This is a genomic window from Arcobacter sp. F2176, from assembly GCF_004116465.1.
GTDB classification, from domain to species: Bacteria; Campylobacterota; Campylobacteria; order Campylobacterales; family Arcobacteraceae; genus Arcobacter; species Arcobacter siniprincipis.
Genome location: NZ_PDJV01000020.1, coordinates 1 through 48,446 on the forward strand (window position 1 = coordinate 1; position 48,446 = coordinate 48,446).

The following is a 48,446-nucleotide window of genomic DNA, read 5'->3' on the forward strand; positions in this document are numbered from 1 at the left end:
AATATATTAATTTCTTCTTCATTATGTAAGATTTTATCTATTGTAACTACTAATTCACTACGCTGAAAATCATCTTTTCCATATATAAGTGAAGATAAATTATTAATAGTTTTAAATATTTCTATGTTTTCTTGATCATTATAGCTATACGGAACTCTTGCTTTTCCATCTATAAACCACAACAATGATTCTTTTTCGAGCTCTTCCCTAGTAAGACTACTTTTTATGCTTAATTCTTTACCTGAAGATAACTTCCTAATTTTTTTTTTACCTTTGAGAAAGAGATCTATAGTTTCACTATCCAATTTAAAATTTAATTTGCTATGAAGAAGTATATTTGAAAGTTTTTGCGCTTTTAAATTCTTAAATGTATACGGAATATCTTTTTCAAAGCTATTGTTTTTATATAAAGAGAGCTTTTTATATAAGTCATTAATTAATTCATATTGGTAGTTATGTAACATGCTTATTTCTTACTTCTCCATAATTTTTGCCTAATAAAGTATTTAAATTTATTTTTAACTGGTAAATAACATCGTCATGATTACATTGCCATATCTTTTCTAATGTATTTACAATATTAATCGCTTCCCACGGATATATAGTTTTATTTTTAACTGCTGTAAAAGGGCCATCTGACTCTGGTAAGATTCTATTTTTAGGTATTCTGCTTATTAAAGATATCCCTTTTTTACTGTTACACATTATTGGGTTTATACTAAACCAGCATCCAAGACTAATGGCTTCTTCTAGTTCTTTTATCTTTCCAGAGAACCAATGTAAAATAGGTGTTCCACAGTTTTTATGATTCTTTAATAAAGTTAATACCTCTGATTCTGCTCCACGAGAGTGAATACTAATAAATTTCCCATTTTGTATCTCACACTCTTCTAGTACTCTCTTAAAAATACTTGTTTGGAGAGGTAAAGACTTAGAAAACCTTGTGCTTCCATCAATCCCTACTTCACCAACAAAATTAGTATTTTTAATACAATCTATTAACAAGTCTACTTCATTAGCCTTAGCTTCAGCAATTTCAGGATGTAACCCTACTGATACATGAATATTTTCATACTTCTCAAAGACTTTTGATGTTGCTAACCATGCTTTTGGACTTGTTGTTACTGCTAATGTAAATATATTAATCTTATTAACTTTATCAATTATTTGTAAAGCATCAGGATATAAATCAAGATGTGTATGCATATCAATCATAATACTTCATGTTCCTCTAACAATTTACCTAACTCTGTTAAGCCTCTCTCAACTACTCCAACATACTTATGTCTATCATTAGTAGATGAGAAAGATAAAGCACCACAAATAATTCGTTCAATACCTTTATTTTGATATTTTACATATGCAGATGCTACAGCGTTGACGTCGTTAGGTCCTTGTGTTTTACTAAATCCATTATTATTTAAATCTCTATATTTATATATAGTAAAATCTGCTATTCCTGCTTTTAAAAAAGCAGCTCTTCTTACCATACAAGGCACACAGCGTCCACAATGAGTACGTCCATGTGTTAAATATTTACCACAGCTTGTTGTACTACATACTAACGATTGAACTAAATCTTGATTTTTACATTCTTGTAGCATTTCACCTTTTGTTTTGAATTGATAAGGAGTTACTATCTTTGCATTGATTCCTAAGTTATTCCAAATGTCTTGAATTAATCCTAAAAATACTGGATGTGTTGTTTTAGTACTAAGACTTCCTAGTCTTCCTGAGTTTAATGCAATATTAAGACTAATAAAACCATTCTCAGGTACATATATATCTACTGTACTTGTTTTCCATTTACTTAATGTAGTTGCTGCTAAAAGAGCATATCCCAAAAATATTATTGAACGACCTCTTGTAGATGATTCATTTCTGCCACTTAAACTTATAGGATTCTTCCATCGAAAGTGTTGTTGAGATGGTGCTAATTGACGTGTAAATGCTTTTTGTTTTTCAACATCTCCTTTTGCTTCTTGAGAAACAAAACAAGGCTTAAGTCCATTCGTAATTAAATCAATTGCACCAATTAAACTATCCATTCCACCTGAGAGTAAAGATACGCAATCTACATCAATTTCTATGGGTATAATTGATGTAGGAGCTTGTACCCCATTATTAACAAATTCAAATTTCCATATATCTCCAGTTAAAAATCTAAAAGCTTTTTCTAGTGATTTATATTGTGATCTCCACGGTTCTGGATTACATAAATAGACTTTTAGTTCTATTTGTCTTGTCCAACCATCTTCACTTTTTTCTCTTTCACAACTTAAATCTGAAGCAGCTACGGATAAAGCAATTGTCACAAAATCCCAAACTAAATTTGATGGTGCTATGTTATCTCTTTTTAAAGCTCGTAACCAATCATTAGAAATAAAACTTATATTAGGACGGCCACTGTTTGAATATAAAGAAAAATATTTCGTATTACTATCTAATATAGTTGGTAGTTCATTTACTGGTGCACAAATTACTTTCATTATAGTTCTCCTTCAAAAACGATAAAAGTGCTTTCTAAGGCTAGTTGAGTTACAGCATTTAATTTACTAATATCAGGATGTTTATCAGAAGATTTATATTGTTGTAACTGAGCTGAAATTTCAGACTTAAGATAATCCCTCATTTCATCTACTCTTTGAACCATCTCCTTTGGGCTAAGTGTTCTTTCCAATAATTGACCAATATCCAACTGAAGTCTATTAGAAGCTTCATATGCTAGAAAACCTTCTATTAAATCCCAGCTCTCATCATCTCCTAAATTCAATAATTCTATATCTGGATTTTGTTCTAACAAATCTGACATAGCATTAGCCATTGAATCTTTAATGGATTCTTCATCTATTATTCCACCTTCACTTGTAACTCTATCAATAATTGCATCTATTACTTCATTAGCACTTGGAGACTTAGACATAAGATTTTGTGCCCAGTCTTTAATATCAGGTAATGTATTGTCTTTAACATCTCTTAAAAATGATACCAATCCAGAAACAGAACTTGTAGAAGCTCTCATCCTTTTAGCTACATTAGATGCACCACCCATTCCTTTTTTAGAATAGTGTCCTACTGCTTTTTTAAATGAGTTTTGACTTCCACTTCTAGCAAATTCACCAAGATTTTTTCTTGCTGTCCCAAACCTTGCTATTGGGGCTAATACTACCGGTTCTTGAATACTAGGTTGTTCTGTAGTTATTCCATTCTCTTGTTCAGAACTAGAATCAGAATCTATTGGTACAGTTATATCACTATTAATATCATCAAGCCAAGGTGGATCCATTGATATACCTGATACTGGTCCTGTACTAGAAGTTGATGTACCCATTACTGTCCTCCAAATTTATGATTAATTGCTTTTTGAGTACTTTTAGGTGTTTCTGTATCTTTTGACCATTCCAGGAGAGTACTTTTTGCCCACTCTTCATTAGAGAGTAATGGGACAAAAGAAGCTAATCGTTTTGATGAAGGTATCTCTTCTAATAAATCAGTAAGTGAACTACCTAAAGAAGGATAAGCTCTAATTACATGTAAAACACCTTGAAGTGAATTACCATTCCATTCTTGAGCTCTTAGTTTTCTCTTTAAGCGAATTAAAATTTGATTAGCTTCCATTTCATGAAGTGATTTAATTTTAGTTACTAATGTTGCTTGACTTGATTTTACTACAAGCAATGCATCATAAATTTCTTTTGCCTCTTGAGATAATTCATCAACACTGGAAAGAGAAACAATTGTATCTTTACTAAGGTGTAGTAAAGGTCTTAAATCAACACCTGATAATAAAGGAGTTATTTGTAACCACTCTTCTATAAATGGATCTTTCCAGCTTTGGTCTGGTGATTCATAATCTTCACCACTTTTAAGTTTTTCTTCTATTTCTATTAAAAAATCTACTTTCCCATCATCACTTTCAGAAACTTTTTTAGCAAGAAATTCAAATGCACGTGGAGATGCACAACGCTCAAATAGTTGTAATTTAACAAGCTCTTCAAAAGCTATTCCTATACCTTGTGTATTCGCAATAGTTTCTCTAATTATTAAATTGTTCAAAAAACGTTTTATTAATCTAGGGTTTCCAGCCAATTGTTCTACAGTAGCCATAATATGAGCTAATTGTTCTGCTATATCTATTTGCTTTTCAAGTGAATTACTAGACGCACCAAATGCTTCGTTTATAGCCTGTTCTTTCAATCCCCCTAACCAAGGTTTTTTAACTGTCTCTAAAATTTTTTCTCTTGCTTCATCTAAAACTTCTTGTGTAATAACAGCTTTTTTAACGGCTTGTTCTGCAAATAAAAGAATTAAATATGCTTTAACTTCACTTACTCCTAATCTTGGAACTCGTAAAGGGACTTGAATCAATTTATCAAAATAGCTTGTTACTAATTCATCATCTATTTGAATTTTAGAAAAATGTGAACGGACAGCACTTCTAATCATTTTTTCATCTGCTGCAATAATAAAAGAAGTTCGTGGTAAAAATAGAAGAAGCCTCATAGCTTCAAGAGTTGAAATAGCAGTATCTGGCATACAACGATCAAGATCATCTACCAATACTACTAATTTTATATTTAGACCTTCTAGTATTTCTTCAAAGGCTTGTCTTAAACTTGATATCTCTTTAGGTAAGGATGTTATTTCTTCCTCTTTTAGAATACTTTTCAATTCAGGTTCAAGTCCTTTATATGCTTCTTGTGCTTTTACTAATTCTTCTTGACTGGGTAAATCAGCACCTTTAAATAAGCCTCCAAAAGCACCAACTGCTGCTCCAATAGGTCCTCCTATTGCCCCTCCAAGTATTGCTCCTGAGGCTACTGGTGCACCTAATTTTAAAACTTTAAACCTCTGATACAGATTGTAATAAAGCCATTTTAGCATCATCAAAGCCTTGATAAAGCCATGCATTAAATTCTAGAAATAAGTACTTTTGTTCAGCTTGTTCTCCTTCATTTAATGATTTTCCAATCATTTTAACAAGTGAAGACTTTCCACTCCCCCAGCTTCCTGAAATACCTATAGATAAAGGTTCATTCCCTGAATCACGAATTAACTGTGCAGCTGTATCTGCTACTACACCAAAATTTAGCAAATCATTAGTTGTTTCAATATCATTCCACACATTTACATCCTTATATTTATTATAATTTTTCAAACCTTATAAAGTTACTATTTGTATACTCATTTACAATACCATTAAAAAAGTTATTAAAATTCAATTCTAACTAAAGTTAATTTCCTCTTTATATTCATTAATATGCTCTATTAATTTTGTTGTCAAACTGCCATTCTCTAATTGTAAATTCTTAATATTACCAACGACAATAAGTTTGCTCTTAGATCTAGAAACAGCAACATTAATAACATTAGGTTGTGCCTTATTAATCATATAAGTATCAGAAGTAGATGTATTATTTATACCAACTGTAGTTGAAAAATAAATAGTTTCTTTTTCAGATCCTTGAAATTTATGTACAGTTCCAAAAGTTATCTTATTATTCCAACCTTTACTTTTTAATAAATCATACAAAATATTCTCTTGTTTACTATATGGAGTAATAATTCCAATATTTTTTAGCTGTGTATCAATACAAATATCTTTTTCTAGCTTTTCTTCAATATCATTAATAATAAGTTGTGCTTCATCTCTGTTATATCTACTTTTACCATCTCTTTTTGCTGTAAATTCATGATTTATAGAATCTAAATGAATTTGATTTTCTTCATCTTTTATTCTTGGAATCATATAGTTATTATAGTAGTTCTCATTACAATACTTGATAATACTTTCTTTACATCTAAAGTGTTCTAATAACCATAAGTCTCCATCTAAATCAATCTTATTCATTGGATTTTTTATGGATACAGCTTTATTTGCAATTTTCATCGCATTTGAAGTATTAATTGCATAATAGTCTAAAACTCTTTGTTTATCTTCATTATTATCAAAATATCTATTAATCAAATAGTCATATATTCTTTTATTTTCAGAAAATGGATAAACGGGCTCTATTTGCTTTTCATCTCCAAATAAGAAAACCTTTTTTCCAGCTAGTAAATTAATCATATATGGAGAAAGAATCATCCCCGCTTCATCAACAAAAAGATGTTCTATTAAAGATTCAGGGACTGTATTGTCATCATTTATTGCAAACATTGTTCCAAAAGAATGACATGTAGTATTTAATAAGGGAAATAATACACTACATCTTTTTAATATAGAAAGCTTATCTGAACTTATAGTCTTGCTTCCTTGTGCAACATTCCAATATTTTGGGTTGTCCTCATTTACTCTTAACATAAATGTTGTATTATCGATGGTTACATTCTTAAAAGTAATAATTGTTACTACTTCACTTTGAGTTAGTGGTCTGCCAATTTTTTTAACAGTATTATTTATAAAGGTTGAACCACAACTAGAACAATAATATTCTATTTTATCATCATTTCTATTTGCTCGTTTTAGGTCTCTTTTCCCACATTTATGATTAAAACATCTATTAACTTTATTCTCTTTTACAATTTCTAATTCTCTTATTACATCATAAAGTAATAATCCCTCTAAGATATGTAATGAATAAAACATAGCTTTTGTTCTTAGATTAAAATCACTACCTACAAAGTCTTTTTCTAATCGTAGAGAAAATTCATCATAAAACTCTATATCAATATTTGAAAAACTTTCTACTAGTTTTTTGAATGCAATAATTTTTTTATATGCCTCTTTATGATTGAGATTATGGAGTTGAAATAAAACTGTTGCTTCATCATATTTATTTTCATAATCCTGTATCTTTTTTATAAAATCATTTCTTATAGTTTCAGAACTTTTTTCAGACTGTTCAATAATTGTATTAGTAATAATATTTTTTTCGTCCATTAATCTTTTTGACTTAACTTTATAAACTTTTGATTCATTATCAATCTTAACTTCAATATCTTCCATAATCTTTTTTACTTGACTATCATAATTTTGTGAAACATCTTCAAGTTGTTTATCTTTTTCTTTTGTGAAAATATTTTTTATCTTTGGTATAAAAGAGTCAAATCTCTTTAAGATTTTATCTGTTTCCTTATCTCTTTTTTCTTTTAGTTTGTTTAGTCCTTCTTCTAATGAAGTACTAAAAATACCAACTTTTTTAGTAAATTCATTAGATAAATTGTCTATTTGTTCTTCTAAATATTTACAGTCTTCACTAATGCTATTATCACTATCCTCTTTAATCTTTTTTATCGCACGTTCTGAGTCTTCATGCAAAGAATCAATTTTATTCTGAATTGAATTATATTTTTTAAAAAAAAGATTTATTTTAGTATTTAAGTGATTACAATAACTATCAAACTGTATTCTATTTTGTATTATGAAATCTTCGCTATTTTGAAACCGTTGAATTTGAGATAAAAGTGCTTTAAATATTTTATAATTATTATTTATAAAAAAATTATCGGCTTTTTCCTCTATTTGTGATTGAATAGTATTTAGTTCCAAAAATAAATACTCTAAAGCAAGCTCAAGAGATTGTTTCCTAAATTCTAAAATATTTTCCTTAGGAATTTTAAAACCTAAATCAAGTATGTTAAAATTCTCTAAAAATTTAGATATTATATTAATATTATCTGAAGCAACTGCATCTATAATTGATGATAAGTTATCCCAACTTATTACTGTTTCCTTAGGATTATCAATATTTACATTTCCCCAGCTCTTAAATAATGGAGAATAAATATTAGCTTCGTTTATCGTTATTGTTTTAAATTTATTATCTTCATAATAACTTATTGGAGCATTAATCCATCTTTTATATAATACTTTAGAAGTATCATCAATATCACCTCTTCCCTTTATCTTTTCAAGAACTTCATTTATACCAGATGCAATATTCTCAAGGGCTTTATTATTAGTTGAGAATGAAATTATTGGTGTAGAAAAATTTATATCACCTGTTTTCAAAAAATCACTATAAGTTCTTATTGCATTACTAACAATAATATCTCCAATAATTGCTCTTAGTAATGATGTTTTACCTGTACCGGGAGGACCATTTACTGGTATAACATTCAAGTGTGATTTACATGCATTTAAACAATACTTTTGTGATATTGTTAAATCATGCTCTTCTGTTAATGCGCCTAAATGACTTCTCGATAATTCAATAATTTTATCATAGTCTAAAAGAAGTTCTTTTTTTAAATCTCTATCCTTAATATCTAAAGATACAGGTGAATATTTTTCTTCAGAACCTGATAAGAAATAATATAAAAGATTAGAATCATTAAAAGAATTGTCTTTTATATTTTGTTCAAAAGATTCATATGTTTTTAAAAGTCCATTAATATTTGACTTATCATCTTGATTAGACTCAACTTTAACTATAATATGAGGGTTAAACATCAATTTTATTTTCTTTTCAACAATATCATCTTTTTCTTTTGATATTTGTTGCTCTTTATATAATTTTTCAAAAGAGTAAACTAACCCTTTATTTAACCTCTCAAAATCACATTTTTCAAGAGGTAGATTTTCATCAAGCCAAGTATTTATTGCCTTTATTAAAATATCCTTCATTTGTTCAAAATTATCAATCCTAAGTCCTCTATTTTCTCTCTCAAGTTCATTAAGTAACTTCGATGTTAAATCATGATCAACTAATTCGAATGGTTCTAATATTAATAAAGGATTAAATATTAATTCTTCACCATTAAAAATATTTTCATCAAAGTTATTATTTTCATAGTTTTCAATGATTTTTGAAATATTATCTAAAGACTGAACTTTTATAAAAAAAGGATTAATATAAAAATCATTAATTTGAAGCATTGCCGGAGAATAATATAATGTAAATTCATCTTGAAATTCTTTTTTATTCTTTTTACTACTATTTAATTTATCAAGTAGCATAAAACAATATTCTTTTGCTAACTCAAATGTATACTCATCTTTAATACCAAATATTAAATATTCAAGATTATCTTTTAAATCACTGTTAGATTGAATAAAATATTCTTTTTTAAATTTATGTTTAATTAACTCTGTAACTTCTAAAGTTCTTTTATAATAATTTATAAGATCGATAAAAAAAGATTGTTCATTTTTCAATAAAATTCCTATACAATAATATCTAATCATTCTATCTTAATAATATTTAATATAAATTTAGTTACATTAAAATTACTTTTATGAAATAAATAACAGTTTACAACACTTACTCTACACAATTAAAATATTCATTAAATTTTTAGAAAAACCATACAAAGTTTTATAGCAAAATAAAAATCATTTCAATAATATTGAGACATAAAAAATATTATTCAAAAAGGAAATAAGATGACAAAATTTATAAGAATACAAGAAGTAATGAAAAAAACAGGTATTGCAAGAAGTACTTTATGGCTATGGGTAAATGAGAAAAAATTTCCTCAACCTATAAAATTAAGTCCTAGAATTACAGTATGGGAGGAAGAAAAAATCGAAAATTGGATGAAAGAAAAATTATAAAAAATTTTATGCTATAATTATTATTATGAAAAAAGAAGAAATAAATAAAACAAACATTTTAAATTATTTGAAAGAACATTATATTGAGTTTAAAAATAAATATGATGTAGAACAAATAGGACTATTTGGAAGCTACGCAAGAAATGATGCGTCAAAAGATAGTGACATTGATATTTATGTAAAAATGAAACCATCGCTATTTGATTTAATTGCAATTAAAGAGCAAATAGAAAATGATTTAAATAAAAAAGTTGATATTATAAGAGAACATAAAAATATAAAACCTCTTTTTTTAGAAATGATTAAAAAAGATATTATATATGTCTAACCAAACAGAAATGATATTGTCTACTCTTGATGATATTATTTATTCTCTAAAATTAATCCAAAAAAGGTCTAAAAATATAAATTCTAGTGACGACTTTATAAAAGATGAAGATGGTATTGAAAAACTTGATAGTATCTCAATGAGATTAGTAGCTATTGGAGAAGGATTTAAAAATATAGATAAATTATCTAACACTCTACTAATTGATTATCCAACTATTCCATGGAAACAAGTCAAAGGAATAAGAGATATTTTATCTCATCACTATTTTGATTTAGATGCAGAGGTAATTTTTAATATTTGTAAAAATGAATTAAACGAATTATTAGATATAAGTTTGCAGATACAAAAAGACTTAAGAAAATAATCTTAGGGTACTTTTTAGGGGTATTTTTAGAATTTAATCTCTCAAAGTCCGATATAGATTCAACTTTGAGTGACCACATCCCAGCAAAAATATAAAAATCAGTCCTTTGAAGTTCTATTTTTACCTTCGTGTTTTGACACATACATTAACTTATCTATTCTTTCATATATAGAAGCTGGGGTATCATTTTCTCTTACTTGTGTAATTCCTATACTTATAGTAACTTTTTTATTTTCAACTAAATTCATATTAGATACATCGACTCTAATTTTTTCAATAACAACAAGAGCTTCTTCAAGTAATGTTTTAGGGAAAAGTATTACAAATTCTTCTCCTCCTACTCTAAAAATAAAATCTGTTTTTCTTATATGCTGTTTTATATATTTTGTCATATCAATTAGTACTCTATCACCAATATCATGTCCAAATGTATCATTTATATATTTAAAATCATCTATATCATACATAGCAATACAAAATTCATTTTTATATCTATAGTATAAATCAAACTTCTCTTCTATTCTTTCATTAAATGCTTTTCTGTTAAAAATATTTGTAAGTTCATCATGATAAGCTTCTTTTTTTAACTTTTCATGTGCTTCATGGAGTTCTGTTATATCTCTACATATTGCTAATATCCCCTCTTTTTTTGTTTTCTTATATTTAAAAGGTATTACTTTTGATTGAAGAATTATTTTTTTATTTTCATATATTACACACTCATGATTTATCTGTATTGAATTTAAATTAATAGCTTCCATGTCCCTTTTTCTAAATAATTTGGCATATTCTTTAGAAAAAAGTTCAAAATCATTTTTCCCTATTATTTCAGGTTTCTTTTTGCCAACAAACTTTTCAAAGCTTTTGTTACAGCCTAAGTATCTAAACTTATTATCTTTGTATAATATAAAATCGTCTGTAGCATCTATTACTGTTTGCAATTGTTCTTTTAACTGTTTATTTTTCTTTAATATAAAAAGTACAATTAGAAATACTATTATAATAAAAAATAAGATTATAAAAAATAGTTTTTGTTTTGCAGGAGAGATTTCTAGATTCATTGTTTTATGTGGATTTTCATCATATATAAAAGAATCAATATCTATATCATTTTTTACTAAACCAAATAATTTAAATACATTAAAAATACTTTGTAATTTTTTATTACTTATATCACCTATATCTGTATTGTTTGCATATGCTAATTTTTCTAAAATCTCACCTTCTTTTATAAGATGAATATATGATTTATTTTGAGAATTATATTTTTTATATATTATTTCTGCAGTTTCTGCTTTGTGTTCAAAGGCATATTTCCAGCCTTTTATACTTGCTTCATAAAAATCCTTTGTTATTTTCGGATTATTTATTATAAATGAATTAGAAGTAAAAAGAATGTCACTATAAAAATCAAATCCATAATCTTTTGGTTTAAAAATTTTATATTTAATCTCTTTTTCATCTAAGTTGATTGGTTCATTTGATAAGTATGATGCCATAGCATCTGTATTTCTTGAGATTAAATCATCTAATTTGAAGGAATGCCTTTGGATTGTAAAATCATTTTTATTTAATCCATTAGCACTTAGCATTGCAAGAAGAGATGCTGAAAAGGCAGCATCTGGTGTAATCATGATTTTTTTATCTTTTAAATCACGAACACTAACTATGTGGGAATCTTTTCTTACCAAAAGCATCAAAGGTGACTCTTGAAATATAGCACCTAAAGCAACTACATCTTCACCTTTTGCTTTTTCAATTAATAAAGAAGACCGCCCTATTGCAAAATCAGCTTTTTTGGTCTTAATTGAGTTTACTAAATCAGTATTAAAAGTGTACTCTTTTATATCAACATCTAGGCCTACATCTTTATAAAAGCCTTTTTCTTTTGCAACATAATAACCTGCAAATTGAAACTGATTTAACCAGTTTAACTGAAGAGTTACTTTTTTATACTCATCAGCAAATAATAAAATTGGTAAAATAATAAATAAAAATAGTGCCTTTTTCATTAACAGCCCTTTTAATAATTATATTATAGTAGCCTTTTTATTATTATTATTTATTTACATAAAAAAAGTAATTAATCTTTTTGAACTCTTGGTCTTCTTTGTCTATTTGATCTGCTATCAGTTCTTGATTGACTAGGTTTTGAAGAAGCAAATTTTGAGTTACTAGAAGACTCTTTAAATTTTTTACCTTCGTTACTTAGCTTTCCTTTTGGAGAAGATGATTTTTCACTTCTTTTTGGCTCATCACTATTTCTGAAAGGTTTTTTATCTCTTCTTCTATTATTTTCACTTGAAAACTCTTTTTTAGGTGTACTTCGTGAATTTGAGTTATTTCTGCCCTTATTTCTACCATTATTAATTGGTTCTGCTTTTATACTAGGATCTACTTCAAAACCTTCTATTAAAACTTTTTTTATAGAAGTTTTGATAAGTTTTTCGATTCCTCTTAAATAATCATGTTCATCAATACATACTAAAGATACAGCTTGACCTTCATTTCCAGCTCTTCCTGTTCTTCCGATTCTATGAACATAATCTTCAGCAACATTTGGTAATTCGAAATTAACCACATGTGGAAGTTGGTCAATATCTATTCCCCTTGCTGCAATATCAGTTGCCACAAGTACTCTTACAGCTCCTGCTTTAAAGTCAGCCAAAGCTTTTGTTCTAGCACCTTGAGATTTATTCCCATGAATTGCAGTTGCACTTATTCCATCACTTTCTAAATGTTGGCTAAGTTTGTTTGCACCATGTTTTGTTCTAGTAAAGACAAGTACTTGTCTCCAATCACCCTCTTTTATAAGTTTAGATAAAAGTATTTTCTTTTTCTCTTTATCTACTAAATGTATTACTTGAGATACCATTTCAGATGAAGTATTTCTTCTAGCTACTTCGATTAATTTTGGTTTATTTAATATTCCATCAGATAATTTTTTAATCTCATCAGAAAATGTTGCAGAGAATAAAAGATTTTGTCTATGTTCTGGTAAAAGTGCAAGTACTTTTCTTATATCTCTTATAAATCCCATATCTAACATTCTATCTGCTTCATCAAGGATAAAATGTTCAACATGTGAGATATCTATTGTTTTTTGTTCAATATGGTCTAACAGTCTTCCAGGCGTTGCAATAACTATATCAACTCCTTTTCTAATAAGTGCTTTTTGTGGATTTATTCCAACTCCACCAAAAATAACTGCAGTTTTTAATGGAAGATATTTCCCATAATCATCAACACTTTGAGCAACTTGAGCTGCTAATTCTCGTGTTGGTATTAAAATTAAAGCTCTAATTTCTGGCTTAGTACTTTTTGATTCTTTACTGCTTAATATTTGTAATAGTGGAAGTGTAAATCCAGCAGTTTTACCAGTACCCGTTTGAGCACCTGCTAAAACATCGTGTTTTTCTAAAATAATAGGAATAGCCTGTTCTTGAATAGGACTTGGTTTTGTATAACCTTTATCCTGAATTGCTTTTAATAATGGTTCAATTAAACCAAGTTCTTTAAATGTCATAAATGCCTTTTGTAAATATATGTTGTTTTGCTGATTGGTTTTTCGTAAGGATTACTAGAAACGAAGAGTAATATATTTTTTTGTGATTATAGCATATATATTTGAATATTACTCAAATATGTATTAATCATTTATTCTTCTACCTTTGTTAGGAAGTAGATTTTTTCTTTTTTGGATTTTTTTTACTTATTATTTTAAATTTATCAATCTCTTTTTTAATAGTTATAAATTTTCTATAATTTGTTTTTGTCTTTTCTATAAAAAACTTGATATAATCAAAGTACTTATACAATAGAATAAATTATTTCAATAAAAGGCAAATATATGGGGAATATTGATCAAATTATAATATTAATACTTACACTAGTATCAGCAATACTTACGTGGAAGATGGTCTTTGATTTTTATAAAACAAAAATTCATAAAGTAATTACTCACCTTATTGCAGTTATTACTGCTTCATTTATGCTTTTATCTACCACTATTTTATTTATAAATCAAGATTATCAAAGGGGAAGTAATGAACCACAAATGGTGTTAAGTTTTTCTTCAGTTGGTATTTTATTTATCATGTTATTAATTTTATACATATTTTTTAGATATATCCCTTCGAGAAAATAAATGTTTTTTTTAATACCAGAGGATAAAAGAGTTTTAATATTTTATATATTAGTAATAATATGTGGAGTTTTTCTGGACTACTTAGGGATTATTGCTACTGAAAAATTTATTGGTATAGTAATGCTTGCAGGGATTTTATTTTTTGTTATAAGAACTCTTATTTTTGGTTATTGTACAAAGAATTGTGATGAAGAAAAAAAAGAAGAGGAAAATAAATAAAATATTAATTGATAACAAGTATCAATATTAACATTACTTTAAGTTTACTTCCAATACAATTTTAATAATTATTATCAATAAGTACTATTTATTTGAAAATATAAATTAAAACTAAGGAAGTATTATGAGTGTTTTAGTTATTGGCGGGGATAAAATATCTACTATAATATCTACGTTAGAAGATTTAGGAGCAAGTTCTATTAGGCATTGGGATGCAAGAAAAAAATCATCTGCACCAAAGAAAAAAATTCCACAAGATACTGATTGTATTATCATGCTTACATCATTTTTAAATCATAATGTTATGCACAAATATAAAAATATTGCAAAAAAACAAAATATACCATATATTTGTACAAAGCACTCTTCTAATTGTGTTTATGATGAATATAAAAAAATGATTGATTCAAATAATTGTGGAGATTGCGATTTAAATTGCAATAAAAGAAAAAATGAAAATTATTAAAAAATTTCAAAAAATAAAAGAAGCTATTAAGCATAACTTGTATTTACAATCAGTGGAATAATATTTAAGGATTTATCCTTAAATATTATTGACAATCACTGCATTTACCTAAAAGTTGCATAACATGGTTTGTAATTACAAAACCCTTTTCTTTTGCTATTTTAGTCTGTCTTTTTTCTATCTCTTCATCCATAAACTCAACTATTTTTCCACAAGAAACACATATTAAATGGTCATGATGATTTTTAGTATTTGATTCGTATTTTTTACCATCTGTTCCAAATGTGATTGATGTTATTAAATGAACTTCTTCTAAAAATGATAAAGATCTATATACAGTTGCTATTCCAATATTTGAATCAGGATTAGCATTTTTAACTTCATTGTAAATTTCTTCAGCAGTCAAATGGCCTTTTGCATTTAAAAGTACTTCAAGAACGATTTCTCTTTGTTCAGTGTATTTAAGGCCTTTTTGCTTTACAATTTTTTTAAGTTCTTCTTTTATATCTTCAAACTCTTCATTATTATTATTATTCATTAATTATTCCTTTTGATTTAAACATAATAGTATAACAAATAAAAGTAAAAAAATCAAAGAAAAGTAATTGATAATTAGAATCACTTAAGTTTTTATTTATATATTGTGGAGTAAAATTATAATCTTATAATTAACTTATAAAAAAAATCTAATATAAAGAGAAAAAATGAATTTAAGTGAATTAAAAAAAGGTGAATGTGGAGAAATAATAAAAGTATCTGCAAATCAAATATTAAAATCTAGGTTAAACTCTTTTGGAATAACAAAAGGTGCAAAAATATATGTTATTGAGCAAACAATGTCAAAAAATACGATTGAAATCAGACTTAATAATACAAAAATTGCATTAAGAACAAACGAAGCAAAAACTATCGAAATAGAGAGAAGAATATGCGAAATATAAATGAAAATAAACTAATCAAAATAGCCCTTGTAGGGCAACCAAATGTTGGAAAATCGATGCTTATAAATTCTATTTCCAATTCAAAACTAAGAGTGGGAAATTTCTCAGGAGTAACTGTTGAAAAAAAACAAATAGAATTTCAATATGAAGATTATCTTTTTCAAATTACAGATTTACCAGGTTCATACTCTTTAAATGACTACACAATTGAAGAAAAAGTTACAAAGAACTACCTTGAAAAAGGTGATTATGATATTATATTAAATGTTTTAGACTCTACAAATCTAGAAAGGAATCTCTATTTAACAACTGAATTATTAGCTTTAGATAAAAAAATGGTTATTGCTTTAAATATGAGTGATGAAGCAGATAATGAAGGTATATCAATAAATGAAAATCAATTGGCAAAAATCATAGGGAAGCCTTGTGTAAAAACATCTGCTAAAAATAAAACAGGTATTGACACTCTAATAAATACTATGATTCAAAAATACAATTCTTCTAAATTTGAATCAAAACTAATTTTTTCAAATGTAATGGAAGAAGAAATCTCAAATATAAAAAGACTTTTAAGCGAAAAAAAATATACAAATGATGTTGACTATAGAGAAATTGCAATTAAACTATTGCAAGAAGATAAAAAGACATATCTAAAATTTCATGATGAGCCAATTTGGACAGAATTACAGCCTGTATTAAAAGAAGCTTTAGAACATATATATTTACACTACAATACAAAAGATTTAGATGAAATTTTTGCAGACGAAAAGAACTCTTTTGCAAGAGGTGCAGCACAAGAAGTTGTAAGTACTAAAAAAATCTATGGCAAAGACTTAAGTTCAAAAATTGATGCTATTTTAATAAATAAGGTTTTAGGTATTCCTATCTTTTTATTTTTTATGTGGGGACTTTTTCAACTAACTTTCGTAATTGGTAATATTCCAATGGATATGATTGATTCATTCTTTGCTTCCCTTGTAGATGGAACAAAAAATATTTTAGGAGATAATGAGCTATCTTCATTAATAGCAGATGGGGCAATAGCTGGAGTTGGGGCAGTAATATTATTTGTACCAAATATTGTAATTTTATTTTTTGGTATTGCTTTACTTGAAACTACTGGGTACATGAGTAGAGTTGCATTTTTACTTGATGGTTTTTTTCATAAATTTGGACTTCATGGAAAATCATTTATCCCTTTAGTTTCTGGATTTGGATGTTCAGTTCCTGCATATATGGCAGCAAGAACACTTAAAAATGACAGGGACAGACTATTAACTTTATTTGTTATTGGGTTCATGTCTTGTGGAGCTAGACTTCCAATATATGTACTTTTTACAGGAGCATTCTTTTCAGGTGATAGTGCAGGAAATATTTTATTTTTAATATATATTACAGGAGCTATTCTTGGACTTATAGCTGCAAAAGTACTTAAAATAACAGTTTTCAAAAGTGAAGATGAACCTTTTGTAATGGAAATGCCAAAATATAGACTTCCTACACTTAAACTTATTTGGCACACAGTTTCAAATCAAGCTTTAATGTACTTAAAAAAAGCGGGAACATATATTTTAGCTGCTTCAATTTTGATTTGGTTTGCTTCAAATTATCCAAAGAACCATGAATATACTCAAGAAATCAATGCAAAAATAGAACAAACTTTGGATGAAGCAAAAAAACAAGAGTTGCAAAATGAAATTGTTCAATATAATTTAGAAAATTCTTATTTAGGAATTGTTGGTAAATTTTCTCAACCATTATTTGCACCTCTAGGCTTTGATTGGAGAATGACAGTTGCCTTAGAAACTGGACTTGCTGCAAAAGAAATAGTTGTTTCTACTTTAGGTATTTTATATGGTCTAGGAGATCAATTAACAGAAGAGAGTGATACATTACTTGATAAAATTAAAAATAATATACCAATTACTTCAGCACTTTCATTTATTATGTTTGTAATGATTTATATACCTTGTTTAGCGGCATCAATGGTTTTTGCAAGGGAAGCAGGTGGATGGAAGTATCTAGTTTATCTTTTTATTTTCACAACAGGAACAGCGTGGGTTTTATCTTTCATAACTTATAATATTGCAAGAATAGTTACATAATTATGTAGCTATTCTTCTTCTAAAACTTCAAAAGTAGTATTAAATACTTGGTCTTTATCTGTTACTCTAAAATTCCAAATACCTACTTCTCTACCACTTAGATATCTAAAATCATAAACAGAACCATGACCTGAAGGTAAAAGTACATTTCTAGTTCTAGAAATCTCACCATCTGGATTAATCCACTCAACTTTTACAAACTTATCTTCTGTTGATCGTTGTGTCATATATTTACAAATAATTGAGTTCTCTTCTTTTATTACTAAGCAATCAACTTCACTTCCTGCAGAATCACTTCCAAAACAAGATGAAAGTGCTAAAAGTGCAGTTAAAAATAATTTTTTCATAAGTATCCTTAAAATAATTGAACAAAAGTGATTTTATTATACCTTATATTTATTCCAAATAGTCTCTTCTTCTAAAGAGGCTCTATTTTCTAGTACTTCAAAAGGGGTATATGCTTCTTTGTAACCCATAGAAAAATGATCTTTTATCCAATAACCTAAATAGATATAAGGGATTTTTAATTGTTTTGCAACTTTTATTTGAGCTAATATTGAAAATTTGCCAATAGATAATTTTTCATAATCATGGTCATAAAAACAATAAATAGAAGATATAGATTTATCTAAAATATCAGTTAAAGCTACACCAATTAATTTATCATCTCTCATATACAAAAACTCTTTTGTATATGAAGTTTTACCATCAATATAAGATCTACTATATTCTATTGGTTCTATTGGTGCATAAGGCCATGATTTTTTATCATTCATAAACTTATGATACTTATCATATAAATTTAGATGATCTACAGAAATTGAAGGAGGTTGAATATAAACTTTTGTATCTTTATTTTTTGCCATTACCCTTTTTTCTGATTTAGAGAATTTATAATTTGCAACATCAATTCTGATACTTATACACTTAGTACAATTCTTGCACTCTGGAACAAAGTGCATTCTACCAAATCTTCTCCATCCATGCTCAAGCATGTTTTGGTAATCTTCTGGCGTGCAGTTTTTTAAGTATCTATATCTTATATCAGATATTTCATTGTCAAAATAAGAACAATCTTTATTATTCTCTACAAACTCTAATTCATCATCTATCAATTGCATTATTACTCGTTTATTTTTTCTTTTATCTCTTTTGCTATTGCAGTTATTCTTTGGATTTTTTCGTTATTACTTAAACTATCATCTATAAGATGTTTAACAAAAGCAGATCCAACTATTACACCATCAACATTCTTTGCTTTTGCTTTTGCAGTTTTTTCATCTACCCCAAATCCAATAAATAAGGGAGTCTTCGTATACTTTCTAACATTATCAATAATATCACTTAAGTCCTCTTCTACTCCACTTCCAGTAATACCTGCATAAGCTACCATATAAACAAACTCTTTAGAATGTTCAACAACTTTTTTAATTCTATTTTCACTATGAGTTGGAGCTACAAAAGAGATTAAAGCTTGTTCATAATGACTAGCTAATTTATTATATTTTAAACTCTCTTCAAAAGGAAAATCAGGAACAATAGCGCCTTTTACTCCAAACTCTTGTGCTTTAGCAAAAAACTTTTCTATTCCATAATGATAAAAAGGATTAGCATAACCCATCCACAATGTTTTCATCTCAGGAGCAATTTTACTTGAAACTTCAAATAAATCTTTTAATTTAAAACCATTTTTTAGTGCTATTAAATTTGCTTTTTCAATTACTGGACCATCAGCTACTGGATCAGTAAAAGGAATACCTAACTCTAAAATATCAACACCTGCATCTTTCATATTAAAAGCTAAATCTACTGTAAAATTGTTTTCAGGCAATGATGCTGTAATATATCCAACAAGTTTTTTCAAAATATAATCCTAATAAAATATTAATTTTTAATTATTCTATCCAATTTTTTCTTGAAGAGATATGAGAATAGGCTCTACAATGAATTTTAAAATGAATTTTTTAATAAAAATATTGTTTTTTAGTTTTTCAAAAAAAGGATATTTTAGATACAATATTTACCTATAAATATTAAGGGTTATTCAGTGAGTATTATAAAAAATGAATTCGAAAAAATGAATATTAGTAAGATAAAAAAAGCAAAAAATGTAAAAAAACTTACAATGATTACGGCTTATGATGCATTATTTGCAAAACTATTTGAAGAGATTGCAGATATTATTTTAGTGGGTGATAGTTTAAATATGAGTTTTGCTGGTAAACCAGACACTTTATCTGCTACCTTAGAACAAATGATTTACCATACAAATGCAGTATGCAATGGTGCTAAAGAAGCTTTTGTTGTAATAGATATGCCCTTTGGAACTTACATAAATAAAGATGAAGCACTTAAAAATGCAGTAAAAGTTTACCAAGAAACAAATGCTGCAGCTGTAAAAATAGAAGGTGGAGAAGATAGAGCAGATATAGTTTCACATCTTACATCTAATTCTATAGCAGTTATGGGACATATTGGTCTTATGCCCCAATATGTAAGAAGTGAAGGTGGATACAAAGTAAGAGGTAAAACACAAGAAGATAAAGAACAACTACTTCGTGATGCAATTGCAATTGAAAAAGCGGGTGCTTTTTGTATCGTAATTGAAGGGGTTATGAGTGATGTTGCCCAAGAAATTACAAAAGCTGTTTCAATCCCAACTATTGGAATAGGAGCAGGAAAAGAGACTGATGGACAAGTTTTAGTTTGGTCAGATATGTTAGGATTTTTTGAAGAATTTAAACCAAAATTTGTAAGACACTATTTAGATGGTGCAACACTTGTAAAAGATGCTGTTTCAAATTATAAATCAGATGTTCAGAACAAAACTTTCCCAAGTAAAGAAGAGGAATACTAATAGTGGATGATAGATTAGTAAATGTAGAACAAATATCTTTTGAAGATGAAAAAGTTGAAGTAAATTTACGCCCCTCATCATGGGATGATTATATTGGTCAAGAAAAAATTAAAAAAAATCTAAGAGTTTTTATAGATGCAAGTAGAAAAAGAGGTGAAGCCTTAGATCATATCTTATTTTATGGACCTCCTGGACTTGGGAAAACTACACTTTCATACCTAATCTCAAATGAGATGGACTCAAACATAAAAATAACAGCTGGTCCTATGATTGAAAAATCAGGAGATTTAGCTGCAATTTTAACAAACCTTGAAGAAGGTGATATTTTATTTATCGATGAAATTCATCGTTTAAGTCCTGCAGTTGAAGAGATACTTTATCCAGCGATGGAGGATTATCGATTAGATATTATTATTGGAAGTGGACCAGCCGCTCAAACTGTAAAAATAGACTTACCAAGATTTACACTTATTGGTGCTACTACAAGAGCTGGTATGCTTTCAAATCCTTTAAGAGAAAGATTTGGTATGCACTTTAGAATGCAGTTTTATACTCATCCTGAACTATCTAAAATCATTCAAAAAGCAGGAACAAAACTTGATAAAGAGTGTGAAAAAGATGCAAGTTTGGAAATTGCAAGAAGAAGTAGAGGAACACCTAGAATTGCCCTTAGACTTTTAAGACGTGTAAGGGATTTTGCAGAAGTAGAAAATGAACAAGTAATCAAATTAAAAAGATGTGAATATGCTCTAAATGAATTAGGAGTAAATGAAACAGGCTTTGATGAAATGGATATAAATTTACTAGAACTGCTTGTCACAAATAGAGGAAGACCAATGGGACTTTCTACAATTGCTGCTGCTTTGAGTGAAGATGAAGGAACAATTGAAGATGCTATTGAACCATATTTATTAGCAAATGGATATATTGAAAGAACCGCAAGAGGAAGAGTTGCAAGTGTAAAAACCTATGAACTTTTTAGACTCACAGCTCCTATTACAGAGGCTAAACTATTTTGAAACCACAATATTTTTTAATTTTAATTGGAGCTATAACTCTTTATTTTTTACTTGAACTATTTGATCCATTTTTAAAAGCAATGTCTGTTGCACTACTGCTTGCAGTTGCTACCAATACTTTTAGTACTAATGTATCGATTAAAATTAAAAATAAATTTTTATCTTCAACTTTGATGACAATTATTTTAACCTTTGTATTCTTTATTCCACTTTTATATTGTGTATTCTCATTTGCTACACTAATAAATAATATTGACCAACAAGCTTTATCTAAAATGCTAACAAAATTTGAATCTTGGGTTGCACTGTTACCAAATGATTTTTTAATAATAAAAGAACAACTAATGGAAGCAATAAGTAAAATCAACATTAAAGAATTTATAGAAAGTCTACTTTCTTTTGGAGCATATTTAGGTAAAAACTCTGCAAAGTTTATAATTGATATGATTATGATATTAATATTTTATTTCTTCTTTAACTTTTATTCATTTGAACTATCAAGTTATTTGAAAAGTCTTTTGCCTTTGAAAAAAGAAGATGCTAGTGCACTATTTTTTGAATCCTCAACTGTAATGAGTGTGGTATTATATTCTGTATTAGCAACTGCCATATTAGAAGGGTTTTTATTTGGTATTTTTATTACATTTTTTGGATATGATGGAATTTTACTTGGAGTATTATATGGATTTGCTTCTTTGATTCCAGTAGTTGGTGGGTTGATTATGTGGCTTCCAATAGCTTTATATGAAGGATTTACTGTATCCCTTACAAATGGTCTAATAATAGCTATATATTCAGTTGTAGCAATAGCAATTGTTGCAGATACATTTGTAAAACCAGTTATAATAAAATATATTAATTTAAAAGTTGTAAAAACAAAAGCAAACATAAATGAGTTATTAATCTTTTTCTCTATTCTTGCAGGATTATCAACTTTTGGTTTTTGGGGAATGATTATAGGACCAGCTATGGTTAGTTTTTTTATCTCAATAGTACAACTATTAAAGAAATTTTCAATTGATTCTAAAATAAAAGATATAAACTCTTTGGATAGTACAATTTAAGAAAATTTCATTATACTTTTTTGTATAAATTCATCAAATTCATTGCCAATAGATACAGTTTTATCAACTTCTAACCAAGATAAATCTTTAAGATAAGCTAACTCTATAGGTAAATGAACAATATTATTATTTGAGAGATTGAACTCTTTTAATCTTTTCAAACTATCTAAGCTATGTGGTAAATTAATTAAACAATTATTTGACAACCATAACTCTTTTAAATTTGTTAGTTTTGATATCTCGTTAGGAATAGTTTTTAAGTTATTTGAATAAAGCCATAAATCAGTCAATTCACTTAAATTCCCAATACTGCAAGGAAGTCTTTCCAATCTATTTTCATATAACCATAATACTTTTAATTTTTTCAATTCACCTATGCTTTCAGGTAATTCAACTAAATAATTATGATTTACAAGTAACTCTGTAAGATTTATTAAATTTCCTATATCACTTGGTAAAGATTCTAATTTATTATCAAAAATACTCAAAGAATCTAATTTTTCTAACTCACAGATGCTAGTTGGTAATATCCTTAATTCATTTCCTAATAAATTCAATTTTATTAAGTTTTTCAATTGTCCAATTTTACTAGGCAATGAAGTAATAGAATTCTCAAAAAGTGTTAAAACTTCTAAGTTTTTTAATTCACAAATTTCATCTGGTAATCTAGACAAATTATTTTTTGATAAACTTAGTTCAACCAACATTTGTAAATTATTAATCTCTCTGGGAATAAACCTTAATCTATTTTTGTATAAATGTAATTTCTTTAGTTTAGTTAAATTACATATTTCTTTTGGAAGATAAGTCAAATTATATTTTGAGAGATTTAATTCTTCTAAATTTAATAAAGTCTGTTTATCCCGTGGAAGTCCCCTTGGATATTTATTATTAAAACCCTTTTCAATGAAATGTAACTCATCAATTTTATTTTCATCTGCCCAATCAAATATTCTAGTTATCCATGAGTCGTCTATTAAAACATCAATGGGATTATTCAATATCTTTTGAGTATAAGATATAAGTGTTTTGCTTTTATAAAGCTCCATATATGAGGAGTTGTTTCTAATTATTAGTCCTGCTCTACTAGTCATTTTTACTCTTTTTATATTGTTGTTGAATATTGGCGCATTTTAGCAACTAGGTTCTCTTTCTCTTCTTTTAACTCTTGTTTCATCTCATATATATATTCATCTAAATTTTCTATTTTATTTATTAATCTAAAAGTTTCGTCTTTTTTTATAATTTCAATCTCTGTTTTTGCTAACTTTATTTTTTCTCTAGCTAGTTCAATTTTATTTTTTAAAATATTTTTGTCAAAAAGAGTATCTGATTCAAGTGAAAAACTCTCGCCATTTAAAAGATTATTTAATATTCTAGATACTTTTTTTAGATTGTTTTGTTGATATGCTGAATTTAATTCTTTAAAAATCTCTTCTGCTTTATCTTTTTTAGCCTCTTCTATAATATCTGGATGACACAATCTACTAGCTTTTCGATAAAGTCTTTTTAATTCAGCTTTTTCTATTTTTGTAAGCTCATATGGGTCATCTAGCTTAAATTTTTTTATCTCTTCATGAAAGTTTTCAAAGTCTTTTTTTGCTTCAAAATATTCATACTCATATTTTTTACCATCTTTTTTATACAAAAATTCGAAATACTCTTCTCTTAAAATAAGTATCTCTTCTATTAGTACACCAACTTCTTTATGGTATCTACTATTAAAATCATTTATTTTATTGTGATGTTCTTCAATCTTGCAACTTAGAGCTAAAAGTTCTTTTTCCAAAACTTTTAATTCTATTTTTAAGCCTTGAGTCTCTTTGTCTTCATGTACTACTAAACTTGAAAATTGACCTAAATACTGATCAATTAAGGATATAACTTCTTGAAAATTTGTCTCTTCAATAAGTTTTAGTATTTTTTTTACTTTTTCATCGATTTGTAAAGAGTAAAGTCTATGCACTTGGGGATAAAGACTCTCTTCATCTTCAATAGCAATACAACTTTTAATGATTTCTAATCTCTTTAAAATCTCTTTCATAGTAGCCTTAAATCTTTATTATTACACTATATTATACAAAAAAATTGATAGCGAATTTTGAAAAAGAGTTATGAATTTTAAAAATTACTTTTAGTATTATTTAATTGATTTAGATTATTTCTAGATAAAAATGCCTAGAAATGGCGATTATAAGAATTTTTATTTTGATTAAATTTTTATTAAGAAAGTATTTATACTAATTTTAAGAAATATAAAAATATATTTTTATATTTCTTATTCACCTGAAAGCAGTTCACCTTGATAAGTCATAATTCCATAGTCTAAATTACATACGCTTTTAAATCCAGCACTTAACATAATATTTTGACAATAAGCACTTCTACTTCCACTATGACAATAAACTACGACAGGAATATCTTTTTTATCTTCAAGGACTTCTATTGATTGATAAAAAGATGTTGTTGGAACTAAAAAGTCAGTTCCTTTTATTCTGTGACCTACCCACTCCATCCACTCTCTTACATCAACTAAATTAAAATTAATAAAACCTAATTCTCTAGCTTCCAATAAAGCTTCAACTTCTATTGCATTTATTTGAGATTTATTTAAAATTTCTACACACTCTTCTTTTGTAAAACCTTTAGAATGAACAACTTCTTCTTTTTCTTTTTTACTATTATTTAAAGAATCAACATACTCTTTTGTGCAAAAAATACCACAGTGACAATGACCTTGTGAAGGAATCTCTTCTTTAAGGGCTGGGGTACAGGGACAAAGTCTATTATCAGCTTTATCTTTTTCTTCTTGAGTTTCTCCTATTACCATAAAACATGGACAATATCTCTTATCATATATAAGTTTATTTCTAGTCAAACCCATTTGAATAGATTCATTTACATCATCTTCTGGATTATAAACAAATCCATACTCTTCGCAAACTTTATCTGTAAACTGTTTTGTTAATTCAAATGTTGTTTGAAACTCATCACTATTTATATCAATCTTTTTAATCATTATTTTCCTATTTTTGAAATATACTTTGATAAAGCTTTTATATCGGTTTCGCTTAATTGCATAACTTGACCTTTCATTATGCCTTTCATATCTCCACCATAAGTTCCATTTTTATAACCTAGAAGAGAATCTTCAATCTTTTTTTCATCCCAGAAGCCTATTTTTTGTGATTTTCCAAGGGCATGAAGTTCTCCATTTTTTCCATGACATCCAGCACATTTTACATAAAGACCTTTAATTCTTTCATCAATTTCATCTTCATTTGCAATCACTTTATCTATACTTTTACTAATATCTTTTGCTACTTCATTTGCTTGTTTTACAACATCAACACTAACTTCTTTTGCTTTTGCAATAGCATCCTTTGTAGCATCTTTTGAATCATCAACTGCTTTTAAAGTCTCTTCTTTTACAGCTTTTACAATTTCTTTACTAGAATCAATTATTTCATTACTTTTTGTTTTTATAATTTCGATATTATTATTAGTATCATTTTCTCTTGTTGTTTGTTCAGTTGATTTTTCAACTTTTTGTACCTTTTGAGTCTCTTCAGTACTTTCATTGCAACCTGCAAATATAAATAGTGCCACAACAGAACCTAATAAAATTTTTTTCATTTTTTTCTCCATTTTATAACTCTTTATAATCAAATTTAAATTCATCTTTTACAAAATCAATTTTAACCAAACCACCATTTTTTAGTTTTCCAAATAAAATTTCATCAGTGATTTTATCTTTTATTTCACGAGAAATAACTCTATTTAGTGGTCTTGCACCCATATCTTTGTCATATCCAAGTCTTGCTAACTCATTCTTAGCTTTTGAGCTTAGAACAATATCAATATTTTTATCTTTGATTTGCTCTTTCATATCCTCAATAAATTTACCAACAACTTTTGAAACAATGTCTAATGTAAGTGGCTTAAAGGTTACAATATTATCAAGTCTATTTCTAAATTCTGGTGCAAAGAATTTCTTAATTGCTTTATTTTCATTTAAAGAATCATCTTTGGCAAATCCCATAACATTTGCTTCTGAAGAACCTAAGTTTGAAGTCATAATTAAAACAACATTTTGAAAATCTGCTTTATTTCCACTATTATCAGTTAATTCTGCATTATCCATAACTTGAAGTAAGATTGACATCAAATCAGGGTGAGCTTTTTCTATCTCATCAAGTAATAATACACTATGAGGATGTTTTCTAATAGCTTCTGTTAGAAGACCACCTTGCTCAAATCCAACATATCCAGCAGGTGCTCCAATCAATCTTGAAACAGTATGTGCTTCCATATATTCACTCATATCAAATCTTTCAAAATGAATACCAAGTTGTTTTGATAACTCTTTTGCAACTTCAGTTTTACCAACACCTGTAGGTCCTGTAAAAAGAAAACTTCCAACTGGTTTTGACTCACCACCTAGTCCTGCTCTATTAACTTTAATAGATCTTACAATTGAAATTATTGCATCATTTTGACCAAAAACTCTTTTTTGCATATTCTTTTCTAAACTTTTTAGAAGTGTTAAATCAGATTTTGTTGCTGATTTTGGTGGAATATTTGCCATAAGAGCCACAGTATTTTCAATGTCACTTGCAGTAATATTTATAGGTTTTTTCTTTTTCCCATCTGCATTTAATTGTAGTTTTTTAGTGGCAGCTACCTCATCAATAACATCAATTGCACTATCAGGTAAAAATCTATCGTTAATATATTTTTTACTTAGTTCTACTGCTACTTCTAAAGATTTTTTGTTGAATTTCACATTATGGAACTCTTCATATTTTGATTTAAGCCCATCTAAAATAGCAACACAATCTTCACTACTTGGTTCACTTACATCAACTTTTGCAAATCTTCTACTTAGTGCTTTATCTTTTGAAAAGTCATTTCTAAACTCTGCAAAAGTAGTTGCTCCTATACATCTTAGTTTTCCATTTGAAAGCATAGGTTTTAAGATATTTGAAGCATCCATTGCTCCACCGCCAACACTTCCAGCACCTACTAAAGTATGTATTTCATCTATAAATAATATTGCATTAGGAATTTTACTTATCTCTTTTAAAAGTGTTTTTAATTTTTTCTCAAAATCCCCTCTATATTTTGTCCCTGCTAGCATAGAACCCATATCAAGAGAAAAAACTTTTGAATCTTTTAAAATAGAAGGTACATTATTATTAGCTATTTCTAAAGCCAATCCCTCTGCAATAGCAGTTTTACCAACTCCTGGTTCTCCTACTAAGATTGGATTATTTTTCTTTCTTCTACTTAAAACTTGAATTACTCTATTTATTTCTCTTTGTCGTCCAATAACTGGATCAATTTCACCTTTTTTTGCAACTGCTACTAATTCAGTTGCATTGTTTTCCAAAGTTTCATTTTTTTTATTTAATCTTTTTTCTTCTTCAAAATTTTCATCTTGAACATCTACTTCCACATCTCTATGAGCTATCTCTTCTAGGATATCAATTCTTTCAATTCCTTGGCTTTTTAAAGCAAAAGTTGCATATGATTTTTCATTTTTTAAAATTGCTATAAACATATCATCAACACTTGCAAACCCCTTTCCAGAAGTTTGTGTATGTGCAACCATATGTTCAATAACTGAAGTTAAAGTTGTTGTTTCTATTGGCTCATCATTAACATTATCTGGAAGTCTTGGAGTACTTATTTCAATGTGTGATTTTGTGTCATTAAATATTTTATTAGTGTCCAAGCCTAAATCAAGCAACATATTTGCTATAAATTCATCATTTAATAACATTAAGAAAATATGTTCCAATGTCAAATACTCATGTTTACTACTTTTAGCATAAGATACTGCTTGTGCAAATATCTCTCTTAATTCTTTACTTATCATAATTTACTCTTCTTCCATTATAGCTTTTAAAGGAAAGCCCTTTTGTCTAGCTAAATTTTTTACTTGCATAACTTTTGTAGAAGCTATTTCATGGGTATATGTTCCACAAACTTCTTTTCCATTATTATGTATGTTTAACATTATAACAGTTGCTTCATCAGTTGTTTTTTTAAAAATCTTTACAAGTATATCAATTACAAAATCCATAGTAGAATAGTTATCATTTAATAATAACACTTTATATTTCTTTGGTTCTTGCACTTCTAAATCATCATTTAACTCTATTTCAAACTCATTTGCCAAAATTAAAACCTTTTAGGATAAAATCAATTAATATTATACCAAAAAAGAATTTACAATGATAAAAAAGAAAAATTACGTTTCAAATCAAAGCTTATTTATAACTGCAACTAATACAGATGTTGGTAAAACTTATGCTGCATCTGTATTTTTAAAGAAATTTGCAAAAGATGGATTTAAGGTTGGATATTACAAACCTATTGAAACAGGAGTCATAGATAAACCTATTGATGGTCTTTCTATGCTTGAATTAACAAAAAAATTAAATCCTGATTTTGATGTTGATATAGATTTTGTAGTACCTTATCAATTTGAACTTCCTGCAGCTCCTTATGTGGCGAAAAAAGAAAAAGATATTGATATTGACTTTATAATAAAAAGAAAAAAAGAGTTAAAAGAATTTTGTGATATTTTGATTATTGAAGGTGCGGGAGGTTTAATGGTTCCTATTTTAGAAGATTTATTTATGATAGATTTAATAAAAAAACTTGAAACAAAAGTAGCACTAATATGCCCTAGTAAGCTAGGAGGTATAAATGATACTTTGTTATCACAAGAAGCTTTGAAAAATAAAAATATTGATTTTGAATGGTATATTAACCTTTATAAAGATAAAGATAGTTTTGAGGAAGTATCACTTCCATTTTATATAAATCATTTTAAAAAAATTAAATATTTACAAGACTTAATTTAAATAAAAGAGGAATCTTATATAGATTCTTCTTTTTGTAATAAACTTTCATAAAGTGTTTCAAGTGCATTATTTGCAATATTTTGTGCAACCCCAATATGAAGCGAAATTTTAGATGGACTCATATCAAGCATATCAAAGCTAATATTTTTATCTTTTAAAGCATTAATAGCATCAACAATTGCAAAAGTATTTTGTTTTAATCCAATTCCAACTAATGTAATTACACATAAATTATAAGAAACAATAATATTGTCTGTTTTTAGTCTTTTTTCTATCTCTCTTCTTAAATTATTTATCTTACCTTTTAAATCTTCTTGTTCTACTAAAATAGAGATATCATCTCTATCTGTTGGATAATGGTAAGTATTAATTCCAAACTCACTAAATATTTTTAATAACTCAGCAGTAAACCCTATCTCATCGGCCAACATATCTTTTTGAAGATAAATAGATGCCATATTATCAAGCTTTGCAATTCCAACTAAATCTTCCATAGGAACTCTTTCACTCAATATCATAGTTCCACAATGTTCTTTATTATTTGTATTTCTAATATTAATTGGAATTTTACTTTTTTTACAATTTAGCATTGCATTAAAGTGAAATACATTAAACCCTTTTGAACTAAGTAATCTTAACTCTTTAAATGTAAGTCTTGGTATTACCTTCGACCCACTAATAACTCTGGGATCTACTTCATAAACACCATTTGTATCTGTCCAGTTTTCATACTTATTGGCATCAAGAGCATAAGCTAGTTCTCCACCAGTAAGATCACTTCCACCCCTACTCATAACTGCTATTTCATTATTTTCTGTTACACCATAAAATCCAGGAACTAAATATTTTATATCTTTAGTCGTATCAAATTTTTCTTCTATATTTTTATAAGTTACTTTTTGTACTTTTCCATCTCTAAAATCCTCACTTAAAATAAATCCAAACTCTTCTGGTAACATAAGTTTTATATTTAAGCCCTCATTTGAAAAATATCTTTGTATTATTTTTGCATTATAATGTTCACCTCGTGACAAGAAAAAAGCCTCTTTTCTTTCGCCTTTTAACAATGAATTTGATAAATCTTTGTCCAAAGATTTTATTAAATCATCACCTTTAACATTTAAATCACTACATAATCTTCTATATTTATCTATAATCGCTTCATAACTTTGTTTTTTGCTTATACTTATAAAATTTTCTTCAAAATGTTTACCTGAAGTTGCTATATTTAATAAATGATCAGTTATTTTTTCATCAAAATTATCATCTCTACCTGGTGCAGAAACTACAATTATTTTTCTACCATCATCATCTTTTACAATATCTAAGACTTTTTTTATTTGGGAGGCATTTTTTACAGAACTACCTCCAAATTTACATACTTTTATACTCATTTTTTACCTTATTAGTTACTTTTCATTGGTTCATAATCATCTAATGCCAAAAAGGAAGCCCTATTACTTTTAGCACCAAAAGGTTTTGTTGGAATATTTTCTACTGAATTAAAAACAAAAAATGCATTAGTTCTACTAAATGGTGATATATTATCACAGCTTCCATGCATAATATTTCCATCATGGATTACTAGTGTTCCAGCTTTTCCATATGCACCTACTATATTACTATCTTTGACTAATTGTTCAATTGCTTTTAAGCTAGGTACACCATATTCTTGCTTTTTCAAAGATTTTTTATAGTTATCCTCTGGTGTTTTTCCTTTACAAGAAACATATTTTTTGTGACTATTTGGAATTAAGTATAAGGGTCCATTAAATTCTGTATTATCATTTAACATAACCCAAGCACTTAAACACCTACAATTTGGCAAACCATCTTCTGTGTGCCAAGTTTCAAAATCACTATGCCATGGAAAAGATTTTCCTTGATAAGCTGGTTTTATATTAATCCTACTATGATGAATATAAACATCACTTCCCAAAAGTTGCTTAACTTTATTTAGTATTCGAGGATCTTTTGAAAGCTTCTCAAAAAGAGTACTAAAAAGATGTTGATTAAAAATCGTTCTTAATTTATTGCTCGTTGGTTCACAAATAAACTCTTCATTTTTAATCAAATCATCATTATCAGCCATCAAGTCTATCTCTTGGATCATTTGCTGTATTTCATCTTCTTTAAAAATATTTGGAAATGTGATAAATCCATTCTTTTCATACTCATCTAACTCAATATTATTTAAAGAGTATTCACCTTGTTGTTTTTTACTATATACTGTTTTATCAACTCTTGGTATAATCTTTTCTTCATTTAGTCTTGATGGATATAAATCCTGCATTTAATCTTCTCCTCTTATTAATCTTCTAATGGATAAACTCCATTTTCATCGTGGTTTTCTGTTCCTTTAATAGGAGGATTAAATACACAAATCAGTCTCATATCTTCTGTTCCACCATATAAATTATGGTCATCATGTTCATTTAGTGCATACATAACACCATCATAAATCTCATGAACTTTTCCAGTTTTCAAATCTTCAATTTTACCATTTCCTGCTACACAATAAACTGCTTCAAGATGGTTTTGATAATGAATATGCGTTTTCGTATTTGCTTTTATGATAGTTTCATGGAATGAGAATCCCATATTATCACCTTTTAAAAGCATTCTTCTACTAACCCATTGTCCTTCTTCTGCGTGAACTTCTTTATCTGTGCCTATAATATCTTTATTTATATCTAATACAATCATCTTCTTAAAATTCCTCTGTTAATTTTTCTTTTTTATCTGCAACTAGTTTTGAAATAGCTATTTCAAGTCTATTTAAACCTTCTACTAGTGTCTCTTCATCAATAATTAATGGTGGTAAGAATTTTACAACTTGATCTTCACTACCACAAGTTTCTATAATTAGTTTTTCTGCAAATGCATATTTTGAAATCTCACCAGCAACTGAATTATCACCTTTGATTTCAAATCCATAAGCCAAACCTCTACCTCTAATTACAATATCAAAGGTATCTTTGTATTTATCAGCTATTTTTTTTAAACTCTCTTTTAATAGTTTTTCTTTATATTTAACTGCATTTGATAAATCATCATTTTGCCAATAATGTGAAATTGCAACTGTTGCAGCGACAAAGGCTAAGTTATTTCCTCTAAAGGTACCTGTGTGTTCACCTGGTTTCCATTGGTCTAAATCTGGTTTTAATAATACAATTGCCATTGGTAATCCACCACCAATTGATTTTGATACAGTTACAATGTCAGGATTAATTCCTGCAAATTCAAATGAGAAAAATTCACCAGTTCTTCCATTACCAACTTGAATATCATCAATGATTAATAAAATATCATATTCTCTACAAATAGATTCAAGTTCTTGTAACCACTCTTTGCTAGCTACATTAATTCCACCTTCACCTTGAATAGTCTCAACAATTACAGCGGCTGGAATATCAAGTCCACTACTACTATCTTCTAAAAATTTTCTAAAGATAGTCATAGTATTCATATCACCAAAATAGCCATCAAATGGCATAAATGATACATTTGATCTACTAATATAACTTTCATCTCTGTAATCATTGTTTCCAGTTACTGAAGATGAACCTTGAGTAAGACCATGAAAACCATTAGTGAAAGAAACAACATTACTTCTTCCTTTTACAAGTCTTGCAAGCTTAAGTGCAGTTTCTACTGCATTTGTTCCTGTTGGTCCTGTAAATTGAATTTTGTAATCTAAGTTTCTAGGTACTAATATTGTGTCATTAAATGTTTGTAAAAAATCTTTTTTTGCACTTGTTGCCATATCAAGCCCATGAATAACACCATCTTTTTGTATATATTCAATCAATGCTTTACTGATATGTTCATTATTATGTCCATAATTTAAAGTTCCAGCTCCTGCAAAAAAGTCAATGAATTCTTCACCTTGTTCATTAGTTAAAACAGTTCCTTTTGAAGTTTCAAATATTGTTGGAAAACTCCTAATATATCCTCTTACTTCTGATTCTAAATTTTCGAATATTCTCATTATTTTTCTTCCTTTATTTTAAATGGCCCTATTTCGTATAGAGTCTCATCTTCATGACTGTTTTTAAAATCATTTTTTTCAAAAAATGTACTACTAGTCATTTTTGTATTTAGCCCTTTGGCAACCTTTTCAAAAACCTTTATTGATGATATATTGCTAGGTGACACTGTTGTATAGATTTTTTCAACATCTAAAAAATCTCTTTTAATTATATTCATGATTAGTCGACCTGCTATATCATTTCCTCTATATTTTCCATCAACTGCAACTTGCCATATGAACAAACTGTTATTTTCATCTGGTTTTAAATATCCAGATACAAAACCTATAACTTTATCTTCATGTAATGCAACTGCACAAGTTGATGAAAAATGTGTTGATTGAAGTAAATAAAGGTACTCAGAATTTAAATCTAAAACCTTACTCTCTTTTACCAAATCATAAATTTGGATTGCATCAGATTTTTCTGGTTTTCTTATCATAATATTATATGATGACATAAATTTTACCTTTTTTTGTATTTTTTTTCATACAATATGTTTTAAATTAACATAATAAATGTTAATTTTTTACATATCAAGTGTTTATTATTACATAACTTTCTTAATTTAATCTTAGTTTCTATGTAATTTAAACATTATTTATAGTAAAAAATGTATAATTGTGAAAAAGGAAATTAGTGGCTTTAATAGATAATGACAAGGAAATATTACCTTTAAGTAGTATTGCAGAACTTTTAGGAACAAAAGTAAGAACTTTAAAAATGTACGAAGACAAAGGACTTTTACCTGAAAAGAAAGAGATTAAAAAACTATATTCAATCAATGATACAAAAATGGTCTCTTTTGTTCACTACTTAGCAAGTGTAAAAAAAATAAATGCAAATGGTATAAAATATATTACTGAAATGGTTGAAAATAATATGGATGAGAATAATAAAGCTCTGTTTTTAAATATAGTTGAAGAGAAAATGGAGAAATTATCTACAGATGATATAAAAGATATAGAACTTTTATAAAAGAACTTTTACAACTTTTTTATAATAAAAAGCGACAAGAATAAAAGCAAAACCTAAAATAATAGTAATAAAACTAAGAGGAATAATATCTGCTAAAATACCAATAAAAAATGTGGTAAGTACATTTGATAGCATAAATATCATGTCATTATATGATATTACTCGTCCCAAATATTTGTGCTCAACTCTTTCTTGTATAAAGGCATAAGTCATTGACCAAATAGTTGTTGTCGTAAAGCCAGTTAAAAAAACCATGATTAATGCCAAATAAAAATTAAATTGGAAAATCCCCCATAAAATTATACCTAAGCCTTGAAAAATAAATAAAAGTGTTAATCTATCTTTATTTACCCAATTTGTAATAATAAATGGACCTACCATAAGCGCCATTGCTCTAATAGCATTTGTTATACCTATTGATAAGGGTACTGCTATTACATACTTATACTCATTTTTAGCTAGTAATGTTACTAGTGTATCAAAAGAAGTTAATCCAACTGATGCATGGAGCAACAATAAATGTAGAACATGTTTATTACTTTTTATATATAAAAAGCCACCTTTTATCATAGATAAAACTTTCTCTTTTGTATGTACAATTTCTACTTTAAATTCAATATTAAAAAAAACCAATATCGCTATAATAAAAAATAAAGAATCTAAAATAATAGCTATCTTAACTCCAAAATAATTTACAACAAGCCCACTCATTGCCATACCAAAAGCATAAGTAAATGACCAAATAATAGAGTGGATTTCATTTGTCTTTTTTAAAACATCACCAGAGACTATTTTAGGTAACAGTGTCATTTCTGCAGAAAAAAACATAGAAGCACTACTCATTCTTATAAAAATAAGTATCAACAAAAGCCAAATATCATCTTTATCATTAATAACAAGAAGTAGTAAGGTCATGCATAATTCTGTACTTAAAAGTGTTAGCATTAGTGGTTTGATTCTGAATCTATCTATAATGGCACCAGATAAAGGCGCTATCACGATTGCTGGAATAAAGAACATAGCAGTAACAAGTGAAATTATAAAGGCACTAGAGCCAAAATTTACAAGCATAGTATAAATAGCAACATTTGAAAACCAAGCTCCAAAATAAGCTATTAATTGAAGAATTGAGAGCTTTCTTACAAGTGGATAATTAACTAAAAGTTCTTTATAGTTCAAGTTTTTCTATTTTATTTAAATTCTATTTTAACAAGTCTAGAAAATGTTTTAGGATTGGGCACTATTATTTCTACTTTATATGAAGAGATGTGTTTACTATCAGCTACTTCATAAATTTTGTCAACTTTCAAATCACTTTTTTTACCATCTAAGTATATTGTTTTATTAGAAATTGAAGCATAATCAGAAATAGGAATATAAATTTCTAATTTGGCTTTACTTAAATCTTTTGATTCATATAATAAAGTACCAGGAGTCACATAATCTCCTTTTTTAACACTTATATTATAAATATAAATTTTATCTTCCCACAAGATTTTATTTTTAATTGTATCTTCAAGATTGGCTATATTTATTATCAAATCACTTTTTGTTGATTCTAAATTTAAAACTTGTATTTTTTGATTATCTTTTTCAAAAGCTGATTTTGAAGATATCTTATACAGTCTATTATAATTTTTTTCTTGAATATTTAGCATAGAATCTAAAACTTTTAATTTATTCTTTGTTTGAGCAAGCTCTATTTTATCAACATTATTATCTATTTCTATAATTTTTGTTTTTTTATTTAGGTATTTTCCCTCTACTTCTTCATTTGTAAAAAGTATTTTTCCACTTACAGCGGATTTTACTACAAAACTATCATATGGTTCTAGTTTTGAATAATATTCCATTGCAAATAATAAATGTGCACTTAGAAGAAAAACAGCAACAATTTTCATAAATATCCTTTTACAAGTCTAAAGTTTCTAATATTTTAATAATCTTATTTTTAGCAATTTTCAAGTCAATAGACTTGTCTTTTTCAAGTTTAAAAATCATTTCATCAAGATTTTTATTATATCCAATATAAGGAAGAAGTATCTTCATAATTTCATTTTCATTTTTAGATTTTTTTACTAATTTTATAAGTGGTAAATCGTTTATTTGTTTTAAATTCTTTTTAGCTTTAACATAAAAATAAATAGCAAAAGCTATTATTGTCAGAAAAACACCTAAAATGAATGATAATATCATTTTATTTAAAGATGTTTTATACACTATTTTTTCTTTTACAACTTCTACTTGTTTTTCAGGTTGAGCTATTTCTAAGCCGGAAAAACTCTTTTGTTTTTTTACATTTTTTACTTTTATTTTATAACTTGGAGTATTTTTGATAACAACTTTTTGAGTAGCTTTATCGAAGTATTTAAGCTGTATTTGTGGTATTTCAAAATCTTTATTTGCAATTATTGAAAAAGACTTTTTATATGAACCTGTATATTTGTCATTTACAATTTTTGTTTGGATTTTTGGTTTATCTTCAAATATTGTTGCATCTTTGATATTCAATTTAATATCATCCATGTCATCAAGGTTCCCAGTTCCATCAATCTCTACTTTAAAAGATAAAGAATCACCTGCAATTATCTCAGTTTTAGAAATAGAAGTTTTTATGGAAAAATCACCTACTAAATTAACACCTTTTGGTAATGGTTTAACATCTAAATTAAGAGAGTTAGAGTATATATTTTCTAATTTTTCAGCTTGCGAAAATAAAGAATAACTAAAAGCATTTTCATCAATTACTTTTGCTTGTATTTTTATAGGATCTATTCTTAACTTACCAGCTTTTTGAGGAGAGATTAAGAAGTTTAACTCCTGAACAATAAAGCCATTTTCTTCATAACTTTTGTTTTTCTCATCAATTTTTTTACTCCAAATATCATTAAAAACTGGCATATTAAAACCTAAATCTGATATTTGTATATCTTTTTTATATTTGAATTTCATATTTAAAATTGCATCTTCACCACTATATAAAGAGGTTTTATTTAATGAAATTTTAAAATCAAAATTTTTTGAGTTTGTTTTACTTGGAATTACTTCTTTTACAAACTTTTCTTTTGTTTTAAAAGATTTTCCATCAACTTTTATTTCAAAAGATGGCAAGGTAAACTCTTTTGTAGGTTTTATTGCATATGTTTTTTTAATCTTATTTACTACATTGCCATTAGTGCTTGTCATTGTTCTACTAGTACCCAAATTAGACACTACATAATTATCTATTTTGTCTATCTTAGGAAACTCAACATCTGTACCATCTGCTTGTATTTCAAAAACATAATTTTCATTTAAAATGAAATTATCACTTGATTTTACAACAACATTTCCATAAAGAAAAGATGTAAAAATTATTAATATAAAAAGTCTAAAATATAAATTCATAATTAAAACTCTAATGTACCTTCAATTGAAAAATTAGCTTTAGAATCAAGTTCTGCATGACTTAATACAGCAATTTCTAAGCCAAATTTTTCATAAATTTCAGAAATTCTTTTTCTCAACACTGGATCTACAACCATAGCAACTTTATTATAACCTTTTGCTTCTACAGTTTTAACTAACTCTTTTGTATGAGTAACTAAGTCATTAATCTCACCAATTGATAACAATAACTGTGACGCTCCACCTTTATCTTGAAGCTTACCAATAAAGCCTTGTTCAAGTTCTGGTTTAATAGTAATAATATGTAAAATATTATCAGTATCTAAATATCTATTAGTAATAAGTCTATACAACTTACTTCTAACATGTTCTAATAATACATCAGGAACTTTAGTATACTCTGCGATATCAGCTACTGCTTCAATTATTGTTAACATATCTACTATTGGTATACCTTCATGAAGAAGATCTTTTGCAACTTTTAAAAGAGTCCCATGAGAAGTTAATTTCATAGCTTCATCTACAACTATTGGGAAATCTTTTTTTAATCCATCAACAATATCAACAATATCTTGTCTAGTAAGAATATCTTCCGCATGTCTTTTTATTATCTCAGAAATATGAGTAGAGATAATAGTTGGAGCATCAACAACTGTAAACCCTTTTAATAATGCATCATCTTTTAAATCAGGATTTATCCATGTGGCATCAAGCCCAAAAACAGGTTCTTTTACTCTTTTACCATCTAATTGAGCCTTAGAAGTTCCTCCCATAGCAAGAAGTCTATCAACTTCTACACTTGCAACAGCAAGAGGTATTCTTTTTAAGAATAAAGAGTATTGATTTGAATTCAAAGTTGCATCATCTGAAATCTTTATTTGAGGAATAATAAATCCTAAATCAGCAGCTACAGTTTTTCTTATACCTCTAATTTTATCTAATAATTCAGAATTACCCTGAACAAGTTGTAAAAGCCTCATTCCAAGTTTTAATTCTAAAACTTCCATTTTCATAATATTATCAATAGTTTCTTTATCGCTTTCTGGCTTAGAAGCTTTATCTTTTTGATCTTTTATTTTTTCTAAAATATCTTGTTTTTCTGTTTCTTGTTTTTTAGCAAAGAATTTAGTTATACTATTTTCTTTACCTGAATCAACCATATAAATTATATATCCAGTTCCACCCAATAATAAGCCCATAACTATTAGTATACCAGTTGGGAAACCTGGAATAAATGAAAATAAAATTAAAGTAATTCCAAGTAAAATTAATACTTTAGAATCTTTTACAAGTTGATTAATTGCTTGATCTGCAAAATTATCTTTATCAAGATTAGATCTTGTTATAATAATACCCGTTGCTGTTGATAAAATCAAAGCAGGAATTTGAGCAACTAATCCATCTCCAATAGTTAAAATAGTGAAAATTCTAGCACTTTCTGAAATACTCAAATCATGTTGAAATACCCCAATTAAAAGCCCACCAATAATATTTACTATTGTGATAATTATCCCAGCAGTTGCATCACCTTGAACAAATTTTGAAGACCCATCCATTGCCCCATAAAAATTTGCTTCTGCAATTAGTTCATGTCGTCTATCTGTTGCTTCTTTATCATCAATAAATCCTGCATTTAAATCAGCATCAATTGCCATTTGTTTACCAGGCATAGAATCAAGTGTAAATCTTGCTGTTACTTCAGCAACTCTTGTAGACCCTTTTGTAACAACCATAAAGTTAATAAGTACTAAGATAATAAATACAACAATCCCAATTACCATATTTCCACCAACAACAAAGTTACCAAAAGCAGAAATAATAGAACTTACAGCATCTGGACCATTATGCCCATCTGTTAAAATTGATCTTGTCGTTGCAATATTTAAAGATAATCTAAATAGTGCAAATATTAAAATAAGTGTTGGAAAAGTTGTTAAATCAGTAGGTTTTTGTATATACAAACCAATAAGTAAAATTAATAAAGAAATAGACAAAGATAAAATCAAAAAGAAATCTAATATAAGTTTCGGTAACGGAACAATTATAATAGACAATATTGCAATAAAAAATATTACTGCAAATAAATCTTTTGAAAATATCTTTCTTATGTTCATATATTAAAAATTTTATTAACTTAAATAGTTAACTAAAGATAATTTGCTTGCCTTGCTAATGCTAGAATAAAGTGATGTATAAATTAACTGTAACTGTTGTGACTCAATTGCTACTTTAGTCAAATCTGCGTCATTATTTTGGATTGCTAAAACATCAAAATGAGTAACCTTGGTACTTATTCTTTCTTCTGCCGCTTCAAATGTCGCATTTCTTGCACCTAATTCTCCATGTGCAGTATTTGCAGCATTCCATGCCTTATTTATATCATCTAAAGCCTTAGACATAGCATCACCATCATTACTTTTTAAAGCTGCTATAGCATCATCAATAGCATCAAAAGTATTATGTTTTGCAGTAAAAGTTTTTTCACTACCATCTTCATTTTTAGGAAGTTCAGCTATTTCATGTACCTTATCAGGTGATTCCCCTGTTGTCGTTACTTCAATAAAGTTTTTAGTTGATTTACCATCTTCATCATACTCGACAAGAACAGTCTGTGCTGCATTTAATTTCCACTCTCTACCATTCTCATCAATTATTCTTTCACCCTCTTCAAAACTTAAAGGTTGTCCAGAAACTCCAGCTGTTGTAGTATATGACATAATATCTAATCCTGTAACTCCTCTATCTCTATAAGAGTCTACTTCAACAGCACTTTTTCTTAAAGTTGTGTTACCATTATATGAAACTTTTCCATTTGCATCTTGTGTAAAAGCTTGCTTATTAGTCTCAGAACCAGAGAATATATATTCATCTTGAACTCTTTCATTAACCATAGTGTATAAGTTCTCTTTTGCCCCTTCGATTTGTGTTGCAATAGATTTTCTCGAAATGTCATCATTTGTATCATTTCGACCCTTTATAATCTCTTGTTTAATGGTATCTAATAAATCTTTTATTGATGCAAGAGTTGAATCTGATACATCATTTTGTGCTGTAGTATTGTTAATTTGAGTTTTCAATCCACCATAAACATTAAGTTTATCTTCTAAAAACAATTGCTGAGAATAAACAACCGAATCATCACTCCCATCATCAATTTTCTTTTTTGTACTTTGTTGATAATTAACTCTTAATTGTTGTTGATTCAGTATATCTAATCTGTATAGGGTTGATCTGTCTGTATTAATCATTTAATCACCTCCATAAATTGGTTAAAAATCTGGTTAAAGTCATGTTTTTCAACTGTTCCTTGAAAAAGAAAGCTTTTTATCTTCTCTCTTTTTGCTAACGCATCATCCAATTCTTTATCCATACCTTGCTTGTAAGCACCAACACGAATTAATATTTCGTTCTCTTTTATTAGTGATAATACTCTTTTTAACTTTAAAAATCCATTATAATGTTCAGGACTAACTACTTTATCCATTACTCTTGATGCAGATTTAAGTAAATCTATAGGAGGATATTGACCTTGTTCTGTTAATTCTCTTGTTAAAACTATATGTCCATCAAGAATTGATCTACTTTGATCTGCGATTGGGTCATTCATATCATCACCATCAACTAATACAGTAAAAAATGCGGTTATAGAACCTAATTGTGTATTTCCAGCTCTCTCCATCAATTGGGGCAAAAGAGCAAAAACAGAAGGTGGATATCCCCTACTCACAGGTGGTTCTCCAATACTAAGTCCTATTTCTCGTTGTGCCATTGCAAACCTTGTAACTGAATCCATCATAAGTAAAACATCATGCCCTTTATCCCTAAAAAATTCAGCAATTGCCATAGCTGTAAAAGCACCATACTTTCTCATTAAAGCAGATTCATCAGAGGTTGCAGCAATAATTATTGTATTTTCTAAATTATTATTTAAATTATAGTGAATAAACTCAGGTATTTCCCTTCCCCTTTCACCTATTAGTGCCACAACTTTTATTTGTGCTTCACATCCTTTTACAATCATCCCCATCAAAGTAGATTTACCAACACCACTTCCAGCAAATATACCTACTTTTTGACCTTTCCCAGATGTTAGCATTGAATCTATTGCTTTAACTCCTGTTGAAAACCTTTCATCAATAATTCCCCTTTCTAAAGCAGGAATTGATAATTTATTTATTGCAGAATTTTGTTCTAAATCCTTTACTTTACCTTTTTTATCAATAGGTTCACCTAAGGCATTTACAACTCTTCCTAATAATCCATATCCACTTTTTACGGTTAGTCCATCTTTTTGTAAAAAAACCTTATCATTAATTCTAAAACCCTCAATAAAAGAAAAAGGTACTATTTTAAACCCATCACTTTCGACAGAAGCAGTCATTCCCAAAACAGTATATAAGTGTTGCTCAGACTCTATTTTTACAATATCTCCAACAGCAACTTCTATTCCTACTGCTTTTATTGTAGTGGAACTTATGTGAGTAATTCTTCCAAAAGGAATTATTAAATTATTTTTATCAATATTATCTATAAACTTATCTAAATCTGTCATTCTACATCTTATCGCACATAGCTTTATATAAAGAATCTTTCGTATTTTTAATATCTTTACACTTTGTTATAAATTCATTTTTCAAATCACTTAAACCTATACTATCATATAACCTAATTAATTCATAATCAACTCTTGCTTGATCATTTGCTTGCATATTTCTTGTATTTTTAATAGCATCTGTTAAATATACTATTGCTTTTGAAATATTGTTTTTCTTTTTTTCTATCATCGCTAATTCAATATCAACAAAAGGAGAATAAACATATGCTTTAAACTCTTTTTGTTTAGAATAAAGTTCATTTAAAATTTTTTCTGCTTCATCTTCTTTATTTTTTCCAATTAAATATAAATAATATTGGTAATAAAAATCTATAATAAGTGGATTATTCTCATTTTTTGTTATAAATTCAGGAAATCTACTTGCATAATAGAAGAATTTTTCCATTGCAATTGAGTCTTTTTTGGCACTATAAACTAAAAATCTATATAAAAATTCTTTCTCTAAAACATCTTTATTATTTACCATTTCAACTTTCGAAGAAAAATCCATAGCATCGTCTATTAAGTCTAAAGAGTAAGCCATTCTTTCTAAATACAAATATAATGTTGCATCACGACTTGTATTAAAAGTCTCTTTTAAAAGATCATATGCTCTTTCATAAGGAACCTCAATTAAACATTCAAAAAAATTATATTTTACATCTTTATCTTTAATTAGAAGTTCTAATGTCTCTTTTCGAGAAGTTTTAAGGGCTTTATTCATTAAAAAACACTGATCATTTTTTAAATATTGTTTTATTAAATCAACATTAACTTCATCAAAAATTTCACCAACATTTTTATATGCAAATCTTTTTGTAATTGTATCTGCAATTTTACCATAAACTCTTTTTGATTTTAAAATAAACTCATATTTTTTTTCTTTTTTAAAATTCAATAACTCTTGAAGCAATGCTTTTTGTTTCATAGCCTCTGAATTTGGATATTTTGAGACAATCAACTGGGGCGTAATATTCCCTTCTCTCATTAATATCTCGTCAATATACATTTTTGCATCATTAGCATATAAACCATTTGGATAATCAGTTAAAATATCTTTATATAATTCTTTTGCTTTATATAAATAATAGTTTGTTCCATCATACATTTCCATATAAACATTTGCTAATTTGAACTTAAATTCTTCTATAAATTCTTCTTGTTTTGCCCGATTTAAAAGCTCTTTTAATATTTCAACCGCAAATTCTGGCATATTAGCATCAACTAATTTATCAACTTTTCTTAACGCAACATATGAGTCTTCTGAATAATAATCAATATTTTTACTCAAAACTTTTGATATAAGTTCATAAGCTTTTTCTTTTTGATCATCTAAGATATAAATGTCAAATAACTCATCCGCAACAATAGTCGCAACCAAAACATCAGTTGTATTTACTAAAATATTATATAAAGTTTTAATCGCTTTTGAGTAGGATTTTGTATGTTTATAGACCTTAGCTAAATAAATTTGTCCATAGGCATTTGTAATTTTATCTGAGAAGTTATTTATAATAATCTCAGCAAAATATTTTGCTTCTTTTACTCTATTTGTTTCTAATTTAAAATCAACCATCAACATATATGCTTTTGACAAATCATCCTCATTTATTTGACTTGTATTTATAGCTAATTCTAACTCATTAGAAGCCTCAGAGATAATTCTCTTACTAGCTTTTTTAAGAGCAATTTCTGAATAAGTAAGTAGAATATCTGAATTTAAGATCTCAATTTTATTTGTTGCTTTAAAACTTTCAATTTCAGCAAAAGCTTCATCGACTTTTCCATTTTTAGCTAATTTTTTTATTTGTTTCAGTAATTCAAATCCATCTTTAATATCATTTTTTCTTTTCTCTGAGATTTGTGTTCCTGATGGGTCTATAAAACTATAATAAAAATCTACTTTTGCACTTGAAATAGTAAATAGTAAAAACAGTATTATTAAAAATTTCAAAACTTACCTTTTATTTTTATTTAATTCATACACATAAGAAAATACCTCGGCCATGGCTTGATAAAATTCTCCAGGTATTTCTTGATCAATTTGGATTTGATCATACAACGCCCTTGCCAAAGCAGGATTTTCAATAATTGGGATTTTATTTTCTTTTGCAACATCTCTAATTTTCAAGGCCAAAAAATCAATCCCTTTTGCTACAATTTTAGGTGCAGAATTTACAGTGCTATCATATTGTAAAGCTACAGAATAATGTGTAGGGTTTGTAATAACAACATCTGCATCTTTTGCACTTGCTCTCATTCTTTCGTAATGCAATTTATATTGAATCCCTTTTATTTTAGCTTTAACCTTAGGATCCCCTTCCATATTTTTATGCTCATCTGAAACCTCTTGTTTACTCATTTTGAGAGATTTAAAATAGTAATGCCTAGTAAAAAAATAATCTATTATAGCAAATAATATTACTATAAATAATATAGCTCCAACAAAATATAATAAAAGTGTAAACATTGCATCTAAAGAAGAAGTAATGTCCTTATCCATCATTGCTAAAAAGGCTTTATAAGTAAGCCCAAACAAGATAGTCATAACAAAAACAATTAAGGTCAATTTAGCTAATAATTTTGTAGCTTCTAATAATTTTTTTAGAGAAAATAGACCTTTTAATCCACTCACAGGATTTAATTTCTCAAACTTTAGTTTTATTGGATTGATTAAAAATCCAAATTGAACTATATTTAAAATAATAGCCAATAAAATCACCACTAAAAAAAATGGAGCTAAAGAATAAAATATTGTAGTAATAATAGTATTTGTAATATTATAATAATCAGAAGAAGTTAATTCTTGCCCAATCTGATTAAAAATATAAATCATGAGTTTTTTTATAGAGTCATAAGTGTATGTACTCCAAAAAAGCATATATACAGTTCCAAAAAGAAGAATAGCAGCACCTACAACTTCACCTGATTTAGGAACATTTCCTTCACCTCTTGCTTTTTCTAATTTCTTGGCGGTGGGTTCTTCTGTCTTATCTAGTTCTTCAGCCATAATAAACCCTCCCTATTGAAATTTTGTAATAAAATAATTAGTAAAAGCTTCAGTGAAAACTTCCATACCCATCATAATAAATATCATAATTAAAGCAAATTTTAACTGAAAAGTAATAACAAAAGGTGAAAATGCTGGCATAGATTTTGTACCATAGGCATAATAAATATCAATTACAAAACCTATAAAAAATAAAGGAAAGGCAAAAGCAAAAGTAAAAGCAAACATTCTATTAATCTCATCAATAAGTAATTTTATTCCATCATATGAATAAATATCAAATGCACCTAAGTGAACTATTGTAAAACTTTTTGCTAAAATTGAAAAAGTCATTTCATACATTCCAGATTCAAAAAATACTGCAAGACTAATGTAGAACATTAACCTTGCTAGAATACCTTCATTTGTACCAGAAGCGGGATCAAAAAAACTAGCCATTGAAAGAGCAGTTGCATAACCAACAAACTCACCAATCATTTTTACAGCATTAAATATAATATTTACAAGCATAGATGCAATTAATCCTAAAGTTGCTTCTGAAAGTATGGCAATTAAAAATCCACTTGAAGTAACTTGAGACTCAATCTCAAGCATAGGAAACAAAAAAAGTGTTACATAAAAAGATAAAGCTGCTCTCATTCTAACATTTACAACTTTATGTCCAAATATTGGCATAAAAGCCATAAAAGCTAAAATTCTAGCAAAAAGTAATAAAAAATTTATTACCGTACTTTCATTAAGTAAAGATAATAATGCTTCCATTACATGTATTTACTATCTTTTACTTCAGTCTCTTCTATTTTGTTATTTACACTTATAGTTTCACTTGAAAATTCTTTATTTTGATTCATATTTGGATTTTCAGAAGGAGTATTATCACCTTCATAACTACCAAAATCTAAATCAAAAGATGTAGCACCACCAGCAAAACTTTTAAATAAACTATCTTTTAGCATTGATTGATTTTCAACTAAGTTTTCTTTAGTTGAATTATTACTTGACTTCATACTAATTGATAAGGAATTATTTTTAGCATCACCTCTAATAAGAATAGCAATATTTCCTAAAGCAGAAGGATTTAAATTTACCCTAAATGCAGTTACAGGTGGATTATAGTTTTCATACATTACTCTAGCTAAATCTGACATCATAGTAGACATGTGTTGTCTTGCACCTATAATTCTATTTTGTATTGTTTGAGCAGCAGCTGAACTAACAGTTAAATTAACTAACTTCGAATCAAATAATTTATCATCAAGTTTTTTATTTTGTATTAAAAAACTTCCTTTTTCATCTTTAAATTTCTCTTCAGAAGAGTCTTTTGAATCTTTTGAGTCACTTGTTCCATTTTTAATCATTGATAATCGTTCAAAAGTTGATGATAATTTAGTTTCATTTTGTGGTTCTATACTTTTTTCTATTTTTACTTCAACTTTTTCCAAACCTAAATTCAATACTTTTGCACTTTGTTCAACTTCTTTTGTAGTGGTTGCATTTTTTGCGATTTCTACACCTTCATGTTTTGTTTCAAGTTTTTTTACATCTACAGATTTTTTCTGCGTACTCATATAAATATTAGTTAATAAATCATTTTTTGACTTAGACAATTCACTTGAATTACTCGCTGTAGGTTTTATCAATTGTTGCGTTGGAATAGTCTCTTTTTTTGAATCATTCTCCTTCAAGAGTTTGTCAATTAAAGATTCTTTTTTTATATCTTTATCTTCAGAAGATAATATTTTTTCACTAGTTAAGATATTTTTTTCATTTTTAGGTTCGCTATTTAACTTAGATAAATCATTTGAAACTTTTTCATTTTTGACTTCTTTATTTATATTTTTTAAACTATCACTTTCTAAAGTTGGTTTAAATTTTTCTTCAATATTCGTTACTACTTGTTTATCAATTTTTTCACTTGATAATGATTTATTTATATTTAGACCTTTTTGATCTTTAGCATCTGTATTAACATTAACAATTTTTTCATTAACAAACTCTTTTTCAACTTTTTTATTTGACAAATTATTTAAATCACTTTGAATATTTTTTGTAATATTCTCTGTTTTGTTTTCACTCTTCAAATCTATTTTTACATCAATATTAGTTGAAGCATTCTTTACTTCATTTTTTAGAGTATCTACTTTTTCTTTCTTTTGAGAAATAGAGTCTTTTTTTACTTCTACATTATTTGTACTTATTTCTTGTGTTAAATTATTCATTAAAGAAGTTGTTTTTGCATCAGTTTTTGTTGTATCTACTTTTGTTTCAGTTTTAGCTTCACTTTTTGTAGCATCAGTTTTTTCTGTTTTCTCTGTATTTGTATCTTTTTTTACTTCTTTTACATTTGATTTTGTTTCTTGGATTAATCTATCCATCAAAGAAGTTGTTTTTGCATCAGTTTTTGTTGTATCTACTTTTGTCTCAGTTTTAGCTTCACTTTTTGTAGCATCAGTTTTTTCTATTTTGTCTGTATTTGTATCTTTTTTTACTTCTTTTACATTTGATTTTGTTTCTTGGATTAATCTATCCATCAAAGAAGTTGTTTTTGCATCAGTTTTT

Annotated in this window: 47 protein-coding genes; 13 read left to right on the forward strand and 34 right to left on the reverse strand. The window is 27.4% G+C overall.

Annotated features, from left to right (window positions below; genetic code table 11):
- The 7 genes from CRU95_RS13760 to CRU95_RS13790 all read right to left on the reverse strand — a co-directional run.
- A partial coding sequence (locus tag CRU95_RS13760) for a hypothetical protein (protein ID WP_164969794.1) occupies positions 1 to 464 on the reverse strand: 464 nt, incomplete at its 3' end.
- Entirely contained in the window at positions 454 to 1,215 is a 762-nt protein-coding gene (gene qatD / locus CRU95_RS13765) for a Qat anti-phage system TatD family nuclease QatD (RefSeq protein ID WP_129101696.1), read from the reverse strand. The genes qatD and CRU95_RS13760, both read right to left, overlap by 11 nt.
- On the reverse strand, positions 1,212 to 2,489 hold the full coding sequence (gene qatC, locus CRU95_RS13770) for a Qat anti-phage system QueC-like protein QatC (RefSeq protein WP_129101697.1): 1,278 nt from the start codon (positions 2,487 to 2,489) through the stop codon (positions 1,212 to 1,214). The genes qatD and qatC overlap by 4 nt, the downstream gene beginning before the upstream one ends.
- The gene (qatB, locus tag CRU95_RS13775; RefSeq protein ID WP_129101698.1) at positions 2,489 to 3,331 is read right to left on the reverse strand and encodes a Qat anti-phage system associated protein QatB; all 843 of its coding nucleotides are present in this window, start codon (positions 3,329 to 3,331) and stop codon (positions 2,489 to 2,491) included. Before qatB ends, qatC begins: the two co-directional genes overlap by 1 nt.
- Entirely contained in the window at positions 3,331 to 4,884 is a 1,554-nt protein-coding gene (locus CRU95_RS13780; protein ID WP_164969795.1) for a P-loop NTPase fold protein, read from the reverse strand. The genes qatB and CRU95_RS13780 overlap by 1 nt, the downstream gene beginning before the upstream one ends.
- Complete coding sequence (locus CRU95_RS13785) at positions 4,844 to 5,125, reverse strand: P-loop NTPase fold protein (protein ID WP_164969796.1); 282 nt, start codon at positions 5,123 to 5,125, stop codon at positions 4,844 to 4,846. The genes CRU95_RS13780 and CRU95_RS13785 overlap by 41 nt, the downstream gene beginning before the upstream one ends.
- A gap of 99 nt (positions 5,126 to 5,224) precedes the next feature.
- Positions 5,225 to 9,100, reverse strand: coding sequence for an AAA domain-containing protein (locus CRU95_RS13790; protein ID WP_164969797.1), 3,876 nt, complete (start codon positions 9,098 to 9,100; stop codon positions 5,225 to 5,227).
- Between the two features lie 228 nt (positions 9,101 to 9,328).
- Here CRU95_RS13790 and CRU95_RS13795 point away from each other — a divergent pair, with 228 nt between their 5' ends.
- Genes CRU95_RS13795 through CRU95_RS13805 form a run of 3 tightly spaced genes read left to right on the forward strand, consistent with a single transcriptional unit; the run spans position 9,329 to position 10,194 of the window.
- A complete protein-coding gene (locus CRU95_RS13795; protein WP_129101702.1) occupies positions 9,329 to 9,499 on the forward strand; it encodes an AlpA family transcriptional regulator in 171 nt (56 codons plus the stop codon).
- Between the two features lie 25 nt (positions 9,500 to 9,524).
- The gene (locus tag CRU95_RS13800) at positions 9,525 to 9,827 is read left to right on the forward strand and encodes a nucleotidyltransferase family protein (RefSeq protein WP_129101703.1); all 303 of its coding nucleotides are present in this window, start codon (positions 9,525 to 9,527) and stop codon (positions 9,825 to 9,827) included.
- On the forward strand, positions 9,820 to 10,194 hold the full coding sequence (locus CRU95_RS13805) for a DUF86 domain-containing protein (RefSeq protein ID WP_129101704.1): 375 nt from the start codon (positions 9,820 to 9,822) through the stop codon (positions 10,192 to 10,194). Before CRU95_RS13800 ends, CRU95_RS13805 begins: the two co-directional genes overlap by 8 nt.
- Before the next feature lie 98 nt (positions 10,195 to 10,292).
- Here the strand turns inward: CRU95_RS13805 and CRU95_RS13810 are convergent, their stop codons facing one another.
- Together CRU95_RS13810 and CRU95_RS13815 are read right to left on the reverse strand one after the other, a co-directional pair.
- Positions 10,293 to 12,206, reverse strand: a complete 1,914-nt coding sequence (locus CRU95_RS13810; RefSeq protein WP_129101705.1) for a GGDEF domain-containing protein — start codon at positions 12,204 to 12,206, stop codon at positions 10,293 to 10,295.
- Positions 12,207 to 12,277: 71 nt separating this feature from the next.
- The gene (locus tag CRU95_RS13815) at positions 12,278 to 13,720 is read right to left on the reverse strand and encodes a DEAD/DEAH box helicase (RefSeq protein ID WP_129101706.1); all 1,443 of its coding nucleotides are present in this window, start codon (positions 13,718 to 13,720) and stop codon (positions 12,278 to 12,280) included.
- Between the two features lie 324 nt (positions 13,721 to 14,044).
- On the opposite strand from CRU95_RS13815, the gene CRU95_RS13820 reads away from it, so the two are divergent.
- The 3 genes from CRU95_RS13820 (at position 14,045) to CRU95_RS13830 (ending at position 15,026) form a co-directional block, all read left to right on the forward strand.
- Complete coding sequence (locus tag CRU95_RS13820) at positions 14,045 to 14,341, forward strand: hypothetical protein (RefSeq protein ID WP_129101707.1); 297 nt, start codon at positions 14,045 to 14,047, stop codon at positions 14,339 to 14,341.
- On the forward strand, positions 14,342 to 14,560 hold the full coding sequence (locus tag CRU95_RS13825; protein ID WP_129101708.1) for a hypothetical protein: 219 nt from the start codon (positions 14,342 to 14,344) through the stop codon (positions 14,558 to 14,560).
- A 124-nt stretch (positions 14,561 to 14,684) separates the two neighbouring features.
- The gene (locus tag CRU95_RS13830; protein ID WP_129101709.1) at positions 14,685 to 15,026 is read left to right on the forward strand and encodes a DUF2325 domain-containing protein; all 342 of its coding nucleotides are present in this window, start codon (positions 14,685 to 14,687) and stop codon (positions 15,024 to 15,026) included.
- Between the two features lie 85 nt (positions 15,027 to 15,111).
- Here CRU95_RS13830 and CRU95_RS13835 read toward each other — a convergent pair whose 3' ends face one another.
- On the reverse strand, positions 15,112 to 15,564 hold the full coding sequence (locus tag CRU95_RS13835) for a Fur family transcriptional regulator (protein WP_129101710.1): 453 nt from the start codon (positions 15,562 to 15,564) through the stop codon (positions 15,112 to 15,114).
- 166 nt (positions 15,565 to 15,730) lie between these two features.
- Between CRU95_RS13835 and CRU95_RS13840 the strand changes: the two genes are divergently transcribed.
- Positions 15,731 to 15,967, forward strand: coding sequence for a FeoA family protein (locus tag CRU95_RS13840; RefSeq protein WP_129101711.1), 237 nt, complete (start codon positions 15,731 to 15,733; stop codon positions 15,965 to 15,967).
- Entirely contained in the window at positions 15,955 to 18,072 is a 2,118-nt protein-coding gene (gene feoB, locus CRU95_RS13845; RefSeq protein WP_129101712.1) for a ferrous iron transport protein B, read from the forward strand. The genes CRU95_RS13840 and feoB overlap by 13 nt, the downstream gene beginning before the upstream one ends.
- An 8-nt stretch (positions 18,073 to 18,080) precedes the next feature.
- Here feoB and CRU95_RS13850 read toward each other — a convergent pair whose 3' ends face one another.
- From CRU95_RS13850 to trpA, 3 genes are read right to left on the reverse strand one after another with little or no spacing between them, the layout of a single operon-like run.
- Entirely contained in the window at positions 18,081 to 18,419 is a 339-nt protein-coding gene (locus tag CRU95_RS13850; protein ID WP_129101713.1) for a hypothetical protein, read from the reverse strand.
- A gap of 36 nt (positions 18,420 to 18,455) precedes the next feature.
- Positions 18,456 to 19,193 (reverse strand): arginyltransferase, encoded by a 738-nt coding sequence (locus CRU95_RS13855; RefSeq protein ID WP_129101714.1) that lies wholly within the window; start codon positions 19,191 to 19,193, stop codon positions 18,456 to 18,458.
- Between the two features lie 2 nt (positions 19,194 to 19,195).
- Positions 19,196 to 19,936 (reverse strand): tryptophan synthase subunit alpha, encoded by a 741-nt coding sequence (trpA, locus tag CRU95_RS13860; protein WP_129101715.1) that lies wholly within the window; start codon positions 19,934 to 19,936, stop codon positions 19,196 to 19,198.
- A gap of 183 nt (positions 19,937 to 20,119) precedes the next feature.
- On the opposite strand from trpA, the gene panB reads away from it, so the two are divergent.
- From panB to CRU95_RS13875, 3 genes are read left to right on the forward strand one after another with little or no spacing between them, the layout of a single operon-like run.
- Positions 20,120 to 20,929, forward strand: coding sequence for a 3-methyl-2-oxobutanoate hydroxymethyltransferase (gene panB / locus CRU95_RS13865; protein WP_129101716.1), 810 nt, complete (start codon positions 20,120 to 20,122; stop codon positions 20,927 to 20,929).
- Between the two features lie 2 nt (positions 20,930 to 20,931).
- Positions 20,932 to 21,948 carry a Holliday junction branch migration DNA helicase RuvB gene (ruvB, locus tag CRU95_RS13870; protein ID WP_129101717.1) on the forward strand — a complete coding sequence of 339 codons (1,017 nt, stop codon included), beginning with the start codon at positions 20,932 to 20,934 and terminating at the stop codon, positions 21,946 to 21,948.
- Positions 21,945 to 23,012: an AI-2E family transporter gene (locus tag CRU95_RS13875; RefSeq protein ID WP_129101718.1), complete on the forward strand. Its 1,068-nt coding sequence runs from the start codon at positions 21,945 to 21,947 to the stop codon at positions 23,010 to 23,012. Before ruvB ends, CRU95_RS13875 begins: the two co-directional genes overlap by 4 nt.
- Here the strand turns inward: CRU95_RS13875 and CRU95_RS13880 are convergent.
- From CRU95_RS13880 to clpS, 6 genes are all read right to left on the reverse strand, one after another.
- The gene (locus CRU95_RS13880) at positions 23,009 to 24,106 is read right to left on the reverse strand and encodes a leucine-rich repeat domain-containing protein (protein WP_129101719.1); all 1,098 of its coding nucleotides are present in this window, start codon (positions 24,104 to 24,106) and stop codon (positions 23,009 to 23,011) included. The genes CRU95_RS13875 and CRU95_RS13880 overlap by 4 nt on opposite strands.
- An 11-nt stretch (positions 24,107 to 24,117) precedes the next feature.
- Positions 24,118 to 25,056, reverse strand: coding sequence for a DnaJ domain-containing protein (locus CRU95_RS13885; RefSeq protein WP_129101720.1), 939 nt, complete (start codon positions 25,054 to 25,056; stop codon positions 24,118 to 24,120).
- Positions 25,057 to 25,290: 234 nt separating this feature from the next.
- Positions 25,291 to 26,031, reverse strand: coding sequence for a ferredoxin-thioredoxin reductase catalytic domain-containing protein (locus CRU95_RS13890; RefSeq protein WP_129101721.1), 741 nt, complete (start codon positions 26,029 to 26,031; stop codon positions 25,291 to 25,293).
- On the reverse strand, positions 26,031 to 26,648 hold the full coding sequence (locus CRU95_RS16845) for a c-type cytochrome (protein WP_258238727.1): 618 nt from the start codon (positions 26,646 to 26,648) through the stop codon (positions 26,031 to 26,033). Before CRU95_RS16845 ends, CRU95_RS13890 begins: the two co-directional genes overlap by 1 nt.
- Before the next feature lie 13 nt (positions 26,649 to 26,661).
- Positions 26,662 to 28,893, reverse strand: coding sequence for an ATP-dependent Clp protease ATP-binding subunit ClpA (gene clpA, locus CRU95_RS13900; RefSeq protein ID WP_129101722.1), 2,232 nt, complete (start codon positions 28,891 to 28,893; stop codon positions 26,662 to 26,664).
- A 3-nt stretch (positions 28,894 to 28,896) separates the two neighbouring features.
- Entirely contained in the window at positions 28,897 to 29,196 is a 300-nt protein-coding gene (clpS, locus tag CRU95_RS13905) for an ATP-dependent Clp protease adapter ClpS (RefSeq protein ID WP_013136259.1), read from the reverse strand.
- A 55-nt stretch (positions 29,197 to 29,251) separates the two neighbouring features.
- Between clpS and bioD the strand changes: the two genes are divergently transcribed.
- Positions 29,252 to 29,887, forward strand: coding sequence for a dethiobiotin synthase (gene bioD / locus CRU95_RS13910; RefSeq protein ID WP_129101723.1), 636 nt, complete (start codon positions 29,252 to 29,254; stop codon positions 29,885 to 29,887).
- Between the two features lie 14 nt (positions 29,888 to 29,901).
- Here bioD and CRU95_RS13915 read toward each other — a convergent pair whose 3' ends face one another.
- Genes CRU95_RS13915 through ectA form a run of 5 tightly spaced genes read right to left on the reverse strand, consistent with a single transcriptional unit; the run spans position 29,902 to position 34,378 of the window.
- Positions 29,902 to 31,281, reverse strand: a complete 1,380-nt coding sequence (locus tag CRU95_RS13915) for an aspartate kinase (protein WP_129101724.1) — start codon at positions 31,279 to 31,281, stop codon at positions 29,902 to 29,904.
- An 11-nt stretch (positions 31,282 to 31,292) separates the two neighbouring features.
- Positions 31,293 to 32,180, reverse strand: coding sequence for a phytanoyl-CoA dioxygenase family protein (locus CRU95_RS13920; protein ID WP_129101725.1), 888 nt, complete (start codon positions 32,178 to 32,180; stop codon positions 31,293 to 31,295).
- Positions 32,181 to 32,197: 17 nt separating this feature from the next.
- Positions 32,198 to 32,593 (reverse strand): ectoine synthase, encoded by a 396-nt coding sequence (locus CRU95_RS13925; protein WP_129101726.1) that lies wholly within the window; start codon positions 32,591 to 32,593, stop codon positions 32,198 to 32,200.
- Between the two features lie 4 nt (positions 32,594 to 32,597).
- Complete coding sequence (gene ectB, locus CRU95_RS13930; RefSeq protein WP_129101727.1) at positions 32,598 to 33,878, reverse strand: diaminobutyrate--2-oxoglutarate transaminase; 1,281 nt, start codon at positions 33,876 to 33,878, stop codon at positions 32,598 to 32,600.
- A complete protein-coding gene (gene ectA / locus CRU95_RS13935) occupies positions 33,878 to 34,378 on the reverse strand; it encodes a diaminobutyrate acetyltransferase (RefSeq protein WP_129101728.1) in 501 nt (166 codons plus the stop codon). The genes ectB and ectA overlap by 1 nt, the downstream gene beginning before the upstream one ends.
- A gap of 179 nt (positions 34,379 to 34,557) precedes the next feature.
- Here ectA and CRU95_RS13940 point away from each other — a divergent pair, with 179 nt between their 5' ends.
- The gene (locus CRU95_RS13940; protein WP_129101729.1) at positions 34,558 to 34,896 is read left to right on the forward strand and encodes a MerR family transcriptional regulator; all 339 of its coding nucleotides are present in this window, start codon (positions 34,558 to 34,560) and stop codon (positions 34,894 to 34,896) included.
- Here the strand turns inward: CRU95_RS13940 and CRU95_RS13945 are convergent.
- The 10 genes from CRU95_RS13945 to CRU95_RS16660 form a co-directional block, all read right to left on the reverse strand.
- Positions 34,891 to 36,075, reverse strand: a complete 1,185-nt coding sequence (locus CRU95_RS13945; protein ID WP_129101730.1) for an MFS transporter — start codon at positions 36,073 to 36,075, stop codon at positions 34,891 to 34,893. The genes CRU95_RS13940 and CRU95_RS13945 overlap by 6 nt on opposite strands.
- Before the next feature lie 11 nt (positions 36,076 to 36,086).
- Positions 36,087 to 36,797 carry an HlyD family secretion protein gene (locus CRU95_RS13950; protein WP_129101731.1) on the reverse strand — a complete coding sequence of 237 codons (711 nt, stop codon included), beginning with the start codon at positions 36,795 to 36,797 and terminating at the stop codon, positions 36,087 to 36,089.
- A gap of 10 nt (positions 36,798 to 36,807) precedes the next feature.
- Entirely contained in the window at positions 36,808 to 38,283 is a 1,476-nt protein-coding gene (locus CRU95_RS13955) for a BatD family protein (RefSeq protein WP_129101732.1), read from the reverse strand.
- A gap of 2 nt (positions 38,284 to 38,285) precedes the next feature.
- Complete coding sequence (gene flhA, locus CRU95_RS13960) at positions 38,286 to 40,397, reverse strand: flagellar biosynthesis protein FlhA (protein WP_129101733.1); 2,112 nt, start codon at positions 40,395 to 40,397, stop codon at positions 38,286 to 38,288.
- 15 nt (positions 40,398 to 40,412) lie between these two features.
- Positions 40,413 to 41,531, reverse strand: coding sequence for a flagellar hook-associated protein FlgL (gene flgL, locus CRU95_RS13965; protein WP_129101734.1), 1,119 nt, complete (start codon positions 41,529 to 41,531; stop codon positions 40,413 to 40,415).
- On the reverse strand, positions 41,528 to 42,835 hold the full coding sequence (fliI, locus tag CRU95_RS13970; protein ID WP_129101735.1) for a flagellar protein export ATPase FliI: 1,308 nt from the start codon (positions 42,833 to 42,835) through the stop codon (positions 41,528 to 41,530). Before fliI ends, flgL begins: the two co-directional genes overlap by 4 nt.
- Before the next feature lies 1 nt (position 42,836).
- A complete protein-coding gene (locus CRU95_RS13975) occupies positions 42,837 to 44,831 on the reverse strand; it encodes a tol-pal system YbgF family protein (protein WP_129101736.1) in 1,995 nt (664 codons plus the stop codon).
- Positions 44,832 to 44,834: 3 nt separating this feature from the next.
- A complete protein-coding gene (gene flhB, locus CRU95_RS13980) occupies positions 44,835 to 45,887 on the reverse strand; it encodes a flagellar biosynthesis protein FlhB (RefSeq protein ID WP_129101737.1) in 1,053 nt (350 codons plus the stop codon).
- Between the two features lie 12 nt (positions 45,888 to 45,899).
- Positions 45,900 to 46,649: a flagellar biosynthetic protein FliR gene (locus CRU95_RS13985; RefSeq protein ID WP_129101738.1), complete on the reverse strand. Its 750-nt coding sequence runs from the start codon at positions 46,647 to 46,649 to the stop codon at positions 45,900 to 45,902.
- Positions 46,649 to 48,446 (reverse strand): flagellar hook-length control protein FliK (locus CRU95_RS16660; RefSeq protein ID WP_258238728.1); only part of this gene is annotated, 1,798 nt, incomplete at its 5' end. The genes CRU95_RS16660 and CRU95_RS13985, both read right to left, overlap by 1 nt.

What these genes read in the sequence shown, in the direction of transcription:
- CRU95_RS13890 (WP_129101721.1), bottom strand. Translation starts at nt 26,031, where the DNA reads ATGATTAAAAAGATTGATATAAATAGTGATGAGTTTCAAACAACATTT.
- CRU95_RS13805 (WP_129101704.1), top strand. Translation starts at nt 9,820, where the DNA reads ATGTCTAACCAAACAGAAATGATATTGTCTACTCTTGATGATATTATT.
- CRU95_RS13950 (WP_129101731.1), bottom strand. Translation starts at nt 36,797, where the DNA reads ATGAAAATTGTTGCTGTTTTTCTTCTAAGTGCACATTTATTATTTGCA.
- CRU95_RS13925 (WP_129101726.1), bottom strand. Translation starts at nt 32,593, where the DNA reads ATGATTGTATTAGATATAAATAAAGATATTATAGGCACAGATAAAGAA.
- CRU95_RS13830 (WP_129101709.1), top strand. Translation starts at nt 14,685, where the DNA reads ATGAGTGTTTTAGTTATTGGCGGGGATAAAATATCTACTATAATATCT.
- clpA (WP_129101722.1), bottom strand. Translation starts at nt 28,893, where the DNA reads ATGATAAGTAAAGAATTAAGAGAGATATTTGCACAAGCAGTATCTTAT.
- CRU95_RS13885 (WP_129101720.1), bottom strand. Translation starts at nt 25,056, where the DNA reads ATGAAAGAGATTTTAAAGAGATTAGAAATCATTAAAAGTTGTATTGCT.
- CRU95_RS13835 (WP_129101710.1), bottom strand. Translation starts at nt 15,564, where the DNA reads ATGAATAATAATAATAATGAAGAGTTTGAAGATATAAAAGAAGAACTT.
- CRU95_RS13840 (WP_129101711.1), top strand. Translation starts at nt 15,731, where the DNA reads ATGAATTTAAGTGAATTAAAAAAAGGTGAATGTGGAGAAATAATAAAA.
- CRU95_RS13815 (WP_129101706.1), bottom strand. Translation starts at nt 13,720, where the DNA reads ATGACATTTAAAGAACTTGGTTTAATTGAACCATTATTAAAAGCAATT.
- ectA (WP_129101728.1), bottom strand. Translation starts at nt 34,378, where the DNA reads ATGTCATCATATAATATTATGATAAGAAAACCAGAAAAATCTGATGCA.
- CRU95_RS13810 (WP_129101705.1), bottom strand. Translation starts at nt 12,206, where the DNA reads ATGAAAAAGGCACTATTTTTATTTATTATTTTACCAATTTTATTATTT.
- CRU95_RS13820 (WP_129101707.1), top strand. Translation starts at nt 14,045, where the DNA reads ATGGGGAATATTGATCAAATTATAATATTAATACTTACACTAGTATCA.
- CRU95_RS13880 (WP_129101719.1), bottom strand. Translation starts at nt 24,106, where the DNA reads ATGACTAGTAGAGCAGGACTAATAATTAGAAACAACTCCTCATATATG.
- flgL (WP_129101734.1), bottom strand. Translation starts at nt 41,531, where the DNA reads ATGATTAATACAGACAGATCAACCCTATACAGATTAGATATACTGAAT.
- flhB (WP_129101737.1), bottom strand. Translation starts at nt 45,887, where the DNA reads ATGGCTGAAGAACTAGATAAGACAGAAGAACCCACCGCCAAGAAATTA.
- CRU95_RS13780 (WP_164969795.1), bottom strand. Translation starts at nt 4,884, where the DNA reads ATGCTAAAATGGCTTTATTACAATCTGTATCAGAGGTTTAAAGTTTTA.
- bioD (WP_129101723.1), top strand. Translation starts at nt 29,252, where the DNA reads ATGATAAAAAAGAAAAATTACGTTTCAAATCAAAGCTTATTTATAACT.
- feoB (WP_129101712.1), top strand. Translation starts at nt 15,955, where the DNA reads ATGCGAAATATAAATGAAAATAAACTAATCAAAATAGCCCTTGTAGGG.
- ectB (WP_129101727.1), bottom strand. Translation starts at nt 33,878, where the DNA reads ATGAGAATATTCGAAAATTTAGAATCAGAAGTAAGAGGATATATTAGG.
- fliI (WP_129101735.1), bottom strand. Translation starts at nt 42,835, where the DNA reads ATGACAGATTTAGATAAGTTTATAGATAATATTGATAAAAATAATTTA.
- CRU95_RS13955 (WP_129101732.1), bottom strand. Translation starts at nt 38,283, where the DNA reads ATGAATTTATATTTTAGACTTTTTATATTAATAATTTTTACATCTTTT.
- CRU95_RS13825 (WP_129101708.1), top strand. Translation starts at nt 14,342, where the DNA reads ATGTTTTTTTTAATACCAGAGGATAAAAGAGTTTTAATATTTTATATA.
- CRU95_RS13915 (WP_129101724.1), bottom strand. Translation starts at nt 31,281, where the DNA reads ATGAGTATAAAAGTATGTAAATTTGGAGGTAGTTCTGTAAAAAATGCC.
- CRU95_RS13800 (WP_129101703.1), top strand. Translation starts at nt 9,525, where the DNA reads ATGAAAAAAGAAGAAATAAATAAAACAAACATTTTAAATTATTTGAAA.
- CRU95_RS13985 (WP_129101738.1), bottom strand. Translation starts at nt 46,649, where the DNA reads ATGGAAGCATTATTATCTTTACTTAATGAAAGTACGGTAATAAATTTT.
- qatD (WP_129101696.1), bottom strand. Translation starts at nt 1,215, where the DNA reads ATGATTGATATGCATACACATCTTGATTTATATCCTGATGCTTTACAA.
- CRU95_RS13920 (WP_129101725.1), bottom strand. Translation starts at nt 32,180, where the DNA reads ATGCAGGATTTATATCCATCAAGACTAAATGAAGAAAAGATTATACCA.
- qatB (WP_129101698.1), bottom strand. Translation starts at nt 3,331, where the DNA reads ATGGGTACATCAACTTCTAGTACAGGACCAGTATCAGGTATATCAATG.
- CRU95_RS16845 (WP_258238727.1), bottom strand. Translation starts at nt 26,648, where the DNA reads ATGAAAAAAATTTTATTAGGTTCTGTTGTGGCACTATTTATATTTGCA.
- flhA (WP_129101733.1), bottom strand. Translation starts at nt 40,397, where the DNA reads ATGAACATAAGAAAGATATTTTCAAAAGATTTATTTGCAGTAATATTT.
- CRU95_RS13795 (WP_129101702.1), top strand. Translation starts at nt 9,329, where the DNA reads ATGACAAAATTTATAAGAATACAAGAAGTAATGAAAAAAACAGGTATT.
- qatC (WP_129101697.1), bottom strand. Translation starts at nt 2,489, where the DNA reads ATGAAAGTAATTTGTGCACCAGTAAATGAACTACCAACTATATTAGAT.
- CRU95_RS13855 (WP_129101714.1), bottom strand. Translation starts at nt 19,193, where the DNA reads ATGCAATTGATAGATGATGAATTAGAGTTTGTAGAGAATAATAAAGAT.
- CRU95_RS13850 (WP_129101713.1), bottom strand. Translation starts at nt 18,419, where the DNA reads ATGAAAAAATTATTTTTAACTGCACTTTTAGCACTTTCATCTTGTTTT.